This is a genomic window from Microbacterium istanbulense (assembly GCF_037204145.1).
Lineage (GTDB): Bacteria > Actinomycetota > Actinomycetes > Actinomycetales > Microbacteriaceae > Microbacterium > Microbacterium istanbulense.
In genome coordinates this window covers 1-56343 of the sequence record NZ_JBBDGN010000016.1, presented here as the reverse complement: position 1 = coordinate 56343, position 56343 = coordinate 1, and the positions used below count along the sequence as shown (strand labels likewise).

The window sequence follows — 56343 nt, the reverse complement described above, 5'->3', positions numbered from 1 at the left end:
CGCATCGGCTAGCCCCACGAGAGCGAGCAGCGATGTGCTTCGAGGCGTGACACCCTGCGTGCGCGCGCAGTAGTCCAGAACGTCCCGCGCACGGAGGTTCGGCATCAGCCATCGAGCATCCAGCAGGCTCCCGACCTCGCGGAGCGGCAGGCGCAGACTACGGTAGTCCCGGCCATCGAAGAGCGCCTGCCCCTGCTGGGCTGACGTCAGGCCGAGCGCCACTCGCATCGACGTGGACTTCCCCGCACCATTTGGACCGACGAACCCGGTGACACGTCCGTCGGGTACGACAAAGGACACGTCTACAATGATCGGACGGTGACCGATCGTCTTAGAGACGTTTTCAAAAGTGATCATGGCTTGGACTCCAGCGAGGGGCGGATGCAGGGGGCGGAATCGCTCACGGCGTTGCTCCGTTCGCTTTGACCAGAGACCTCTGACGCCGCGCAGCGGGTTCGTCGACACTGGCGACCACGTCACGCAGCCGACGCAAGCTGTCCGCTGAACAGTGCGTTCCTACGAAGCTTCGAGCGCCACCCGCATACAGATGGATCGAGAAGAAGAGCGGTCGATCCGCCCCTCTCAGGTGGATGCTCCCCACGGAGTGGCAAGAGCGTGCCTTGACGTAGGTCTCCGTTTGTGTCACGAGGTGACGTTTGATCTTCACGATGTCGTGCGAATCGATGCTCATCCCCAACACGAGCAATCGCCCAATCGACGTCATGATTCCCAGAGCGGCAAATGCGACCACAGCCACAATCACGATGCTCATTTCACGGTCCAGTAGGAGCACCGCTAGCGCGACCGGAACTGCGTAGACCAGTATTGCGCGGAAGACCTGGCGAAGTATCGGAGCAGGTCTGTCGACGAGGACCGCAGACTCCCGGACGAACTCGTGGAAATGCGATCGTGTGATTTGCCTCACGATTGTGTCGGGGAGCGAAGGAAGCACCACACTCGCGCCCACGTCGTCCGAGCCTTTGAAAGTCAGAACGGCGAGACGCGAGCGTCCGAGCATCTGCTCGACAAGAGAGCGTCGCACTGCGATGCCCTCGATGGACTTCAGGTCGATGTGCCTTTCCCGCTTTTCAACCAAGCCATAGCTGAGCACGAGCGTACGGTCACTGGTCAGCCGAGCCGAGAAGCCCTGATATCGCGAAACCGTCGCCAGCGTCCCGATCAGAACGAACCCAAGGATCGAGACGACAATCAGGACCGGCTGCGGGACGCTCTCAAACAGCTCGAACGCCCACGTGCTCACACCGAGATCCTCCAGAAGACCCCATGACGCGAACAGCACGGGAGGCGCGAGCAGCGCGAATCGCCCGTTGACGACACTCATCAGCGCAAGCTCGCGCCACGAGGCCCGATACACCTCGCCTGTGTACGCAGCAACGTCCGATGCGCCAGCAGCACCATCATGGTTGCGCACGAGCTGCCGCACGTCGGCGGCAGCCGCGGGATCGAGCGCACGAAAGACGACCGCGCCTCCAGCGGAGTCTGACTGGGTGAGCTGGAGACGACGGATTCCGAGGACACGGAAGAAGAGGCCGGCCTGCTCGTCGACGGCGGCGACAGAAGCCCACCCGAGGTGACGCTCCTGCCGGCGGAAGACGCCGGTGCGAACAGCCAGCATGTCAGGATCGAGCTGGTAAGTCTCCACGCTCCATCTCACGACGATCCACGCCACCCGCAGAGGCGCGTAGACGAATGCCGCGAGCGGGAGCAGGACCGACGCGATCGCACTTCCGTGACCCGCCCAGAAGAGAAGGGCGACGATCAGGAAAGCGAAAGACGCGAAGAACTGAACCGCCTCGACGATGAGGAGGCGCCAGGACGCTCGTTTCCAGGTCGTCGTCATTGAGGCGTGACCTCCAGAGCGCGCATCACCTGTGCACGGACAGCATCTGCGGACGCGGGGGTGACAGGCCCGAGCTTGACCGTGCCGCCGATCGTGCGGAAGACCACCATGGCCAGCCCGCAGCTCCTGAGCAGGGGGCCCCGCACGATGTCGACACTCAGAATCTGAACGGTGGAGATCGTCGTCTTGGACCTCATGAAGATCCCGTGTCGAACCTCGATCGTCGAGCGGTCATGGGTATACCGATAGGCGCGGTACTGAAGCCGATTCACGACCGCGATGTCAACAATTGCGCTCAAGACGCACAGCGGGAGAAGAACCCACAGCGCGATGAACACGATCCAATCGATGTTCACGAAAACGGCCGCCGCAGTAAGCAGCGCAGCAACCGGGACGGCTGCCACGAGGGTCCGTAGGTTCTCATACCTCAGGGCCGCGTGCGGGAGCGTTACGCCGTCCGCCGTAGTCGATCGATCATTTTGCGTGTCCATCACAACCATCTTCCGTCGTGCCTCCACTGTTTCATCTGTGACCTCGGACGCTTCACGATGCGTATCGTGACCCCGCGGCACCCGGTTCGCGCCGCAGGGTCACGAGACGCCTGTCAGGCTCTCAGAGCCCGAGGATGTTGAGGATCCGCTCGATGATCTGCTCGATGGTGAGCGTGCGGAGCCACCGCTCCACCGTCGCCCAGTTGCGCTGCACCCACGCGACGACGGCGTTGACCGCCGCGACGCCGTACTTCCACGCCAGGTCGAGGATCCTTCTGATGACAGCCCACATAGTGTGTTCCTTTGCCGTGAAACGGTCTTGCTCCGGACCACCCGGGACCGTCCGATCACAGCCTCACCACCCCTCCAACGGCCTGCCAGATACGAACGTATCCACCTCCGAAACCTTCGTACCGGCAACATCAATACGTCCATCGGCAGTCATCGGAGTTCGTCGAGATTGAGCGCTTCAACGTCGATGACGCTCTTCGTGATCGCGTAGATGAGCACCTGAACTCGGTCTCTGACACCCCACTTGGACATGACGCGCCCAAGGTTCGCCTTGACTGTCGGCTCCGCAAGATGAAGCTCACGTGCAATCTCTGCGTTGGACCGCCCCTGAGCGATTGCTTTCACGATGGACAGTTCGCGCGGCGTCAGAGGTTCACGGGTGGGCGCAGCGCTGCTCGCCTTCTCGGGGTCGGCCCGCAACGAGAGGATCAGATCCCGAGTCACGCGCGGAGAGATGACAGAGCGACCGGCGTGAACTTCCCGAATGGCTTCGAGGATGTCGTCGGGATCGGTGTCTTTGACGAGATATCCGGACGCTCCAGCACGCAGGGCGGGCACCACATGACGCTCCGTTGAGAACGTCGTCACCGCGAGCACCCGGACGTCGGAGCGAGCCGTCGTGATCCGACGAGTAGCCTCGATGCCCGAGACCCGCGGCATCTGCAGGTCCATCAAGACGACGTCCGGCAGTAGGCGCTCCGTAGCGGAGATCGCTTCCTCGCCGTCGACAGCTTCGCCCACCACGGTCATGTCGCCGCCAGTGTTCACGAAGATACGGAGTGCGTGGCGCACCAACGCCTCGTCGTCGGCGATCAGCACGCGTATCGATTCCACTCCGACCAGTCTACGGGGGCAGCCTGTCCTGGAGTCGATACGAAAGTCCCTGATTCTGAGTACTTTTGCACGCAGTGCAGCGCCCCCTCCCCTCGCGAGTCTTCCTTGCGGACACCGTCGCAAGGAGGATCTATGTTCGGGTTTGTTGCACTGTTCGGCTCGCAGGTCGTGCCGGCTGGGCCGATCATGTTGGAGCTGTGCCGCTTGCTGGGTATCTGCAAGTAGCCTGAGCCGCTGCCAGCCATCATGGGTAGGTGAAGAACACTCAGGGAGTCGCACCAGGCAATCGGCTGCCGATGCTCGGCGGGGTGGGGGCTCCCGGTTTCACGGGGCTCCCCCGCCGAGGCCGGGTCGCGCTGCTCATGCTGCTCGGCGTGATCCTGCTCGTCGACGTCGGACTGTATCTCAGCGATCCCTCTACTACGTGGAGGAGCGTACTGTTCGGCCTCGCAGCGACCCTCGCGACCGCGTTGTTCGCATGGTGGCCAGCCGCCGCCGCGACCAGTCTTCTGCTTGTGGCGCTGGTACAGATCACAGCGGGCCAGGACGGAAGCCAGTTTCTCTACCTAACAGCGGCCGCCGGGCTGGTCGTCTACACCAGTCCAGTGTGGTTCCTCGCGGTCTATGTCATCGCCGCGGCGAGCCTCACAATCCTCGCAACCGCCGCCCTCGGCGTCTTCGCAAGCACTGCCGTACCCGCACTTGCGCTGGTGATCACCGTTTCTTCATCTATCGGCTGGGCCCTGCGCACCGCACATGGACGGGAGCGCCGCCTCGCTCTGGACATCGCGCAGTTGGAGTACGCCCGTTCGGCCGCCATCGATGCGGAGAGGGAGCGTATCGCGGATGAACTGCACGACATCATCGCGCACGACGTGACGCTCGTCTCGATGCATGCCCGCGTCCTCGAACGTGTGGACGATCCGGCCCTGTATGCACAGTCCATCCAGGCCATCCGCACCAGTGCGGACCAGGCGTTGGCAGACATCCGACGAGTACTCCGCATCGTACGCGACGATCAGGCTACGCTCCTGGACCCGTCTGATACTGGTGGACCCGCATATCGGAATGGCCCGAATAGGGCTTGGTGGACTTAAGTTGTGGCCGAATCGCCGCAGGTCCTTTGGGAGCGTCACGACTGTCCACGTGCCCCGCATCAGAACGGGCTATCGGCCCGAGAAATGTCCCTGTGCTGCAGCACCATCATTGGGAAGTTGTTCACATCACCTTGAGGCGCAGCGGCCGCAAGCGGATCCTTCGGCATGCGCCGACGAATCCGCCAGGCGGTCAATAACAGCTCACCGAACGCCTCCGCCGCATCCTCCGCGTTTGGAATGCGACGTTGGAAGTAGCCGAGCAAGGCACTCCGGTTCTCGCGGATCACCGCTTCAAAGACGCTCACTGGCGACACTGATCCCTCTGGCCCTGCAACGAGATCGGCCACGCGTCGTCCATGGATTAACCGCGTTCCACGAGCTGCGCCGCCAACTGATCCCACACCAGATCGAACACCGCCATCTGCTTCCAGTCCGCGTCGCCCATCTCCTGACCGACCAGCTTCTCCCGAAGCTCGCTTCCTTCTTGCCGGTGTCTGCAGCCAGGGCCTCGACATCGACCGACTCGAGAATCTCTCGGGCGTCACGAGCCATCGGCGAGTCTTTCGAGTACCCAGCGTCATACTCAATTCGCATTGCAATGAAACAGCCGATTCCACGCAAGGGTGGGCCGGTGTTGATGTCGGCAAGGACACCTCTGGGTGCGCCTGGAGCCGAAGCGAGTGTTCTTGATGGCGCGGGTGGTGTTGACCTCCAGTGTGGTGGCTGCTAGCTTTCTCGTCATCGAACCGGTTCGACGAAGGGGTCGGAGTTTGGCTAATATCGGCGATATTGCGCGTCACCTCGGGGTCTCGCGCTCGACCGTGTCGTACGCACTTAGCGGGAAGCGGCCCGTGTCGCGCGAAACCAAGCAGCGCGTCGAAGCTGCGATCCGCAAACTCGACTATTGGCCTTCGGCTGCCGGACGTGCGCTTGCGACCGCCCGCTCGGAGATCCTCGCCCTGCTGTACCCGATGGGTGCGAGTGCCAGTCCCGCCATCGCGCTTCAGTTCGTCGACGGCGTCGCCCGCGCGTCTCGCGAGTTGGGCTACGACACCCTCCTTATCACGGGAAACGAGGGGATTCACGCGGTTGACCGGCTGACTCGTGCCAGGCAGGTGGACGGTTTCATCCTCCTCGACGTCGAGAAGGATGACCAGCGCCTCCCAGCGCTTCGCCGTTCGAAGCTCCCGAGTGTTCTCGTCGGTAATCCGGCGCACTGCGAGGACCTTGATCGGGTGGATCTGGACTGGACCGCTGTCGGCTCTGTGCTCGTGGAGCAGTTGGCTGCTCTCGGCCACGTTCATATCGGCGTTCTGTGGGCGCCGGCCATTACCCGCGGGCTGCACATGACCTACGCTGAGCACTTCCAGCAGGGTGTGTGGCGGGCAGTCGAGGGACTCGACCTCGCAATCGTCGACGTCCCCGCCGAACTCGACAATGAAGCGACGTATCGAGGTGTCATCGATGCGCTCCGTGAGCACCCTGAGCTGACGGCTTTCGTCGTCCAGCATGAGCCTGCCGTCGCGCCACTGAAGGCGGCCCTCGCTGCGACGGATAGGTCCATCCCCGCGGACGTTTCGATCGTTGGGGTCAACATTGATGCGCTCGACTCGGGACTTGTCACACCGATTTCAGGCGTGGGGAACCCTTCTCGCGAGCTCACGCGTGCGGCCGTCGAGCTTCTCGTCGCACGGCTGAACGGCGACGCTCGTGCTCCCACGGGGGTTGTGATTTCCCCCGCGTACACCGACCGTGGCACGGCCGGACCGGCCCCCGCCCTGAGAAACTTCGCGCCGGTTCGGTCACAGGCGTCGACTGAAGAGGAGGGGCTGCACAAGTGAAGTTCACCGAAGGCTACTGGGTGAAGAAGGAGGGTTACCTCGTCGAGCACCCCAGGCAGGTGCAGGAGATCGCCGCCGCTGCCCGAGGCATTGTCGCCTATGCGCCCACCCGCGTCGTCCACAAGCGCGGCGGCGAGCTTGACTCGCCCATGCTGACGACCACGGTCGAGGCCGTCGCTCCCGACGTCGTCCGCGTCCGGCAGGAGCACTTCCGCGGGACTGTCCGGCGTGGCCCGCACTTCCGTCTCGCTAAGGCTGACGTCACCCCGGAGGTGGCGATCGAGGGCAAGGTCGGTCGGCTCCGTGTCGGTGACCTCGAAGTCCGTATCGGCGGCGAAGACAGCTACGGCATCGACTTCTACGGTGGCGGCGAGCTGCTCACCTCCGTCGGTCCCCGAAGCACCGGAGTCGTTACGGCGCCCGACGGCACGAACTATATACATGAGCAGCTCACCCTCGATGTCGGCGACGCCGTTTACGGCCTCGGCGAGCGGTTCGGCCCAGCCGTGAAGAACGGTCAGACCGTCGACATTTGGAACGACGACGGTGGCACCGCGACCGAGCACGCGTACAAGAACGTCCCGTTCTACCTCACCAATGCCGGCTACGGCGTGCTGGTGAACCACACCGAGCACGTGTCGTTCGAGGTCGGCTCCGAGGTCAACACCCGGGTGCAGTTCTCCGTTGCGGGGCAGGCACTGGAATACCTGTTCATCTACGGTCCAACCCCGAAGGAGATCCTTGGCAAGTACACGGCGTTGACCGGTCGCGCCCCCCAGGTGCCGGCGTGGTCCTACGGGCTGTGGCTGTCAACGTCGTTCACCACCGACTACGCGGAGGACACAGTCAACGCCTTTGTCGACCGGATGGCAGAGTCCAGCGTTCCCCTCAGCGTCCTGCACTTCGACGCCTACTGGATGCGCGCCTCCCACTGGTGCGACTTCGTCTGGGACCCGGAGAAGTTTCCCGACCCCGCCGCGATGCTGCGGCGCTTCCACGACCGCGGACTGAGGATCAGCGTGTGGATCAATCCCTACATCGCGCAGCGCTCCCACCTCTTCGATGAGGGCATGGCGAACGGGTACCTCCTCCGCTCGAGCGACGGCGCCGTCCGGCAGTGGGACCATTGGCAGTCAGGGATGGCGTGGGTTGACTTCACCAACCCGGACGCCACGACATGGTGGAAGGGGGAGCTCAAGAAGCTGCTCTCCCAGGGTGTTGACGCCTTCAAGACGGACTTCGGCGAGCGAGTCCCGACCGACGTCGAGTGGTTCGACGGTTCCGACCCCGGGCAGATGCACAACTACTACAGCTACCTCTACAACCGGGCCGCTTTTGAAGCCATCGCCGAGGTGCACGGTGAGGCAGAGGCGATCGTCTTCGCCAGGTCCGCCACCGCCGGTGGGCAGGCCTTCCCGGTCCACTGGGGCGGAGACTCCGAGCCCACCTTCGTGTCCATGGCCGAAACCCTCCGCGGTGGACTGTCGCTCGGCATGTCGGGCTTCGGCTACTGGAGCCACGACATGGGCGGCTTCGAGGGCACCCCGCGCGACGATGTCTTCATCCGGTGGTTCCCGTTCGGGATGCTGACCTCGCATAGCCGCCTGCACGGCGCGCATTCCTATCGGGTACCGTGGAACTACGGCGAGACAGCGATGGCGGTTGCCCGTCGATTCGTCGCGCTGAAGAACCGGCTGATGCCGTATATCGGCACTCACGCTCGTGCCGTGACCGACGAGGGCCTGCCGCTGCTTCGCCACATGATCCTCGAATACCCCGACGACCGCGGGAGTACCCACGTCGACTCCCAATATCTGCTCGGCCCGGACCTCCTTGTCGCGCCGGTCTTCAGCGAGACCGGCGCTGTCGACGTCTACCTCCCGAGCGACGGGTGGACCGACGTCCTCTCCGGCCAGCATGTCGACCGCGCCGGATGGCACCACCAGGTCCACGAGCTCACCACGCTTCCGCTCCTAGTGCCGGACGGCACCGCACTGCCAGTGGGCGCCGACCCGACACGTCCGGACTACGACTGGCTCGACGACCTCACCCTCTACCTCTTCCGTCCGACGGAGGGGACACGGACGGTCACGGTCACGACGCCCGATGGCCGATCGGCCACGTTCCGCGTCAGGCGCGCCGGCAGCTCTGTCAGCGTCGCCACCGACAGCACCGACAGCTCGTGGCGGGTCGTCGTGATCGGTGCCTCACCGACGGTCGTGCGCGTCGGAATCGAAGACACCTCCGGCAGATACGGCGAGCTGTGCCCCGGCACGGCTCTCACTCCGACCGGCAGCTCGGTCGAGTTCGATATCTGAACCCAGTCCCCACTCGACCATGTAATACCGATACACACGCAACACCCCAAACAAAGGAGTCTGGTATGAGTATTCAGTCCAGGAGCAGGAAGCTGATCGCGGTTACGGCCGCAGCGACCGCGCTCTCGCTCGGTCTCGCCGCTTGTGGCGGCGGCGGCGGGAACACCGACAGCGCCGACGGAGACATCACCCTCGAGGTCTGGGACTACCTCGGCCAAGGGGTGAGCAACACCGCAATGGACTCGGCCGTCGCGGCGTTCGAGGAAGCCAACCCCGGGATCACCGTGAACCGCACATCATTCGCGTTCGCGGACCTGTCGAAATCGATCGTTCAGGGTGGAGTGGGCGGCCAGGTCCCCGATGTCGCCATCGTCGACGTCGTCGACACCCAGAACTTCGCCGCCCTCGGCCTGCTCCAGGACGTCACAGACACGGTGGCTGACCGCCAAGCGGAGTTCTTCGAAGGACCCTGGCAAAGCACCCAGTTCGACGGAAAGACCTACGGCCTCCCGTTGAACTCGAACAACCTCGCGCTCTACTACAACACGGCGATGTTCACTGAGGCAGGCGTCGACGTTCCGACGAACTGGGACGAGCTCCGGGCAGCCGCCGAGGCAACGACGACCGATGCGCATAACGGCATCGTGATGAGCGCCGTCAAGAACGAGCAGGGCACATTCCAATTCCTCCCGTTCCTATGGCAGACCGGGGGGGACCTCGATACCTTCGCGACGGACGGAGCTGAAGCACTCGGCTTCCTTAAGTCCCTGGTTGACGACGGCTCGATGTCCTCGTCCGTGGCGAACTACACGCAGGAGGACGCCCGGACACAGTTCGTCACCGGGAAGTCAGCGATGATGATCAATGGCCCATGGGAACTGCAGAACCTTGCGGACGCCGGCATTGACTTCGGTGTCGCGCCGCTGCCGGCCGGCGTTGAGGCGGCGACCGGTCTCGGCGGCGAGAACGTCGTGACGTTCGCCCAGGCGCCGCAGCCCGAGGCCGCCCAGGCGTTCCTCGAGTTCCTCACCGGTACCGAGGGTGCCACGATCTACTGCGACGAGTCGGGCCAGCTCTCCAGCCGCGTCGATCTGCAGGGCCAGCTCGCCCTCTCGGACGACCCCAACATGCAGGTGTTCGAGGACCAGCTCGACATCGCCCACGCCCGGGCATACGGCGCCAACTACCCGGAGATTTCCGCCGCCGTCCAGGAGGCCCTCCAGTTGGTGATCACCGGAGCCGAGTCACCCGAGGCCGCGGCCGAAGCCGCGGCCGAAAAGATCAACGGGCTCCTGGACTGACCATGACCAATCGTGTCCTCCCGAGTGAGGAGCAAGGCCGCCAGTCCCGGCGGCGGGTGGTATCAGCGCGAGACGTTGCCACCCGTCGCCTGGGGCTGGTCCTAGCCACCCCGGCGCTGATCTACATCGTCGTCTTCCTCGCTTTCCCGCTGATCTACAACCTGTACCTCAGCGTCACCGACGCCAGCGGCGCCAACCTCATCTCAGGCAACCTTTCCTTCAACAACTTCGAGAACTACGGCGTCGTCCTCAGCGACCCGGCCTTCTGGAACGCTGCGCTGCTGAGCCTGATCTTCACCGTCGCGTGCTTGGTGCTGCAATACATCCTCGGCTTCGCGCTGGCGTTGTACTTTCGCCACCCGTTCCTAGGCAACGGCCCCATCCGGGCGCTGCTGCTCGTCGGCTGGATCCTGCCACCTGTCGTCACCGGCACAATCTTCCGGTGGCTGTTCGACACGGACTACGGGCTCGTCAACTTCGTCCTGCAGAGCCTCGGCATCATCGACCAGCCGGTGCAGTGGCTGACCCAGGGTACGACGGCAATGTTCGCCGTCATCGTGGCAAACCTGTGGGTCGGCATCCCCTTCAACATGCTGTTGATCCTGTCCGGGCTGCACCTCATCGACGACGTGCTGTACGAGGCGGCGTCGGTCGATGGCGCCTCGCGGTGGCGGCAGTTCTGGAGCATCACGTTCCCGCTGATGGCGCCGGTGTCCATCTCGGTTCTCCTGCTCGGCGTCATCAACACTTACAAGGTCTTCGACCTCATCTACACGATGACCCGGGGTGGACCGGTCGACGCCACCACCACACTGCCGATCTACACCTATCTCGAGACATTCAGCTTCTTCGAGTTCGGCACGGGTGCCGCCGCCTCCGCATTGACGCTGCTACTGCCGCTCGCCCTCTCGTACTTCTATGTCAAGAGCCTCAACGAGGAGGAGAAGTGAGTACCTCTACCGCACTCCAGCCGCAACCGACTACCGCCGCCGGTGGCACGCATCGACGTCGAGGAGAGGGTCGGCGACGCGCGCTGCACACGATCAAACCGATCGTGGCCTGGCTGATCGCTGCTGCCTACCTTGTTCCGGTCTACTGGATGATCAATACGTCTCTGAAGACGTCGACCGACATGTTCGCCAGTCCGCCACAACTCGTGCCGGCGACGATCTACACGGGCTCCTACGCAGCGGTGTTCAGCGACCAGTATGGGATACCTCAGGCGTTCCTGAACAGTGTGATCATCTCGGTGTCGGTGCTCATCCTCACGATGCTGATCGCGGTGCCCGCGTCGTACGCTGTGGCGAGGCTCCGGGGCGGCGTGACAACGTCGATGATGATCATGCTCACCATTGTTCAACTCCTCCCCGCCATCGCGATCTCCGTGCCGCTGTTCGTGATGTTCCGGCAAGTGGAGCTGATCAACAGCTACCTGTCGATCATCCTGGCGGACGTCTCGGTCACGTTACCTTTCGCGGTCATCCTGCTCAGGCCTTACTTCAAGCTCTTCCCCGTCGAGGTGGAAGAGGCCGCGCGCCTCGACGGTCTCAGCACCGTCGGGACCATCATTCGGATCATCATGCCGACGATCCGTCCCGGTCTCATCATGATCGGTTCTTTCGCCTTTCTCATGGCGTGGGGCGAGTTCACGTTCGCGCTGACGCTGACCACCGAGCAGCGGATCCAGCCGCTCACGGTTGCGCTGAACCGGATCATCGGTCAATTCGGCACGAACTGGAACGACCTGATGGCCGTGGCCGTCGTCATCGCCGCGCCGGTGCTCATCCTCTTCATCGTTCTGCAGCGGTACATTGTCGCAGGCCTGGCGGGCGGCGCGACGAAGGGGTAGCCAGCCCGGAGAGCCGCACGTTTCGGCGAGTGTCAGCCGGTCGGTTGCCATCTCAACACTTCCGTTTCAAGGAGGAAGCGGTAAAACTCTGGATCAGCCCGACCACGTTCCCAAAAGGGTCGGTCAGCACGACGCCGCACTGGCGCACCACGGGCAACAACGCGACGCGCCCTACGGGCTACCTGAATTCGCGCAAGACCCGCCCGGTTCGTATTCGCAGTTCGCTGCGCCTTACGGGACAGCGGACCGTCTCGGGTGGGAGTTCTCCGAGTCGCGCAGTTGAGGGTAAGCCGCCCAGTCGCCGCCGGCGTGGGTGCTCCACCGCGCCGCAGTGTCCGCGGTGACGCCGATCAGGTCGGCGACGACGGCGGGCTGCAGGTCTCGGCTTAGGTTCATCAGCGCAACCAGACGCCCTTGCTGAACCGAGATGCCGGCGAGCCGCAGAGCCGCTAACACGCTGACGTTGGCCAGGTGCGCGCCGGGTCGAAGTCCACGGAAGACCCACTTGTCCTCGGCGACCGGTGACCGCGGCGGGACGTTGAGGACGCGTCGCAGGAGGTCTGCCAAACGCGGGGGCAACTGAACAGGGTCCGCGCCGAAAGCGACCGTGACCCTCTCCCCATCGACGGTGACGGCGGAGCGACGCAGCGTGACGATGCGGGTCACCGGGACACCGAACAGGAGGGTGAGCAGTCCGACCACGCGCGGGCCGAGGCTGATGTCTTCGCGGGTGAGGAGTATCCGCACCCATTCCCACCTCTGGTCGTCTGAGATGGAGGGGCCCCGCTGGAGTTGCGGGCGGTAGTCGCTTCGCAGCCGAGTGAGGTGTTGGGTTCGCGCCCACCGCAGGAATCGAACCAGCTGATAAGCGGGATCGCCGCGTCGGACGACGTATTCGTCGTGCATCCGTTGCGGGATGTTCCCGAGCGTAAATCCCGCATCGCGGATGGCGGCGAGGAACTTGCGGATCTCGATCAGTTCGTGCCGGGCACGTAACACGCGTTGCATCGGGTCGGTGCTCTCCACCGATTCGGCAAACCGCCGCTTCACCACCCATGAGGCGTACTGCTGCACGATGCCGCGGTCATGAGCGTCAGGTATCGACTGGAGCAGACCGCTCAGCCACACCTCGAACCGAACACGAGAAAAATCATCAGCAGGCACCGCGCCGGACTCGACCAGCAACGCCGCGACATAGGCTGTCGCGGCGGTCACACGCAGCTCGGCGACAGCCCGCAACGACACGGGCAGGTCTCCCGCGGCCATGCGGCGAATGATGCGTGCGCCGCCGCCCCCGGTCACCCACTCGAGCCGGGAGTTGGGGTTGGAGGGGCTGTTGAGCAGGTAGTTCTCCACGGCGAGGAGCTGGGGATGCGGCCGCCCGTCTGGGCCGGTGATCAATGAGCGGACTTTGTCTGGCAGAGCGCACGGCGCGCACCGCGCACCGTGCAGTCTGCGGTCATCCGTGCTGCACACCCGGCACCGCACGTACTTCTTGGCACCGGCACAACCCGCGCAAACGGCTGCCCCGTCACGGAGATAGGGAACCAGCTTGGCCGCGCCGCACATGCCGCACCTGCGGGGACGCGTGCGGATCGCGTTATAGCAGGCCAGGCAGAGCGGCTCGTCCTCGATGAGCGCCGCGACGGAGCGGGTCAGGTCGCATCGGCTGCATAAGGTCTCGGGTCGCCGGTAACACCGGCTGCACAGCGGTCCGTCCGTACCGAGCTTGGCCACCCAGGTCACCTGCCCGCAGGCACGGCATGGGGCGTGGTTGTCGGGATCGTTGCGGAAGCAGATGGAGCATTGCACCTGCCCGCCCACGATCCGCCAGCTGGTTTTGATTTGACCGCATCTCGCGCAAAGTCTCGATCCATCTGACCTGCAGCCGGCGCAGAACCTGCCGCCCTGTCCGTCTCGTAGAGGGAGGAGTCGGGCGCGTCCGCATCGGGAGCATGCGGGCAGGCGCAGGTCGGGGACGCCGCGGCGGGTCAGATCGACGATCATCCGTTGCACCGTCATCGACGCGTCCGGTGAGGCACTCACCAGCCGGCCCGGGTCAGCGAGCAGATCGCGCAACAGCATGGCCAGCCCCCGCGTGGTCGGCGCCGCGCTCATCGCGGACCAGATCACGCACGACGCGGGAACCTGCGGCGCGGCTACGGTGACCGCCTTGGCGAGGCTGACAAGAACCGCCGCAGGGTCCTCGCTGCTACGACGATGCATCTAGTCGGCCGCGGTGGTCGGGGGCCGGTGGATGCGGGCACGTGGTGGTCGCAGGTCGCCGATGGGGCGGCTGGTCGGCTCGGCGCCGACCGCTTGCTCCTCCACGATGCGGACCGTGATCAAATCCGCCGGCGTACAGCCCAGCGCCGCACACACCGCCCCGATCACCTGCATGCTGGCCCGCTCCGGTTTCTGGGTCACCAGTCGGAACACCTGCTCCCGCGACAGGAATACGCCGTACTCGGCAAGCAGCGGGATGAGCTCGGTGGTCTTGAACAGTTGGTGACCGGCCATCAACTGTCGCAGGTTCCATGTCGTCTGCACTTGCTTCATAGTTCTGCCTCCATCTGTCGGAACCGGGCCAGCGCCTCGGCGAGAACACGATTCTTGAAGTCACCGCTGACGCTCGTATAGATCGATGTCGTCGACGCGTGAAGATGACCCACCTGCTCTTGGACGAACTTGTCCGCGTACCCGTACTCGATCAGATGCGTGACATACGAGTGTCGCAGGCAATGCAAAGTCAACGCCGGATCCAACCCGGCCCCCTCACGCAGCGCGACGAAGCGGGCATCGACGTACTTCGCCGACACCCGGGTGTTCCGCTCGGTGACCCACATCGCAGCCAGATCTCGTGAACCGAACCGGTCACGGGCCTCCTCCACCCACTGGCTCATCCCTTCGATCCACCACGCCATCTCCGGCACCAGAAGCACCGTGCGCCGGCGAGGGTTACTCCCCCGGCTCGCTTTCGCAAACCGGACATGCAACGCGGCATACCTCCCCCACTTCGGAACCCGAGAGTTGTAATGCATGTCGGCCAGATCGAGGCCACGCAGCTCCGCCCGCCGCAGGCCGAACGCGTACGCGGTCTTGAACATCTGCGCATCCCGCAACGCCCCCAACGCACCCTTCCGGCCGCTCCGGGCGACCGCCTCGACCCGCTCATCCGCGTAGTCAAACAACTGCTGCACCTCGTCGAACGTCAACGCCCGACGACGCGGATTACCCTCATACTCCTGCACGTGCGCGGCCGTGTTCCACGGCAGACACACCTGCGACGGGGTTTCGCCGAACTGCCTTTCGCAGATCTCAACCCAGTCGTAATCCGGGCTGGTCAGGTAGTCGCAGAACCCGCGGATCCCGCCATGGACCGCCCGTATCGTCGAGCGGCCGCGGCCGCCCTGCCGATACGAATCGGTGAACTCGTCAAGGTCCGACGCCTGCCACTGCCAGGGGTACTTCTCCGTGAAGGCTTGGAACCGCTCAATCAGCGCCACCCGCGTCTGAATCGTCTGCGTCGCGAGATGACGGGCACGCTGCTGCTGCGCCCACGAGCCCACCATGGAACGCCACACCGCCTCCTCCACGCGCAGCACACCCATACCCAGGCTGGGCAGCAACGCGGAGCGAAGCTCACTGACCGACAGAAATTGTTGCATTTGATCAATCATCGTAAGAAACAATGCAACACTCTGCAAGACCCAGTCCCGGGATCCGCGCCACTACGCTCGACGAGGGAGACAACCTCGGCAGCACGATTGCCGTTCTTTGGCTGAATATCACCTTCCGCAGTTGCAATTGGCGCAACTCGCGACGCTTCGAACAGCGAGCGAGTATTGCCAGCGCATTGGAGGAAGCCCGCGATTCGCTCGCAAAACTCGGCGCCGATGTCACAGTCCACTCCAGCCCCAACGTCTCCGTGTCAGCTGCCATCGAGCAAGCGCTAGTCCATCTGGTGAGAGAAGGCGCGACGAACATCGCCAAGCACGCGACCGAACACCCTTCTGTGACAATCCAGATCGAGGCCATTGAGAACGACGTCCGCCTGGAACTGGCGAACTCGATCGCAGAGACCCCGCGAAATTCTCTCGTTCCGTCATCCGGCTACGGACTCGATCGGCTCCGCGAGCGCGTCTCGCTGCTGGGCGGAGACCTGAGCACGCAGATGGTGGGCGGAACCTGGACACTGACAGCACGCCTTCCAGCCCGCTGATCACCGGCAGCCGTTCGTATCCCTGAGCGATACATCCGGAGGTAGTGCGGACAGCGCCGGACTACGAATGTGAGGAGATCATCCTGGGCTGACCAGGACACTACCTCCAGGAGCAAGAACGAATGATGACGCCGCTCTTCCGACATCGAAGCCTCCCCGACCTCGAAGCGAGACTCGAAGCAATCGATGCGGGCATAGCAGCGCATCCACTCGCCTCCGAGAAGGTCAAGAAGGCGCACCGGATCGTCGAGACCCACGGGGACAGATCTGATGACGAGGTCGCCCAGGAGCTCGCCGTACATGGGCTCCCGACACTCGAAGAGCTCGGCAAGATCCAGCTCGAGCACACGGGAAGCTGGTGGCGCCTGCACCGCTCACGGAACAGGATCATCACGAAGATCGAGAAGCTCAAGAGCTAACACGGACGCCGACGCGACCGATCGAAGCTCCGCTGTTCGTCGTCAATACACCGTCACACAAGAACTCAGCTTGTTGCGGTCGCCGCTGAAACCCAGAGGTACACGACATGTCCTGAGACACTGACGCGGGTTTCCCGAACACGTTGACGTTATCTTCTGAATGGACGTATGCTACCGTGGTAGATACCACAGTTTCCGTACTAGAAATCATAGGTGGTGAGTCTCATGCATGGCGGTGTGATCCTGTTCCGGGGAACCGGAGCCGATGCGCGCCGCTATGTCGAGGCCGACCGCTCTCGCGCCGATGACTACTACCTCGGCGCTGACACGTCCGTCGCGGAGTTCACCGTGCTCGACGGTGCCGGGAACGTGACCGCCGAGCTCGGACTCGAACCAGACGTGTACGCGGGCTGGGTGGACTGGATCAATCCGCTCACCGAGGAGTCGATGGGCAAGCCGCGCCTGCCGGGCGAGGGGCGGCAAGGGTCGCCCAGGTTCGCGGAGATGGTCGTGAACGCGCCGAAATCGCTTTCGATCGCCGCTGCGCTCCACCCGGAGGTCTCCGACGTTCTCGACCGGGCGCAGCAGGACGCCGTGGGTGAGATTCAGCGGTGGCTCGCTCAGCACTCCGTGACCCGTGTCGGGCCGCGCGGGAAGCAGGAGGTGGTGCCCGTTTCGCAGTTGCAGACGGTAGCCGTGTCGCACCGCACCTCGCGGGCGGGTGATCCGCATCGGCATATCCACTTCCAGATCGGCACCCGCGTCTGGGCGGCCGGGAAGTGGCGTGCGCTGGACACCGCGGCGCTGTTCCGGCAGCAGGGCACGATCCGTGCCTTCGGTACGGCTGTGATCGCCGCGCACCCGGAGCTTGCGGAGGTGCTGGATCGTCACGGTCTCACGCTTGATCCGGTGTCGGGTGAGGTGGTCGAGCTCGAGCGGTTCAACGGCGTGATGAGCAAGCGCGGCGAGCAAGTACGCAGGCATCTCGAACGGCTCGAAGCGGAGTGGGAAGCGGCGCATCCGGGCGAGACTGTGGGGCCGGTCATCTCCGCGCGTCTCGCAGCGAAAGCATGGGCGCACGAGCGGCCCGCGAAGAAGCCCACGGCCCTCAGCGAAGAACGGGCATGGGTGACCGAGCTGCGCGACGCCGGCTACGACCCGGCCACGTTGCGCCGGCCCGCCCGTCGTGCGCCGGCGTCGCTGGATGACCTCTCCATGCAGACCGTCGCGAACCGGGCGCTGGATCGTTGCGCTGCAGGTAGTTCGGCGTGGACGCGGCACACGGTGCAGGAGCAAGCGACACGGATCATGACCGAGTACGGCGTGCAGGCGGCACCGGCCGAGATACGCAAGTTCGTGAACATCGCGACCGCGTTGACGATGGAGGATTGCTTCTCGATCCTCCCGCCCGGCGCGCCCACCCCGGAGCATGTGGCGCACCTCACGAGCCTGCGTGTGGTGCAGGCGGAGACGGAGCTGCGCGACCTCATCGCCGCGCGCATCCCGCGACAAGACCCGGAGCACCCTGATGTGCGCAAGTCGGCGCGCAGGCACGGCCTGGACGCCGGGCAAGAGCGCGCCGCCGCCGCGATCGCATCGACCGACCCGCTCGCGGTCGTGGAAGGTGCAGCAGGGAGCGGAAAGACAACGATGCTCGCCGCTGCAATCGAGGTCGCCGCACGACACGGGCGGGCGTCGCGAGTGGTTGCGCCGACGTTGCGCGCCGCGCAGGTCGCGCACGACGAACTCGGCGTACCCGCAACGAGTGTTGCGGCGCTCGTGCACGCGCACGGCTGGCGCTGGAACGCCGATGGCGTATGGACGCGCCTCGCACCGGGAGACATGGACCCGGACACGGGCCGCACCTATCGCGGCCCGGCAGAGGGTGCGCGGCTGGTACGGGGTGAGCGGGTGATCGTGGACGAGGCCGGGATGCTCGACCAAGACACCGCAATCGCGTTGCTCACCGTCACCGCAGAGGCGGGCGCGACCGTCGCGCTCGTCGGGGATCGTGCGCAGCTCGCCGCTGTCGGACGCGGCGGTGTGCTCGACATGGCCGCACAGCTCAGGGGTCGCATCTTCGATATGGCGGAAGTGCACCGCTTCACCGACCCTGCCTATGCCGCGGTCACGGTGCGGATGCGCGATGGACGCGACCCCGGCGAGGTGTTCGATCGGCTCACCGCGCTCGGCCTCGTGCGCCTGCACGCGAGCGACGAGGACGTCCGCGAGCACATCGCCGCACAGCGCCGGGAGAGCGAAGCTGTCACGGTTACGTCCAACGACGAAGCCCGCGCCGTGAACACGCGTGTCCGTGAGGAACGAGTGGCGCGCGGTGAGGTCGACGACCAGCACACCGCGACCGGCAGCGATGGCCTCCCCATCGGTGCCGGGGACGTGATCCAGACGCGCAAGAACAACACCAGCATCGGTGTCACGAACCGGCAGAACTGGATCGTGCAACAGGTCGAGGAGGACGGCACGCTCAGAGTGCGCCAGGCGGGGAGCGGACGCAAGCGGCAGCGCACCGTGCACCTACCCGCCGAGTATGTGGCCGAGCACGCGCACCTGTCGTATGCGGCCACCGCATACGGGGTGCAGGGCGCAACCGTCACCGGGTCGCACACGATCCTCACCGAGACCACCAGCGCCGCAGGCGTCTATGTCGGCATGACCCGCGGCCGTACGCAGAACCTGTTGCACGTCGTCGCCGAGAGCCAGGAGCAGGCGCGGGAGCAGTTCGTCGCGGCGATGGAACGCGACCGCGCCGACCGCGGCCTCACCGACGCGACCGAACGCGCAGCAGACGCCGTGCGCGGGCTCGTGGACGAGGGGCCGGTACGTCTCGTGCAGACCGAGCGGGCACGCCTCACGCAGCTCGTCGAACGCGCAGAGCAGCAGGCGGCCCTGTTTGAGGAAGCGACCGCGCGTTTCGCCACGCAGAAGCAGGCGCATCACGTCGAAGCCGAGGAGCACGCCGAGATTGTGGCCCACGCGAAGGAGCTTGCAGAGCACACCCGCCACACGGTCACGGCCGAGGTAGAGACGCGGGCGCGCGCGGACGGGCAAGAACTTGTGGAAGCTCGGGCGCATCTCGACACCGCCCGAGAGGAGGCGAGGGCGGCGCGGTTCGGGCGCAAGCGCACTGCCAACCGGAACATCGACACTGCGGCGGAGTCGGTCGAGAAGATCGAGCAGCACGTCACCCAGACATGGGGCACCGCACCATCTCTCTTGCGTCCCGTCACCGAGTGGGCGCAGACGATCGCGACGAAGCATGCTGACGCACACCCCGAGGTGAGGGCGGCCGAACAGGCCCTCAGCGACGCCGATACAACGAAGCAGCAGACGGCACAGCGGCAGGCGGCCGAGCGGGATCGCCTCACCGTCCAGGTGTACGGGGCAGAGCAGGCACGGCAAATGCGAGGCACCTTCCGCACCCCCAACCCCCGAGCCGACGCCGAACACGCCAGACGGCGGGTAGCCGAAGCGCGGCGGGTCATCGCGGAGCTGGACGCCCGCCCTATCGCTGAGGCCGCCGAATGGCTCACCCAGCGCCGAGAGCAGCAACGAGCCGAGCGCGAGGCGCTGCAAGCCCGTCAGGAAGCCCTCGCGCGCCGCACCGTCGGGCCAACGAGGACTGGCCCGGATCAGCGGCGAGAAGGGCCGGGGCGCAGCTTGTGATCCGGCCTGGTGAAGCTATAGAGACAGCCCGCCGTGGGGCGCTGGCGGCTCCGGGCGGCGCGTCTGTGTGCCGAACGACTCCGGGGCCGGGTGAGAACGTCGGCGGCGGGCTGCGTCGAGTTCGCGATCCAGCACGTCCGGTGTCCGGGAAATGCCGCGTGCTTGGAAGCTGCGCACTTGCTCGACCGTCAATGCCTCCCCAGGTGGTGTGCCTGCGTCGAGCCGGTGGAGGTTCGGGCGGATCAGCGCGTCGATGCCTGTGTGGTCTTCCACGATGGCGAGGGTGCGGGCGTGGGCGAACACGTCGCCGGGAATCTGCGACCAGTCGATGCCCCATCCGGCGTCGCGGGCGAGCTGGTTGAACAGGATGTGCTGGCTGCGCGTGTTCACGTCGCGGAACGGATGGATCGCCAACCAAGAACTTTTCGATCTGATGCAACAGCCCGTGGTTCCGCGCGATTCCGAGCCTTTGGGTCGCCAAGATCGCGTCTGCTTGCCAGCGTAGCCGTGCAGTGGAGCGCGCTGACGTCCCCGGATGGCGCTCAGCCGCACGATTCCGGGCGATTTCCCGACGGTGCGATCCACGTTTCGAGCCATGTCATCCATCATAGTGTTGTGTTAGATGCAATAATGATGGGATGAGTGAGGATGTGGAGGTGTTGCTGCTTCGACAGCCGGGCGTCGTGCCGTTGCGCGAGGACGCGGCCGTGTTCAGTGGCATGCTCGATGGGTTCTCCCGCCAGCAGGTGAGTCGGGGCCTCGCCAAGCAGACGATCCAGATGCGCCGCTGGCAGGTGGAGCGTTTCCAGCGGTTCGCGGACTCGTACCCGTGGGAATGGCTGCCGGGTGATGTCGAGGACTTCACGACGAGCCTGTTCAGCGGCTCCCGCCCGTTGGCGCGTTCGACGGTGCGGATCTATCACCTGACGTTGCGCGCGTTCTGCGATTTCATCACCGACCAGCGCTACGGCTGGGTGGCGGAGTGTCGGTCTCGGTTCGGGTCGGTGCCGTCGCAGGTGTGCTTCGAGTGGAACACGGTCGCGCACACCGTCGACTTCGAGGGCACATCGGGTCGGCGGCCGCTGGACTACGACGAGCTGGACGCGCTGTTCGCCGTCGCGGACGCCCGCGTAGAGACGCTGAGGCAGCAGGGCCGAAAGGGTGCGCTGGCCGCGCTGCGGGATGCCCAGTTGCTCAAGACGACTTACGCGTGGGGGCTGCGCCGTCGTGAGGTGCTGGGGCTGGATGTGGTCGATCTGCGGACGAACGCGAAGACGCCGCAGTGGGGCCGGTTCGGACTTCTGCACGTACGCCACGGGAAGTCCTCGAAAGGGTCGATCCCCAAGCGCCGGTCGGTGTTGTCGCTGCCGGAGTTCGCGTGGGCGATCGACGGGTTGCGTGTCTACGTCGAACAGGTCCGGGAGAAGTTCAATCCCGGCAGCCATCCGGGGCTCTGGCCGACCGAGCGAGGCACCCGCGTCGGTGACCGTTACCTCGATCGGCGGTTCGCGCTGCTCCGTGACGAGGCCGGGCTGCCGAGCGAGCTGACCCTGCACAGCCTGCGGCACTCGTACGTGACGCATCTGATCGAGCTGGGCTACGCGGAGCAGTTCGTGCAAACCCAGGTCGGGCACGCTTATGCGTCGACGACGGCGATCTACACCTCGGTGACCGATGACTACCGCAACCGCGTCCTGGCGGCGGCGATCGACAAGTTCTACTTTCCGGAAGGAAGCACCTGATGACGACGAAGACGATCACCTGGCGGCTGCGCACGCTGATGGCCGAGCGGGGCATGTTCAAGACCACCGACCTCCTCGAACCACTGAAAGCCGAGGGCGTCGCGCTCTCCCGCGAGCAGGTGTTCCGAATGGTCACGCAGACACCCCAACGACTGAACGTAGAAGTCCTCGCCGCGCTCTGCACGATCCTGGACTGCACCCCTAGCGATCTGCTCGTCCTCGAAGAGGTCGCCGCGCGAAGGGCCGAGGCGACGGGCACGGGCGGGAGGATCGAGGACATCGGTGATCTGCGTCCCGTGCCAGCGCGCGTCCAGCGTCCGAAGCCGTGACGATCCCGCGCGGCACCCCACAGCCGGACGGGGTGTTCGGGCGTCGCGTCGCGGCCGCACTGACCATCAAGGGAGTGATCGCGCCCGACCAGGTCATCATCGACGCAGCCGAGAGGATCGTGCGAGCAGGCGCGCGGAACGGGACGCTGCGACTGCTGACCAGCGAACAGTTCGATCCCCGTGAGCTGCACGCCGAAGCGCTGAGGGAGGTGCAGATGCTGCTGGCGTTCCTCGCCCGCAACGGCGCGATCGGCATCCGGCTCCCTCTTTGCCCGACATGCCGAACCAGGAAGGTCGTCAAGGTCCGCAGCGAGCACGGGCAGCGCGAGTGCTTCCGATGCGCTCAGCGCCGCTCCTACGACGAGTGCCCACAGTGCTTGCGGATGAAGAAGCTCACCGCGACCCACCCCGACGGGCAGCGCGTCTGCCAACGCTGCGGCCCGGACGGCATCCCGACGTTCACCTGCGACGACTGCGGGAAGATCGTCACCACCGTTGGGCGCGTCGACGGGCGAAGGGTTTGCCTGAACTGCCTGCCGCCGCGCCTGCGTCGCTGCGTCTCCTGCGGGCAGCAGAAGAAGATCGCCGCGAACATGCTCCACGGCCCGCACTGCTTCGCCTGTCACAATCGCATCCTCCGCAACGCCGCGCCCTGCCCCGGATGCGGGCAGAAGCGCATCCTCGCGTTTCTCGGCACCGACGACCACCCCTGCTGCGCGGGCTGCGCCGGCCAGCCCGCCCGTTACGCCTGCCGCCGCTGCGGCAGCGAAGAGCACAACTACGGTCGCCTCTGCGGGAAGTGCGTGCTCAGCGACCGCTGCGACGACATCCTCACCGGCCCGGACGGTGAGTTCCTTCCTGCGATGCAGGCACTGCGTGACTACCTGCTCGCGCAGCCTCGCCCGGCCCAGATCATCAAGTGGCTCCGCATGGGACCGAGCACGGCGTTGCTGCGTGACATCGCATCGAGCCGAGCCTCAATCGGCGCGGTGCTCGACGCGCCTCGACCGAGCAAGCCGTTGATCTACCTGCGGACGCTGCTCCTCGACGCCGGTGCCCTGCCCCACGGCACGGCCGCCACGAGGCAGCTGATGGCCTGGGCGACGCAGACCATCACCGAGGCCCCAGCCGAGCATCACCAGATGCTGCGCACCTACACCCGGTGGGTGCTGCTGCGCCGCGCCAGCCGAGACGACTCCGGCGATATCGCTATTGGAGCGGCACGGCACGTCAAAGCGTCCCTGCGCGGCCTGGTGACCTTCCTCATCTGGATCGAAGAACAGCAGACGCCGCTACGGGCTCTCACCCAGGCGCAGGTCGAGGAGTTCATCACCCTTCGCACGGCACGACGATGGCTCCCTCAGTTCCTCACATGGGCCGCCGAACGAGACATCACACCCGACCTCGGCATCGCGACGCTCCCACGCCGGGAGCCCACGATCAGCACCTCCGAAGAACAGCTCGAAGACGTCATCCGCATCCTCGCGACCGATCGCACCATCGCGCTCGATGCCCGCCTCGCATCGCTGCTGATCGCTGTCTACGGGCTTCCGGCCAGCAAGGTTCTTCTCCTGCGCCGCAATCAGCTCCGTGATCAAGACGTCGCCCTCGACCTCCTCATCGGAGACCGCCCACTCGCGCTCCCCGATCCGATCGCGGCCCTCGCCAAGGAGCAACTCGATCTCCTCTCGGAGGCACCGCCCGATGGCTGGCTGTTCCCGGGCCTCCGACCCGGCCAGCCGCGTGACCCGCAGTATCTCCGCCGGCGGCTCCGCCCGCTCGGCGTCACCATCTCCGAGTTGCAGAACACCGCCCGATTCCGCCTCGCGGGCGCGGTCCCAGCCAAAGTCCTCGCGGACACGCTCGACTTCAGCGTTGCAACCTTCGAGAACTACGCCCACCTCTCAGGCAGCACCCGCGGCGACTACCCGGTGCTGCGAGAAACCAGCAGCCGATAGGCCGCCACCGTTGAACTGACAGTCCCCTCCCCGCACGACAGCGGCAGTGAACCTGCGGCGGTTCAGTTCGTCGCTTCGGAAGCTCGGTACTCGTGGGCGAATCCGGTGCGACTGTATAACTAAGGATGGCGGGCGAGGCGCTTCTCGATACCGGCTTGCCGATGAGGATGACGTCTGTTCTGTGTTCGAGTCCGGCGGTCTCGAGCCGGTCGGCATCAACATCATCGATGATGAACAGTTCGGTGCTCCCACTGCGTTGGGATTCGGCGTGAACCCGGGGTGCTTTAAGCCGTGAGACACGACCCGCCGGCTTGGCACGTTGGTCGGGCAACGGCTCATGAACGGTCATCTGTAACACATGCTTTGGTGGGGCCAGCCGCTGCGCTCTCGATGGGCTGCTCTTCAAGCTCAGGCCGACATCAGGTTGCCCCGCCCGCTCCCTTGACAGGCTCACCTACTTAGGACAACCTAACCAGAGAGTTCATCTGCTGTCGCCCGATGGCAGAAGCGACTTCAACTCGTGGAAGGGATCTCCGTCAATGCATCTGGCAAAGGCCACCAACAGGGCTGTGCTCTCCATGTTCGCGATCGCTACAGCATTCGCCTTAGCAACCGCTACCCCTGCGACCGCATCCGAGTTCGATACGTCGGCTAACCCGACCGCCGACGCTGCTGAGGGCGTCATATTCTCGGTTCTCGGTGACGTCGGAGACGGTGTCGGCTCGATTGTTTCAGACGAAGAGCTCGCTCAGCTCGGGATCGAGGTGACCCCCGGTACAGCCTCAAGCGCGCCGACAGTTCAGGCTGAGCCCGCGCCCACCGCGCGAGCAGCCGCGACCAACAACGTACTCTTCCGGTGGAATGACTTCGGTGGTCGGCAAGTTGTGCTGCGGTCCCAGCCGTACGACAAGATCCTCAACAAGCACAACCTGACATACCGCACACCACGCGTAGTCACCCAGAAAGCCACAACGCGAACCCCCGACGGCGGCACATCATGGCGCTACCGACTGGCGGCCAACGAGGTCAAGTGCGACTTCTGGGGGAACAACTGCAAGGTCGTTCGTACGGTCTGGGTGCGCACCATTGTGGATTTCCGTTCGTATCAGGGTGACAAGTACGGAGTGGTGACCGCCTACTGCGAGGGCATCGACGGCAAATGCCCCGATTTTGTGAAGAACGCGCTGAACCAATGACCACGCCAGACCGAGACCCTGCCGACGTCGCGCTCTGGCGCGACGCCGTCCGGGAAACTTCCGCCTTGGAGAACCTCCGCCCGCACGATGGGCTCATCCGGCAGATCCTGCTCGGCCCGGACACGCTCGAGTTCACCCTCATCGGCGGTGAGGTATTCACCACTCCGGCCTCAGCAGATCGGAACGTGATCGCGTCCGCAGCCTCCAAGACACTCGGTCGCAAGATCACTGCCAACCAGGCCGCGGAGTGGGAGCCCCCGGAGCAGACAGTGAACTACTGGTGGGCAGAGACTCTATACAACTTCGGGCTCCTCGCCCCCGAAGGAATCGTCATGAATCCCACAGTCGTGTTCACCCGGATCTGGCGTGAAGGAACGATCGCGAAGATCGAGGCCTACGACGCCCGTCGGACGGCCGTTGCAGAGTTCGATCTCCGTGCAGATCACCCACCGGCGGACACAGTCACCGACGTGCTCGAGGCTCTTCGCGTATAGGCCTGAGAACACCTCTACCGGAACCGCCTGCGGCCATCGCGCCACCGCCCGCGGGGCCACAGCGCAAGAAGCCCTCCTCATCCGACATTAAGCAACGTGAGAACCACGACATTTGTCGCCGCAAATCACAACCCTGCACGTTGGCGAGCCGCCAGAGCGCGTCAGTCACTCGGAAACCACGGGATAGTTCTCACCCGGATAATGCACTTACACCGGTAGTCGTCTCACCCCACACCCATGCCAGCCCGTCGGAGAACGCATCCGCGTCCAGGCCGCGGAGGTGGTCGCGGGCGGCGAGTTCGCCGAAGACGCGCTCGGCCTCGGACACGATGAACGGCGGGCGGCAATGTGCGATGCCCGTGCCGCCGGGGTGCGTGTCGGTGTCGCGGATGTCGCCGCCCCAGGCATACAGGTCGCGCGTCAGGTGCCGGTGGATGGCCTGCAAGTGCGGGAGGTCGAATCGACCGGGGATCGGGTGCTCGGTGAGTTCAACCATGCGCTGATGGATCGCGGCCGTCTCGACGGCTTTCCATCGGTCGTAGTCGGTGATGCCGAGCTTGTTGATCAGAACCAGGCTGTTCGGGTAGCTGTAGCGGTCGGGCACTGGTGCTCCTGCCCGAACGGGTTACTTCTCGGGGAAGCGGTCAAGCGCCGCCGCGATCGCCGCGCGCACCGCTTCATCCGCGGACAGTTCTCCGCGCACTTGACGGCGGGCGATCTCCCGATCCGCGTCGGAGACGACCGCACCGGCCGTGACCTGCCCGGCCTCGACCTCCGCGAGCACGCGCCGGACATGGGCCTCGGACACGGGAGTCTTGAGAGCCATGCGGGGTGCCTCCTTGTGGTTGGCGTTCTCGGGTCAGTTTACGTCGCTCCGCCGACATTCACCGGGAAGCCGGACACGGGGGTGCCGATTCGGCACCGCCAGTGGAAGTGTCACGACTCGCCGGTATCGGTCACGGCATCGGCGAAGAGGGCGAGGAACTTCTCGCGGGGGATCACGATGCGCCGCCCGAGCTTGACGTGCGGGATGGTGCCCTCGTTGATGCTCGTGGTGATCGTGCGCGGATCGACGCCAAGGGCTTCAGCGGCTTCCTTGCGGGTGATGACGAGGCTGCGCCGCTTACGGAGGTCGTCCATATCGAGGGTGCTCTGCCGCATGTCGCACCATCCGTTCGTGTCAGCGCCGAGAAATGTGGTTCCTCCCACCGTAGAGAATCGCACTTGCGCTGTCAAGCATTGCGTTGTAGTTTTCTACTATGGAAACAGAGAGGGTGCGGGGCAACCCCGCAGGCATCACCAACACGCACGTCGCGCAGAACATCCGCACCGCACGCCAAGCGATCGGCATGGACCTACGCACCATGTCCGACGGGCTGAAAGCCGCCGGGCGCAAGCTCTCCACCTCGGGCATCAGCAAACTAGAGGCCGGGGATCGCCGCGTGGACGTGGACGACCTCACCGTGATCGCCTACCTGCTGCGCACCACCCCTGCCGCACTCCTGACCCCGCCCGACGAGCAGACGACCCTGACCGGGGTGCCGGAGGAGTATGAGCCGGAGGAGATCGACCGGTGGATGCGCGGGGAACTCGTGCTGACCGATGAGGGGCTGTTCAACTACTGGCAGCAGGAGTGGGTGATCTGCACCGACCGCATCCACCATCTCGAAACCACCCTCGCGGGCATGACCGCCCCCAGCAAGGACGACCCGGCGAAGCCGAGTGCGCACCCGAAGACCATCGCCGCCTACCAGGAACGCCTGGAGACGGCGCGGGCGCGGGCGCGCGTGATCCAGGAGCGGGGCGTGCAGCTCGACCCGGAGGGGCGTGTGTTCAACGCCGCCGACTACGCCGAGAACTACGCCGACACCCACCGGCCCGGCAAGACCACCGCGAGAAAGACACTGTCATGACCACGAAGCGCCCCGCAGGGCAGAGCGGCGGGGCTGAGAAGCAGCAGCGACGCTCGCGTTCTCGGCAGCCGGGCTCGATCCAGGCCTACGACACCGACACGGGGAAGCGGTGGCGGTTCCAGATCTACGTCCTGAAAGACCCCGAGTACCCCGAGATGGGATCACGGCGGCTGACCCGCTCCGGGTTCACCAGCACCGACGAGGCCAACGATGCCTTGCAGGAGGCGTTGAAGCAGCGGAAGCAGAACGAGAAGTTCGGCAACAAGGTTCCTACCGTGGGCGGCTATGCGGATGAGTGGGCGGCGGGGCTCAAGCTCGCGGCGTCCACGATCACGGGGTACAAGAAGATCATCCGCAACCACATCCGCCCCCAGCTCGGCACGATCCGGCTCGACATGCTCACCGCCACGAGGATCGCCCGACACTACCGCGACCTCGAAGACCACGGCCGCAACGACGAGTACGGCAAAGGACAGCCGCTCTCTGCGAACTCGGTTCACAAGGTGCATGTCGTGCTCGGGGCGATTCTCGACGCGGCGATTGACAACGGGCATCTGACGGTGAACCCGGCGAAGAAGAAGCGCACCGTGAAACCGCCGAAGTCCAGCGAGGTGCGGGCGCAGAAACCCGAGATCGCGACGTGGACGGCCGAGCAGTTGCAAACCTTCCTCACCTGGAACCGCGACACATTGGAAGACGAGCTGTTCCCGCTGTGGAGGCTCATCGCCTACACCGGGATGCGCCGCTCGGAAGCCCTCTCCCTGAAATGGTCGGATATCAACACGAAGACGATGCGAATCAGCATCCGCCGCGCCGTCGATACCGACGACTGGACGAAGACGAAGACCACCAAGACCGGTCAAGCCCGCGTCATCGACGTCGACGCCGAAACCCTCAAGGTGCTCGCCTCCTACAAGGTGGCGCGCGCAGAGGTGTCGTTCGAGCTGGCGAAAGCCGACGCCTACGTCTTTGGCGACGACGACGGGAAGCTCCGCTCACCCGACGCGATGACCAGCCGCTGGGATCGCCGCCTCAAGTGGGCGACCGCGAAGTTCGACTCCCTGCACCGGGTCACGATCAAAGGCCTACGTCACACCCACGCGACCTTGCTGCTCGAACTCGGCGAACACCCCAAGGTCGTGCAGGAGCGGTTGGGGCACTCAACGATCACGACGACGATGAACATCTACTCCCACGTCACCCCGACCATGCAGCGCTCGGCAGTAAACCGCTTCGCCGCCCACCTCGGCTCCTGAGACACAGCGCCTCACGCGCCAGCGCAGAGCTTGCTACTTGCCGTTTGCGGCAGCCCCACCCAGGAAGGCCCCCAATGCGCGCGAGAACTCCTCGGGGGCCTGCACATGCGACTGATGACCCGCCCCGGGAATGATGTGCAGCCGTGCGTCGCGGATGCCCTGCGCGAGCTGCCGGGCTGCCGGCAGGTTCGGGCGATCCTTGGAACCGTACAGCACGAGCGTCGGCACCGATACCGACGCGAGCCGCGCCGAGAAGTCGACCCGGCCCACTGCTCGCAACACGGGGAGCATCACGTCTTTCGCTGCGCCCTGCCTCTCGAACACGGATGACGGAAGCACGCGCATCACCGCCGACTGCACCGCCATGAGCACCCTCGGCGGCTTCACCTGCCCCGCGGCCAACGTCAACGACCGCACACGCGTCGGATGATCCAGCGCGAGTTGCAGCGCGATCATCGCCCCGAGCGACAATCCGCACACATGCGCCTGCTCGATCCCCCAGCGGTCGAGCTCGTCCACCACGTGGGTCGCGGCTCCCTCGAGACCAAGCCCCGAGGCCAGACCCGAGTCAGCTCCGCCGAACACATCGACCGCCACGCCCTCGAAGCCTGATGGTAAGGCGGCGCGCTGCGCATCCCAGACGCCTGGCCCCTCGCCCAAGCCATGCAAGAACACCACGGACTGGACGGAAGACATACCCCTATGTTCTCAGCTCATGCTGACACCGCCATGCGCGGAGGCGTAGGAACATCCCGACTCCGTCGGGGAGGCTTAGCACTTTTTCTAGCACTTTCGCGCGAAACAGCCCCTGACTCGGAGTATAAGACTCCTGGTCAGGGGCTGTTTTCGTTCTGTGCGCGAGGGGGGACTTGAACCCCCACGTCCTTGCGAACACTGGCACCTGAAGCCAGCGCGTCTACCTATTCCGCCACTCGCGCATGTCATGTTCCGAAGAACTCAACCTGAAGAGAATAACACGCACGAACGCCCACTCTGAACACGGCCGTATGCGGCGGCATCCGGCTCGAGACGCCGCTTCTGCGACGAGGCGCCGACCGCGCGCAGGCGCGTCGGGGCAGAATCGGCGCGTCGAGGCGCGGAGCCGCCCGCCCGCGCCACGAAAGGCCAGAAGGACCCGAAAAGGTGCATGTTCAGGCGCCCTCGCTACGATGGGCACACCAGTCTGCATGCCAGAGGAGCCCAGTGGGACTACTTGACAGCTTTGAGAAAGGTCTTGAGCGCGCCGTGAACAGCGCGTTCGCCAAGACCTTCCGCAGCGGCATCCAGCCTGTCGAGATCGCCTCGGCGCTGCGCCGCGAGGCCGACACGAAGGCTGCGATCGTCAGCCGCGACCGCATCCTCACCCCGAACGACTACGTCGTGCGGCTCAGCCCCGACGACACCCAGCGGATGCAGGCGCTCGGCCGCGCCCTGAACGAAGAGCTGCTCGCCCTGCTCTCCAGCCACGCCTCCACGCAGGGCTACAGCTTCGCCGGCCCGCTCGCGATCGCGATCGAGGCCGACGACAAGGTCGCCACCGGCACCGTGCACGTCGACGCCGGCTCCGCCGAGGGCCGGGTGAGCTGGCAAGGCGTCGTCGAGATCGACGGCCGCCGGCATCCGCTCACCGCCGCCCGCACCGTCATCGGCCGAGGGACGGATGCTGACATCACCATCACGGATGCCGGATCCAGCCGCCGCCATGCCGAGATCCTCTGGGACGGCGAGCGCGCCATGCTGCGCGACCTCGGCTCGACCAACGGCACCAAGCTGCATGGCGAGAAGATCCGTGAGGCGGCGCTGCCCACCGACTCCACCTTCACCATCGGGCGCACCGAACTGCACTTCAAGGTGGTTCCGGTGACCACCCCGAGCACGACACCGCGCGGGGGTCTGTCATGAGCGAACTCGTCCTCCTCATCCTGCGCATCGGCTTCCTCGTGATGCTGTGGCTGTTCGTCTTCGGCGTCGTCTACTCGCTGCGCGCCGACCTGTTCGGTGTGCGGGTGCGCAAGCTGCCGGCCGAGCAGGCCGCCGCCCCGGCTCCCGCTCCCGTAGCCGCCAGGCCCCGCTCGGGCAGCGGCGGAGGCGCCGCAGGCCCGGCAACGGCCACCACCGCCACGCGCCTGGTGATCACCTCCGGCCCGAAGGCGGGACTCGAGATCCCGCTCGGTTCCGAACCCATGACGATCGGCCGCTCCAGCGAGTCGGGCCTGGTCATCCGCGACGACTACACCTCCAGCCACCACGCACGCCTCGCCCTGCGCGGCGGCACCTGGACCATCCAGGATCTCGGCTCCACGAACGGCACCTTCCTCGCCGGAGTCCGGCTCTCCGACCGCGCGCAGTCGATCGGCATCGGCACGCCGATCAAGGTCGGCGCCACGACGTTCGAGCTGCGGGCATAACGGCGGCCATGGTCTTCGAGGGCTCGAGCGCCGCGATCTCCCACACCGGGAAGGTCCGCTCCAACAACCAGGACTCCGGATACTCCGGGGCCAACCTCTTCGTCGTCGCTGACGGCATGGGCGGGCACGCCGGCGGTGATGTGGCATCCAGCATCGCCATCGGCCGCATGGAGGGCCTCGACCACACCTACCCGTCCACCGATGACGCGCAGGCGGCGCTGCAGGCGGCCGCCACCACTGCGGCCGGCGACCTCATCCGCGCCGCGAAGGAGCGACCGGAGCTGGCCGGGCTCGGCACCACGCTGAGCGCCATCATCATGGTCGACGACTACGCCGTCATCGGCCACATCGGCGACTCGCGCATCTACCTGTACCGCGACGACGAGCTCACCCAGATCACCGCCGACCACACGTTCGTGCAGCGCCTGGTCGACTCCGGTCGGATCACCCTCGAAGAGGCGCGCTACCACCCCCGCCGCTCCGTGCTGATGCGGGTGCTCAGCGACATGGATATCGCCCCCGACCTGGACATGTTCGTCATGCCCACCCTGCCGGGCGACCGGTGGCTGCTGTGCTCTGACGGCCTCTCCGGCGTCGTCGACGAGGCCCACATCGCCAAGGCCATGCGGGTGGGTCTGCCCCCAGGACGCACGGCCGACAATCTGCTCAAGCAGGCCCTCGACGGCGGCGCCCCCGACAACGTCACGGTTGTCATCGTCGATGTCGGCGGCGCGCACCCGCTCTCGTCCGGCACGGCCACCATCGTCGGTGCCGCCGCGACCCCGAGCGACATTCCGGTGCCGGCGCCCGCACCCCGCCCGTCGCTCACCGGCTGGCTGCACCCCGTGCGCCAGGCCGCGAACGAGCCCACCCACTTCGAGCCGGCAGCCGCCTACCTCGACGAGCTCATCGAAGAAGACCAGCGCCGCGGGCGCCGTCGCCGCATCGGCTGGATCGCCGCGCTGCTGGCCGGTCTGCTGCTGCTCGCCGGCGCGGGCTGGCTCGGCTACCAGTGGACCCAGACGCGCTACTACGTCGGCGCCGACGAGGACAGCGTCGTGATCTTCCGTGGCGTGCAGCAGAGCCTCGGCCCGATCTCGCTCTCGACCGAGGTCGAAGACACCGGCATCCTGCTCGCCGACCTCGCCCCGTACCAGCGCTCGTCGGTCGAGCGCACGATCAACGCGCGCTCGCTCGCCGACGCCCAGGCGATCACCGAACGTCTCGCGGCCAACGCGCACGCGCCGCTGCCCGACATCACCCCCACCCCGACGCCCACGCCGACCGGAACGGGGGAGCCGACACCATGACCGCCGTCTCCGCAGACACCAGCGTCGTCACGGCGCTGCGCAAGATCCGCACCCCCCAGAAGCAGCGCAACCGCGAGTTCTGGCTGCTGCTGTTCGCCGTCGCGATCTCGGCCGCTGCCCTCACGCTCGTGCAGCTGGGCGCCCTGGGCGCCATCGACCCGATGATCTTCGTGATCGGCGGCATCCTCGCCGCCCTCGCCTTCGCGCTGCATGTTGTGCTGCGCGTGGTGGCATCCGACGCCGACCCCTTCGTTGTGCCGATCGCGACGCTGCTCACCGGTCTCGGCATCGCGATGATCTACCGGATCGACATCGCCAAGGGCCTGACCGGATGGGATGCCTTCTCGAGCAAGCAGCTCGCGTGGACGGGCATCTCAATCGCCGGGGCCATCGCGGTGGTCATCCTGCTGCGCAACTACCGCGTGCTCTACCGCTTCACCTACATCTTCGGCCTGGTCGGCATCGTGCTGCTGCTGCTGCCGTTCGTGCCCGGCCTTCGCATCGCCGACGCGAACGCGCAGGTGTGGGTGTCGCTGGGCGGGTTCATCTCGTTCCAGCCGGGTGAGCTGGCGAAGATCTGCCTGGCGATCTTCTTCGCCGGCTACCTCGTGCGCACCCGCGAGAGCCTGTCGTCGGTGGGCAAGAAGTTCCTGGGCATCACTTGGCCGCGCATGCGCGAGCTCGGGCCGGTCGTGGTGGTGTGGCTGATCTCGCTCGGCATCATCGTCACCCAGCGCGACCTCGGCACCGGAACCCTCATCTTCGGCATGTTCGTCGCCATGCTCTACGTCGCCACGGGCAAGACCAGCTGGGTACTCATCGGTCTGGGCATGGTCGCCGCCGGTGTCGCCGTCGCGACCCAGGTGCTCAGCTACGTGCAGGGCCGCTTCACGAACTGGCTGTTCCTGTTCGACGCCGACAAGGTCGACCCGCAGAACGCCGGCTACCAGCCCATGCAGGGTCTGTTCGGTCTGGCGCACGGTGGTCTCATCGGCACCGGCTGGGGTCAGGGTCGCCCGCAGATCACGCCCCTCGCGCACAGCGACTACATCATCACCAGCCTCGGTGAAGAGCTGGGGATCGTCGGCCTGTTCGCCATCCTCTGCCTGTACATGGTGTTCATCAGCCGCGGCCTTCGCATCGGCCTCGCCGGGCAGGACGACTTCGGCAAGCTGCTCGCGGTCGGCCTGTCGTTCACGCTCGCGTTGCAGGTGTTCATCATGGTCGGCGGCGTCACCCGGGTGATCCCGCTGACGGGTCTGACCACGCCGTTCCTCGCGGCCGGTGGGTCGTCGCTGATCGCCAACTGGCTCATCGTCGCCCTGCTGTTGCGGATCAGCGACGGCGTGCGCCGCCAGCCGAGGACGGTGATCGGATGACCAAGGAGCTGCGCCGGCTGAGCATCGTGATGCTCGCCATGTTCTTGTCGCTGTTCATCGCGACCAGCTGGATTCAGGTGGTCGCCGCCGACACGCTCGCCCAGAACCGGTACAACAAGCGCACCCAGCTGGACAGCTACGAGATCCAGCGCGGGTCGATCATCGTCGACGGCACGGCGATCGCGACGTCGGTACCCGCCGACGACATGTACCAGTACCAGCGCGTGTATCAGGATGCCGCGATGTGGGCCCCCGTGACGGGATACTTCAACCCCGCCCTGCAGTCCTCGACCGGCATCGAGAACGCCATGAACGCCGACCTCTCGGGCACCGGATCGAACGCGTTCTTCGGCGAGATCGAGCGCATCCTCTCCGGGCAGCCGCAGCAGGGCCTGAGCGTCGAGCTCACCCTGGACCCGGCCGCGCAGAAGGCAGCATGGGATGCCCTGCAGGGCCTGCAGGGTGCCGTCGTGGCGATCGAGCCGGCGACCGGACGCGTGCTGGCGATGGCATCCACTCCCGGTTTCGACACCAACGAGCTGGCCTCGCACGACGCGACGGCGGTGAACGCCGCACACGACCGGCTCTCCGACGATCCGACCAACCCGCTGTACAACCGCGCGATCGCCGGCAACCTGAACCCTCCCGGCTCGACGTTCAAGATCGTCGTCGCCGCGGCCGCCCTCGCCAGCGGTGAGTGGACCATGGACAGTGAGCTGCCCAACCCGGCGCGCTATACGCTGCCCGGCACCTCGACCTCGATCTCGAACGCCTCGGGCACGACGTGCGGCGGCGGCGGCAAGACGACGACCATCGCGCAGGCGCTCGAACTGAGCTGCAACATCCCGATGGCCGAGCTCGCGGTCGAACTGGGCGACAAGGCGATCCGCGAGACGGCCGAGAAGTTCGGCTTCAACGCGGATCTCTCCATTCCGCTGGCGGTCACCCCGTCGAGCTACCCGTCGTCGCTCAACGAGCCCGAGACGGCCCTGACCGGTTTCGGTCAGGGGCAGGTCACCGCGACGCCCCTGCAGATGGCGATGGTGGCCGCGGGGATCGCGAACGACGGCGTGGTCATGACGCCCCGCATGGTCGACCGGGTGATCGGCGACGACTTCGCCGTGCACCACGAGTACGAAGACACCGTGTACCAGCAGGTGTTGGATGCCGCGGATGCCGATGCGATCACCCAGGCGCTGGTCTCCGGGGTCCAGTCCGGGGCGGCGACGGGTGCAAGAATAGACGGGGTCGACGTCGCCGGGAAGACCGGAACAGCGCAGAACGGCGACAGTCGTCCATACACGCTGTGGTTCACAGGTTCCGCCCCCGCGGATAACCCGCAGGTGGCGGTGGCAGTCGTCGTCGAAGACGGCGGTGGTAAGGGTCAATCAGGCAGCGGTAACGGCATTGCCGCACCGATTGCGAAGAAGGTCATAGAGGCGGTGCTGGGCAGATGAGGCCGACGCAGGGTGTGTCGTTCGGTGGTCGCTACGAGCTGCAGTCGCGGATCGCGATCGGCGGCATGGGCGAGGTGTGGGAGGCGACGGATCACGTCATCGGACGCACCGTCGCCATCAAGATCCTCAAGGACGAGTACATGGGCGACCCTGGCTTCCTCGAGCGCTTCCGCGCCGAGGCCAGGCACGCCGCGCTCGTCAACCACGAGGGCATCGCGAGCGTGTTCGACTACGGCGAGGAGAACGGCTCCGCCTACCTCGTGATGGAGCTCGTGCCCGGTGAGGCGCTGTCGACCATCATCGAGCGTGACGGCCCCCTCAGCGCCGACAAGACCCTCGACATCGTCGCGCAGACGGCATCCGCCCTGCAGGCCGCGCACGCGGCGGGTCTCGTGCACCGCGACATCAAGCCGGGCAACCTGCTGATCACGCCCGACGGCCGCGTGAAGATCACCGACTTCGGCATCGCCCGCATCGCCGACCAGGTGCCGCTGACGGCTACCGGTCAGGTGATGGGCACCGTGCAGTACCTCTCTCCCGAGCAGGCGTCGGGGCACGCGGCATCGCCCGCGACCGACATCTACTCGCTCGGCATCGTCGCCTACGAGTGCCTCGCGGGCAAGCGTCCGTTCACGGGCGAGTCGCAGGTCGCGATCGCCATGGCGCAGATCAACGAGCAGCCTCCGCCGCTGCCGGCGACCGTGCCCATCCCGGTGCAGAACCTCGTGATGGCGATGATCGCCAAGAAGCCCGCCGACCGTCCCTCGTCGGCAGCGACCGTGGCACGCGCCGCGCAGGCCCTGCGTCGGGGCGACCTGAACTCCGCCGCCATCGCGGTGCCGGCCATCGCGACCGGCAACCCCGCCGACGACGCCACGCGCGTGCTCGGTGTGGGCGATGACTCCACCCGCGTCCTGGCCACGACCGCGCAGCTTCCGGCTGCTGGCGAGGCGGCCGCGGCCGAAGAGGACAAGAAGAAGAAGCGCAGCCCGTGGACGTGGCCGCTGATCGCCCTCATCGTGCTGCTGCTGCTGGTGATCGGCGGCACCGTGCGGGCGCTGTTCGCGAACCAGGGTGAGCCCGACCCGGTCGAGACGACCACGAGCCAGGCGCCCACCCCGGAAGAGACCGAATCCGAGACGCCGACGCCCGAACCCGAGCTCATCGACGTCTCAGCACTCGGCCTTGAGGGCATGACGTGTGACGAGGCGACGGCAACGCTGACGGATGAGGGCCTCAAGGCGAACTGCGTCGCGGGCGATGCGGCGAGCGACAGCAAGCAGGTGGGCCAGATCTATCGGGTGAACCCCTCTGGCAACGTCGAAGAGGGCACCACGATCACGCTGACCACCTACTCCGACCAGACCGCGATCGGCAAGCCCAGCGGCACGCCGAGCTTGGCTGGCGAGCCCGTCGAGGGACAGGCGATCACGCTGTCGTGGCCCAACTTCGAGTGCCCCTCGGGAACGGGCTCGCGCACCTCGTTCGAGGTGACACTGACGAATGCCACGTTTGACGATCCAGAAGAACCCGGTCAGTCGATCCTGAGTTTTGGGCCCGGTGTGCTCTCGACGAAGATCATCCCTGGCACGGCCGGCCAGCAGGTCAGCGCGACCTACCGCGCGTTCTGCGGTGAGCGCCCGTCCGAGCAGTCGGATGCGATGCCCGGCGCCGTCATCCTGCCCGCCGTGCCCAACGGGGAGACCGGCGGCGACGGTTCCGACGGGTAATCTTGACGTCGTACCGGTCATACGTGGGGGGTTGAATCCGTGTCTACTGAGCCGCGCATCCTCGCCGGCCGCTATCGGGTCGATGAGGTCATCGGCACCGGCGGCATGGCGACGGTTCACCGTGGCTACGATCTGACGCTCGGCCGCGAGGTCGCGATCAAGATCCTCGACCCGGATCTCGCCAAGGATCCCGTCTTCCGCAACCGGTTCCGCCTCGAGGCGCAGGCCGCCTCGCGCATGTCGCATCCGTCGATCGTCCGCGTGTTCGACGCCGGCGACCCCGCGGCGAAGGGCGCGGGCGCCGCGGCGCAGACCGACGGCAGCACCGAGACCGAGCCGTACATCGTGATGGAGCTCGTGCAGGGCACGCTGCTGAAGGACATCGTGGCCGAGGGTCCGGTGTCGGTCGCCGACAGCGTGCGCTACGTCGACGGCATCCTCGAGGCGCTCGACTACTCGCACCGCGCCGGTGTCGTCCACCGCGACATCAAGCCGGGCAACGTCATGGTCACCTCCACCGGCCAGGTGAAGGTGATGGACTTCGGCATCGCGCGCGCCGTCTCAGACTCGTCGTCGACGGTCGCCGAGACCACCCAGATCATCGGCACCGCGGCGTACTTCTCGCCGGAGCAGGCCAAGGGCGAGCCGGTCGATGCCCGCACCGACCTCTACTCGACGGGCGTGGTGCTGTTCGAGCTGCTGACCGGTCGCCAGCCGTTCCGCGGTGATTCGCCGGTCGCGGTCGCGTACCAGCACGTGAGCGAGACGCCCATCGCTCCCACCGAGGTCAACGAAGAGGTGCCGCGCGCGCTGGATGCCATCGTGCTGCGCGCCCTCGCCAAAGACCCCTACCAGCGCTTCCCTGACGCCGCATCGTTCCGCGGTGCGCTGAAGGATGCCACGTCGGGCGATGAGCCCAGCCGCAAGCAGATCGGCGCGCTCACCAGCGAGCTGTATGGTCCGAACCCGCGCCACGCGCAGGAGACGGCACGCTCGCTGCGTCAGCTGAGCACCGACACCACGATGACCCGCACACAGTCGGGTCCGCCCGTCGCCTGGATCTGGGCCGGTGTCGCTCTTCTCGCGGTGCTGCTCGTCTCGGTGCTGTTCTGGGTGGTGAGCATCAGCGGTCAGCGTGACGAGGTGCCCAGCAGCTCGGCGACCGTGCCGAACCTGGTGAACGTGGACGTCGACCGCGCGCAGGAAGAACTCGACAAGCTCGAACTCACCGCCGACGTGCAGCGAGAGCCCAGTGCCGAGTTCGAAGAAGACCGCGTCATCCGCACCGAACCCAACGCCGGCGCCACGGTGAACAAGGGCGAGGAGATCGTGCTGATCGTCTCGTCGGGTGCCGAGACGGTGACGATGCCGACGGTGGTGGGGCTAGATCAGGCGGATGCCAAGCAGGCCCTGACCGACGCCGGACTCATCTTCGGCACCGTGCGCCAGCAGAACGACCCGGGCGCTCCGGCCGGGCGCGTGCTCGAGGCCAGCGAAGAGGCCGACACCGAGGTCGCACCGCGCACGGTCGTCAACCTCGTCGTCGCCAGCGGAGAGGTCACCCTCGAGGACGTCTCGGGGTGGACGCTGGATGCCGCGGTCAAGAAGCTCGAGGAGCTCGGCCTGACCGCCAAGCCGGTCGAGCTGACCGACTGCACAGCGACGGATCCGGCGACGGTCGTGTCGATGTCGGTGGCCCCGGGTGACGTGCCGGTCAACTCCACCGTCGACCTGCGTCACTGCGTGGGGGAGTAGCCCTCCAGCCAGTTGCCGAGCAGGCGGTGGCCGTGCTCGGTGAGGATGCTCTCGGGGTGAAACTGCACGCCGACGATCGGCAGGCGCTCGTGCGCGATCGCCATCACGGTGCCGGCATCCGTGCGCGCTGTCACTCGTAGCGACGGCGGCAGGTCAGCCTCGTCGAGCGCGAGCGAGTGGTAGCGGCCGACGGCGAACGGTGACGGGATGCCGGCGAACAGCCCCGCGCCGTCGTGGCTCACCTGCGAGACCATGCCGTGCATGAGCTCGGGGGCCGCGCCCACGGGCATCCCGAACGCCGCACCGATGGCCTGATGCCCGAGGCACACCCCGAGCAGCGGGATGCCGTGCGCGGCCGCCCAGCGCACGACGTCGATCGAGGCGCCCGCGTCTTCGGGCGTGCCGGGGCCGGGGGAGATCATCACCCCGTCGAACCCCAGCGTGGCCGAGCTCGAGGGGAGCTCACCGATGGCATCCGCCTCGACCATGGTGACCTCGGCGCCGAGCTCGCGCAGGTAGCCGATGAGGGTGTGCACGAAGCTGTCGTGGTTGTCGACGACGAGGATGCGCTTCAGCATGGGAGCCGTGTCACGCCGACAGTCATGATGAGCATTCTATTCGCCGGGCTAGACTGGTCGGCATGGCACGAGAGCGCAAATCCGAAGAACCCGCCATCGAGCGCACCGAGGGCGAAGAGGCCCCCAACGCGGTGTGGTTCAAGCCCGTCATGGTCGGCTTCATGCTGCTCGGTCTCGTGTGGATCCTCGTGTACTACATCTCGGGCTCGACGCTGCCGATCCCTGGCCTTGCCGGCTGGAACCTCGCGATCGGTCTGGGCATCGCCCTGATCGGATTCCTCATGACCACCCGCTGGCGCTGACGCGCAGCATCCGCTCTTCCCGAAAGCCTCCCGCCGCACGCGGGGGGCTTTCGTCGTTCCCGGGGTGCACGAAGTTATCCACAGTTCTGTCCACAGACTGGGGAGAATTACACCGTTGTTATTCACAGGGGTGGAGAACCCTGTTAACAACCGACGATCAGGACAAAATGAGCAGCGGCGGCACGACGGCGACGATCACTGTCAACAGGATCACCACGGCGGCGAGCAGCACGATCTGCCACACACGCTGGCGGGGCTTGCGGGTGCGGGTGTAGATGAAGGCTACGAGGGCGCCCACGAGGACACCACCCAGGTGCGCCTGCCAGGCGATACCGCCCACGACAAGGCCGAACACGAAGTTGATGCCGAGCACGACGAGGATGCCGGTGACGTTGGCGCCGATGTGACGACCGATGATCAGCAGCGCCGCCATCAGACCGAAGACACCACCGGAGGCGCCCACGGTCGAGATCGACGGATCGATCACAGCCGCCGCGACGGAGCCGCCGAACCCACTGATGAGGTACAGCGCGAGGAAGCGCCAGCGGCCGAGGAGGGGTTCGAGGTTCTGTCCCAGCATCCATAGCGCGAGCATGTTCAGCGCGAGGTGGATGAACCCGCCATGCACGAACATCGTCGTGATCATGCGCCAGGGCTCGAACGGGGCACCGGAGAGATCGGGGTAGAGGAAGCCGGCCGCGAAGAACAGCTGGTTGGTGATGGCGGGGCCGATGCCCGGCACCATCTGCAGCAGGCTGGTCACCGAGGTGATGAGGATCAGCGCCATCGTCACGACGGGACGTCCGCGGTGGACGGCGGCGAGGGCACCGCCGCGCTGCTGGCGACGGGCGCGGCGCTGGTTGGGAGTCTCGGCCTTGCGTTCGGCCTTCATGCACTCCGGGCAGATGACCCCCACCGGGGCCTGGGTCATGCACTCGGGGCAGATGGTGCGCATGCAGCGCTGACAGAGCACGAAGCTCTGACGATCAGGATGCCGGTAGCAGAAGTTGTCGCGATTGCTCGTGAATTCTGGGGTCGTCATCCGGTTCGGCTCGTGCTCTGTCAGCGGCTGGTCAGGCGGGGGTCAGACGAGGGTTCAGTTCGCGACGATGTCGACCGACTGCAGCACGACCGGCTCGATCGGGCGGTCGCCGGCAGCGGTGGGCACGGCGGCGATCGCATCGACGACGGCCTTGGAGGCGTCATCGGCGACCTCACCGAAGATGGTGTGCTTGCCCTGCAGCCACGGGGTCGGGTCGGTGGTGATGAAGAACTGCGAGCCGTTGGTGCCCTCGGCCTTGCCGGTGATGGCGTTGCGGCGCAGGCCAGCGTTGGCCATGGCCAGGATGTAGGGCTCGTTGAAGTTGAGCTCGGGGTGGATCTCGTCGTTGAAGGTGTAGCCGGGGCCACCGACGCCCTGACCGAGCGGGTCGCCGCCCTGGATCATGAAGTTCGGGATGATGCGGTGGAAGATGACGTCGGAGTAGAGCGCACCCTCGCCCGGCTGGCCGGTGGCGGGGTCGGTCCACGATCCGGTGCCGTCGGAGAGGCCGACGAAGTTCTTCACGGTCTGCGGGGCGTGGTCGCCGAACAGGTTGATGACGATGTCACCGTGGTTGGTGTGCAGGGTTGCGACGTGGGAAGCGTGAGGCATGCACTCATTCTCGCAGAGCATGTTCGGCGTGGGCTGGGTTTCTCGCCGGGCGAAACCGGGTTTGGGCACGTCACTGCCCGCATCCAGTCTGTTCTGGCAAGATGAACACACGACCGGACTCCGACCGAACGGGAGAGCAACGTGAACGTCAGCCGAAAGCGCAAGAGGGAACTCCGTCGACTGCAGAATGACGCGGGCCGTCTCTGGGAGTCGCAGCAGGAGCTCGTCGGGCAGGCAGCGGACATCGCCCGTGAGGCGGGCCGCCAGCTGGGCAACTTCAACCGCGAGCAGGTCGTTCCTGCGGTGCAGGACACGTACAACCGCAAGCTGGCTCCCACCGTCGACCGCGGAGTGCGCTTCGGTCGCCACGTCGTCGACGACAAGGTCGTACCCGTGGTCGGTGGCGTCGTCGGCACGGCCCTCTCAGCCTGGGACGTCGCCAACTCCAAGCGTCAGGAACTGCTCGGCCACACCCCGCCGCCCAAGAAGAAGAGCCTGGGCATCGGTTCGGTCATCGCGATCGTGCTGGGTGCCGCAGCCGCCGTCGGTGTCGTGTACGCCGCGTGGCAGGCGCTGCGCGCCGACGACGAGCTGTGGGTCGCCGACGACCCGCTGTCGCCGCCGAACGCGTGAGCGATCCGGCTTCGGCCGACAATGACGGCCGGCTTGCCCGGGTGAAGGATGCCGCGGCATCCCGCGGTCTCGACATCGAACTCGTGCGCCGACCCGAGGCGGGCAGCCTGCCCGAGGCAGCCGAGCTGCTCGGACTGCAACCGGGCGACATCGTGAAGACCTTGGTGGTCAAGCGCCCTTCGACAGGCTCAGGGACCCAATCGACACGCTCAGGGACCCAATCGACAGACTCAGGGGCGCATCCCGAGTTTCTCTTCGTGCTCGTGCCAGGGGGTCGCTCGATCTCATGGCCGAAGCTGCGCGCCGTCGTCGGCGTGAACAAGCTGCGTCTGCCCGAGGCAGAGCTGGCGTTCGAGGCGACCGGTTATGTGCGTGGAACGATCACGCCGATCGGCAGCACGCACGACTGGCCGGTGTTCGCCGATGAGTCGATCGTCGGGCGTCGCATCGCCATGGGCGCGGGCAGCGGCGGCTACAGCCTCTTCACGCAGGCCGACGATCTGATCCGCGCCTACGGCGCCACGGTCGCCGACATCACGGTGCCCGAGGCCTGACCCCTCAGCCGGTGGGTGCGGTGATCTCGACCGGCTCGCCGAGGTCGTAGTAGGTCTGTCGCACGGTCTCGTCCGTCCCCCAGAACGCCAGGTTTCCTTCGCTGGCCACCGGGTACCAGTCCTCGCCGTACCAGAGCACGAACTCGTTGACCGGGAACTGCCGCCAGGTGAACGATCCCGTGCTGGTGATGCGATAGGCCTGCACGGTCTCGCCGTTGCCGAGTTCGACGGATTCCGGCTCGGCGACCTTCCAGCCCGGCGCCGATGCGACGAGGTCGGATGTCACCGCGGGGTCCGCGAAGATGCGGAACATGTCGGCGACGAACCCCGCCATCTGCTCGTCAGGATTGTCAGAGTCCACATCGCCCTTGATCGGCCCGCTGCCGGTGTCGACCCACAACGTGCCGTCGAGGTAGGTGATGGACGAGGTGCCGTCGTCGGTGTGGAACTCGAAGTCGGGGTCGTACTGGAACTCCACCTCGGTATCGGTCTCGGAATCGTGGATCGACTCGCGTCCGCTGCCGAAGGCGACGAGCGCGGTGGAGACGCATTGGCCGAGGGCCGCAGGGTCGAGGGTGGCTCCGGCGGTGAGTTCGAGGTCGGCGCACTCCGCCGGGGGTTCGTGCCCTGTCGTGTCGTCCTGTGGCTGGTCCGGCGATGCCGTGGGGTCTGACGCGGCATCCGACGACTGCCCCGAAGAGATCGACGCGGCGAGGCACCCGCTCAACGGGAGCGTGAGCAGCAGCATCCCCGCGGCTGCCGCTGCGAGGCGATGTGCGTGTGTCATCCGTATACTCCTGCCATTTTGAGGGCGATATCGACAAGCTTCACGCGTTGCAGGTTGGCGAGCTGGGCGCGGGTGAACCATGCCGCCATGTCGGTCGATCCGTTCCGCTCGTACCGCAGCGCGCCGCCGGTGATCTCGGCCCGGTAGACGATGCGCAGCGTGTGCAGCGGGGTGGTGGAGCGGTGGATGCGCTGGGAGGCGGGAACGACGCGCGAATGGATGCCGAGCAGCTCGGTCGTCTCGATGGCGTAACCGGTCTCTTCGCGGAGCTCGCGGCGCACCGCGGCCTCGGGGTCTTCACCCGCCTCGAGCCCTCCTCCTGGCATCGTCCAGGCGACCCGACGGCCCTCGACCCAACGCGCGAGAAGGATCCTCTCGGCCTCGTCGACGACGACGGCGTAGGCGGCGACGCGCAGATCCATGGGTCAACCCTAGTGGGCACTCCGACACCGATCAGGAATCGAGAAGCGCGCCGTCGCGCGTGCTTCTACGGTGGGATCAGACGAGCGAGAGGATGCGGTCATGGCCCGCACAGACGACAACGAGAACTTCACCGACGAGGAACGTCAGGCGATGAAGGATCGCGCGAAAGAGACGCGCACGGCGCGGTCGCGCAAGAAGAAGACGCCCGAAGAGGCGCGTGCCGAGGGCGAGGCAGAGCTGCGCGCGAAGCTCGACGAACTCACCGGATCGGATCGGGAGATCGGGGAGGCGCTGCACGCGCTGGTGACCGAGAACGCCCCGACCCTTGTGCCACGCACGTACTACGGCATGCCCGCGTGGGCGAAGGACGGCAAGGTGCTGTGCTTCTTCCAGCCGGCGTCGAAGTTCAAGGTGCGCTACGCGACGTTCGGTTTTGAGACGGGTGCGGCTCTGGACGACGGAAACGTCTGGCCGACGTCGTTCGCGATCACGGCGCTGGCTGCCGCCGACCTGGACTTCTTGGCGGGGCTCGTTCGTCGCGCCGTTTCGTAGATAAAGACGAATGTCGGTGGTTCGTGTGACCATGAATCATGGTCTTTCTCACCGAAGTCGCGGAGCTGCTGCCCACGCTGCGTGGGCGGTTGGGCGCGGATGCTGATCTGCGATGTGCGGTCGGCGGCCTGACGGATGCCGAGGTCGTCGCGGTGCTGCGCGAGGCGTCCGAGCTGACCCAGCAGGTCGAGCAGGTGCGCGCTGTCGCAGCGGGTGTGGTGGCGGCGAGGTCGGTGCGGTCAGAAGGTCACGCCGGTCTGTCGCAGGCGCGCGGGCACCGATCGCCGGCGTCGCTCGTGCAGGAGATCACGGGAGCGAGCAGGGCGGATGCCGCGCGGCAGGTGCGCGTGGGTGAGGCACTCGTCGGAGCAGGCGCGGATGCCGACAGTTCCGGCGGTGCAGTGGAGGTCCCCGGCGCCGAAGTGCGCGCCCCATGGTTCGAGCCGCTGCGCGTCGAGCTGCGTCAGGGGATGCTGACGACGACGCAGTTCGATGTGATCCGGCGCGGGCTCGGCGAGCCGCCGATCACGGTCGCAGGCACGGAGGTGCCAGACGACGTCACGGATGTCGACACCGGGCCCCACGCTGTCGGTGCGCCCCGGGTGTTGACGGAAGAAGAGGCGGCGGAGCTCACGGCCGCGACCACGGCGGCATGGGCGCACGCGGCCGGGCAACTGTGTGAGGAGGCGGCCCAGCGCACGGTCGAAGAGCTGGGTGCCGCGGCGCGCGCCGTGCGTGACCTGCTGGATCCGGCCGGCGCGGAGGCGCGGTTCCTGGCCAGGTTCGAAAAGCGTTCCCTGCGGATCTGGCGTGACGCGGAAGGCGTCATGCACGCGCGGATCGACTTCGACGACGAGGGGGCGTTGTTCTTCGCCTCCGTCATCGATGCCGCCATGCGGCCCCGACGCGGGGGGCCGCGCTTTGTCGACGACGCCGAGCGAGAGCGCGCGGCCGCGCTGACCGATGATCCGCGCACCAATGACCAGCTGACCTATGACCTTGTGTTCGACGTCCTTCGTGCCGGCGTGCTCGCCGAGCCGGCCGCCGTGTTCGGCACGAAGCAGCCGGGGGTTCGTCTCGTGCAGGTGGTGCAGTCCACTGGGTTGCCTGCGCCAGTCGCCCACGCAGAGGACGGGTTGCACACCGTTCCCGGTCGGGTCGCCGAGCAGCACCAGTGCTCGACAGGGCACGTGCACGTGACGGTCGACGGTGCAGGCAATCCGCTCAACGTCGGCCGTGAGCATCGCTTGTTCACTCCCACCCAGCGCCTCGGGCTCGCCCTGCGCGATGGTGGATGCGCGTGGAACGGCTGCGACCGTCCAGCCTCATACTGCGAGGCGCATCACATCGACGAGTGGACGGCCGACGGTGGTCGAACCGACATCGATCGCGGAATCCTGCTCTGCCGGTTCCACCACATGAACCTTCACCATCACGGATGGCGCATCACCCGCGACGCCAGGGGGCCGTTCGTGCTGCATGGCCCCGCTGGTGAGACCTTCATCCTGAAACGACGCACCGCCCTCGGCTACGCCTGGGCGGGAATCGACCCACCACCGCCGCGGTTCCGCCCGATGATCGCATGAGAATGAGCCGGGTGAAAAAGAAAAGACCCCGCCGAAGCGAGGCCTTCTCATACTGTCTCAACACAGTGTGGAGCCTAGGAGATTCGAACTCCTGACATCCTGCTTGCAAAGCAGGCGCTCTACCAACTGAGCTAAGGCCCCGTGAGGGTGAATCTTGAATTACAGGGTGGGGCTACCAGGACTTGAACCTGGGACCTCTTCATTATCAGTGAAGCGCTCTAACCGCCTGAGCTATAGCCCCGTCAACCTCCAAGAGATTACCGGAAGTTGACGCAGAATCCCAATCGAGGGCGCCGCTTGTGCACCCCGGGCGCGTTCCGCACCCGATCAGCGTCCTGCACGCAGATCGATGCTCCCCGCAGAGAGGGCCACGGTCACCGACCGCGGCGCCGTCGGCGACACCTGAAGACCGTTCTCCAGCGACCCGGCCGACACATCCGACATCACCTGATACGGGCGATCCGGCAGCGTCAGCGTCAGCGACCCCGCCGACACATCCACCGCCACCACGTCAGGCGAACCGGTCAGCGTCGAATCGATCCACCCCGCCGACAGCGTGTAGGACGCCTCGCTCACACCCTCGACATCCACCCTGGCGTTGCCAGAGCTCACATCGACCTTGAGCGCGGTCGCCGAACCCGTCAGCGTGGCAGACCCCGCACTCACATCCACCGACGTCTCACCGAAGTCACCATCTGCGCTCAACGAGCCTGCGCTCAGCGTGAGGTCCAGATCAGCGCCTCGCAACGACTCGGGCAAAGTGAGCACCGCCTCGGTGCCGCCGTCCCACCAGCCGGCGTTGAACCAGTTCCACAGGCGGTCGGGGCTCGCTACCGTCAGCTCACCCCCGTCGACCTCGAACGTCCACCCGCGCGCTTCGACCCCGCGCGTCTCCAGCTCGGCCTGTGTCACATCGCCGAACACGACAGACAGATTCGCCTCCGAGGCATCCACCGAGATCTCCGAGACCCCTGCCACCGCGAGCGACGCGTACTCATCACCCGAGTTCAGCGCCGCCACCCCTGACGCCGCCGCCTGCGTGGCCGTGCCCAACAGCACCACACCGCCGACGCTCGCGGTCACGATCGTGAGCGCCGAGATGCCGACCGCCGCCTTCTTCGCTGACATGCTCATGACAAACCTCCATTGGTGGTGTTCTCGATATGGGCGAGCGCTGCGAGCACCCGGCGGTTGCCGGACTCGTCCTGCTCGAAGCCGAGCTTCTGGAAGATCGAGGTGATGTGCTTCTCGATGCTCCCCTCGCTGAGGAACAGCAGCTCGGCGATCGCGCTGTTCGACTTGCCTTCGGCGATCAGCGCGAGCACCGTGCGCTCCCGCTCGGTGAGACGCAGCATCCGCTCATCGCGATTGCGTCGCGTCAGCAACTGCGCCACCACCTCGGGGTCGAGAATCGTCGCGCCCCCCGCGATCCGCTGCACGGACTCGACGAACTCGGCCACATCCGCCACCCGGTCCTTCAGCAGGTAGCCCAGCGGCCCTCCCTGTGCGGCGATGAGGTCTGAGGCGTACCGCTCTTCCACATACTGCGACAGCACGAGAAGCGGCAGCTCCGGATGCGTGGCCCGCAACCCGAGCGCCGCGCGAATGCCCTCATCGGTGAACGTCGGCGGCAGCCGCACATCGAGGATGCACAGATCCGGAGCGTTTGCGGCGACCGCATCCTGCAGGCCGACCGTGTCGGGCAGTGCGGCGACCACCTCGTGCCCGGCGTCGTCGAGCAGACGAACCAGCCCTTCGCGCAGCAGCACGGAGTCTTCACAGATCAGGATGCGCACGGCACCATCACCTCCAGCGAGGTCGGGCCACCGGCGGGACTGTCGAGGCGCACCGAGCCACCGGCCGCCAGCACGCGGTTGGTGATGCCGTCCAGGCCGCCACCCGGCTGCACCTGCGCGCCACCGACGCCGTTGTCTTCGACGCGAGCCCACAGGCCGCCATCCCGGCTGCGCACCACGACCCGGCATTCACTGGCCCGAGAATGCTTGGCCGCGTTGGTGAGCGATTCGGCGATCGCGAAGTACACGGCCGCCTCGGCATCCCGACACGTCGCGCCGGCGCCGGTCATGCCGGCATCCAATCGCACATCCAACTGCACCGGAATGTGCGAGCGGCTCGCCAGCGCCGACAGCGCCGCGTCGAGGCCGCGGTCGTCGAGCACCGAGGTATGGATGCCCCGCGCCAACTGGCGCAGCTCAGTGATCGCCGCCTTGGTCGAGGTGTGCGCCTCATCGATCAGAGCCTTCGCGGCCGCGGGATCGGTCTCGATCTTCTGCTGCGCCAGCCCCAAGGTCATCCCGACCGACACGAGCCGCGGCTGCACACCGTCATGCAGATCACGCTCGATGCGGGTGCGTTCGAGGTCTGCCGCGCGCACCGCGCCTGCCCGCTGCGCACTGGTCGTGCGGACAGCCTCGGTCAGCTCGGCTTCACGATTGGGCACCACCAGCGCCCGGCTCAGCACACGGTGCAGCAGCACGAGCATCCAGATGACGAAGGCCGCGAGCACCGCACCGAGCACACCGATGATCGACGTGACCCACACCGGCATCGCACCGATGATCGTGTCGACCTCGCCCTGGCGGGTGAGTGGGCTGAACGCGTAGAAGAGCGAGCGGATCATCGTCGAAACCAACTGAATGACGATTACACCCATGATCGAGGCCAGCGTGAGATTCACCAGTGCGCGCCACATGCGTCCGTCGATCGCCTGCCGCCACAGGGAGCGCAGCCAGCCACCGAAGCCCGGACGTTCGCGGCGGCGCGGAGCAAGCGGGGGCAGCTCGAGGGCGTACAGGTTCTTCACCCGTTCGACCTCGAACCAGGCGACCCCGTACAGGGCGTACACGACACCGACGAGCATCACCAGGCCGATACCGGCGGCGAAGATCAGCCCCACACCGCTGGCAAGCAGCGCCGCGAGGAGCGTCACCGCCGTGGTGCCGGCGACACCCAGCGCGGCGAGTTCGAGCACGGTGAGCGCTAGCCGCAGCGGAAGGCGGGGCGGCGCACCGGATGCCGCTGCAGGCGCAGCAGGCGCAGCAGGCGCAGCAGGCGCAGCGTCCACCGGCGGGACGGGCGGGGTCAGGTTCGTGGTCATGGCTCCACGCTACGACCGGCATGCCTGCCGCCGACACGGGGTGATCCGGACACCCTGATTCGGGATATCCCCCATACCTGTCGAAGGTCGGTGGTGGCGGCCAAGATAGAGGCATGGCCACTCCACATCCCGCCGAACCGCACGGTGCAGGTCTCGGTCAGCGACTCAACTGGCTGCGCGCGGGCGTGCTCGGCGCGAACGACGGCATCGTCTCCGTCGCCTCGCTCGTCGTCGGCGTCGCGGGCGCCACCACCGACAACGCGGCCCTCCTCATCGCCGGTCTCGCCGGTCTCGTCGGTGGCGCGATCTCGATGGCGCTCGGCGAGTACGTGTCGGTGAGCAGCCAGCGCGACAGCGAGAGGGCGCTCATCGCGAAGGAGCGCGAAGAGCTGCGCACCATGCCCGAGGCCGAACTCGCCGAGCTCACCGAGCTGTACCGCCAGCGAGGGCTCTCCGACGAAACCGCCCAGAAAGTGGCCGTCGAGCTCACCGCCCACGACGCCCTCGCCGCACACCTCGAAGTCGAGCTCGGCATCGATCAGGAAGACCTCGTCAACCCGTGGCACGCGGCCATCTCGTCGGCGATCTCCTTCACCGTCGGTGCCCTCCTGCCACTGCTGGCGATCCTGCTGCCGCCGCCTGCGTGGCGGGTGCCGGTGACCTTCGTCGCGGTGCTCATCGCACTCGCGGCGACCGGGTGGATTTCGGCGAAGGTCGGTGGCGCCGCACCCTTGCGGGCATCCCTGCGCCTCGTGCTCGGTGGCGCGCTCGCGCTGGCAGCGACCTGGCTGATCGGCACCCTGCTGGGCACCACGGGCATCGTCTGACTCAGCTGGCCCCGGCCACGGTGAACAGGTCGGCCTCGAGCACGCGGCAGCCATCAGGAACAGTCATGGTCTCATCGAAGGAGCCGCCGAAGTAGCCACCGCCGAACTCCACCTCATCACCGGCCTTCACCGGATCGGCGTCGCCGACGAGCAGGCCGTCCTCACCCCAGGCCGCATCCCCCTCCTGGAACACCGGGATCACCAGGCCGCCGTCCTCGAGCTCGACGTAGGTGCATCCGCCCTCCCGGTGCAGGATGCCGGCCAGCTGCGCCTGGTCACCGCCCTCCTCGTCCGAAGCCGGCTGCAGTGCCAGCTCGGATGTGTCGCCGGTGGGCCCACTGTTCGCCGGGGTGCAGGCGGTGAGGGCGACGGCGAGGAGCAGGAGCACGGCTCCCGTGGGGGTCTTACGCATGGAATCACTGTATCCGGACACGAGAAAGGCCCGGACTCCGCAGAGCCCGGGCCTTTCGCAGAAGCACTCAGTTCGACATGAAGCCGACCAGCAGACCGCCGGTCACCTTCACCGCGAGGTTGTAGATGCCGGCCACGACCGCGCCGAGCACCGTGAAGACGATGAGGTTGAGGATCGACACGACCGCCGCGAACGCCATCACCTGCGGCAGACCGACGATGCTCAGCAGCGAGATGTCGCCACTGCTGAAGCTGCTCAGCAACGAGTCGGCCTGCTCGAGGATGCCGGTCGCGGTCAGCACGAGGTAGATGAGGAAGAACGAGACCATGGTCACGATCGCGAGCGCCACGGCGCCGAGGAACGACAGCTTCACGGCCGACCAGAAGTCGACGTAGACCAGACGCAGGCGCACCTGCTTGCCGGTCGTCTTGCGCGTGGACTTCTTGGCCAGCTTGTCAGCTACCGTGCTCATGCGTCTGTGCTCTCTTCGGGGGTCGGGTTCTCGGCATCCGCCTCGGGCTCTTCGGCGAGGCCACGCTCGGTGTTCCGGGCGATGGCCAGGATGCGATCGTCGTCCGTGGTGCGGGCGAACACGACACCCATCGTGTCGCGACCCTTGGCAGGCACCTCGGCCACGGCAGAGCGTACCACCTTGCCGCTGGAGAGAACCACCAAGACCTCGTCGTCCTCAGAGACGATGAGACCACCGGCGAGAACGCCGCGATCGTCGTTCAACTTGGCGACCTTGATGCCCTGGCCACCGCGGCCCTGCACCCGGTATTCGTCGACGGCGGTGCGCTTGGCGTAGCCGCCGTCGGTGACGACGAACACGAAGCTATCGTCATCGACGAGGGAAGCCGAGAGCAGGCTGTCCTCGGGGCGGAACTTCATGCCCTTCACGCCCTCGGTCGCGCGGCCCATGGGACGCAGCGCCTCATCGGTCGCGTTGAAGCGCAGCGACATGCCGCGACGGCTGATCAGCAGGATGTCGTCGGTGCTGTCGGCGGTGAACGCGCTGACGAGCTCATCACCCTCACGCAGGCGGATCGCGATCACACCGCCCTGACGGTTGGTGTCGTAATCACCCAGGCGGGTCTTCTTCACCAGGCCGCCGCGGGTGGCGAGCACGAGATAGTCGGCCACCTCGTAGTCACGCAGGTCGAGGATCTGCGCGATCTTCTCCTCCGGCTGCAGCGCCAGCAGGTTCGCGACGTGCTGACCCTTCGCGTCACGACCGGCCTCGGGCACCTCGTACGTCTTCGCCCGGTATACGCGACCCTTGTCGGTGAAGAACAGCAGCCAGTGGTGCGTGGTCGTGACGAAGAAGTGCTCGACGATGTCATCCGCCCGCAGCTGGGCACCCTTGATGCCCTTGCCACCGCGGTGCTGCGAGCGGTAGTTGTCGCTGCGCGTGCGCTTGACGTAACCCTCACGCGTGACGGTGACGACCATCTCCTCTTCGGGGATGAGGTCTTCCATCGACATGTCGCCGTCGAAACCGTGCAGGATGTGCGTGCGACGCTCGTCGCCGAACCGCTCGACGATCGCCGTGAGCTCCTCGCGGATGATGGCACGCTGGCGCGACTCGTCGGCGAGGATCTCCTTGTAGTCGGCGATCTGGCGCTCGAGTTCATCGGCCTCGTCGATGATCTTCTGTCGCTCCATCGCGGCCAGGCGGCGCAGCTGCATCTGCAGGATCGCGTCGGCCTGGTCGTCGTCGATGTCGAGCAGCGCCTTCAGGCCCTCGCGCGCATCGTCGACCGTGGGGGAGCGACGGATGAGGGCGATGACCTCGTCGAGCGCGTCGAGCGCCTTCAGGTAACCCTGCAGGATGTGCATCCGGGCTTCTGCCTTGCGCAGACGGAAGCCGGTGCGACGCACGATGACGTTGATCTGGTGCGCGATCCAGTTGCCGATGAAGCCGTCGATCGCGAGCGTGCGCGGCACGCCGTCGACGATCGCGAGCATGTTCGCCCCGAAGTTCTCCTGCAGCTGGGTGTGCTTGTACAGGTTGTTCAGCACGACCTTCGCGACGGCGTCGCGCTTGAGCACGACGACCAGGCGCTGACCGGTGCGGTCGGAGGACTCGTCGCGGATGTCGGCGATGCCGGTGATCTTGCCGTCACGGGCCAGCTCACCGATCTTCACCGCGACGTTGTCGGGGTTGACCTGGTACGGCAGCTCGGTGATCACCAGGCAGGTGCGACCCTGGATCTCTTCGACGTTGACGACCGCGCGCATGGTGATCGAGCCGCGCCCGGTGCGGTACGCCTCGTGGATGCCCTTGGTGCCGAGAATCTGCGCACCGGTGGGGAAGTCGGGGCCGGGGATGCGGGCGATGAGCCCGTCGAGGAGCTCCTCGCGCGATGCATCCGGGTTCTCCAACGCCCACAGGGCGGCATCCGACACCTCGCGCAGGTTGTGCGGCGGGATGTTCGTGGCCATGCCGACCGCGATACCGACCGAACCGTTCACGAGCAGGTTCGGGAACCGCGCCGGCAGCACCGTCGGCTCCTGCGTCTGGCCGTCGTAGTTGTCGGCGAAATCGACGGTGTCCTCTTCGATGTCGCGCGTCATCTCCAGCGCGAGCGGGGCCATCTTCGTCTCGGTGTATCGCGGAGCGGCGGCACCCATGTTGCCGGGCGAGCCGAAGTTGCCCTGACCGAGCGCCAGCGGGTAGCGCAACGACCACGGCTGCACGAGACGCACGAGGGCGTCGTAGATCGCCGAGTCTCCGTGCGGGTGGTACTGACCCATCACCTCGCCGACGACGCGGGCGCACTTCGAGAACGACTTGTCGGGGCGGAAGCCGCCGTCGTACATGCCGTAGATGACCCGTCGGTGCACGGGCTTGAGGCCGTCGCGCACATCGGGCAGTGCGCGGCCGACGATGACCGCCATGGCGTAGTCGAGGTAGCTGCGCTGCATCTCGGACTGCAGGTCGACCTGGTCGATGCGTCCGTGATCGTGCTCGATGTCCTGGATGCCGCGGTTGGTGATGATCTCTTCGTCACTCATAAGTGTTGTTCTCTGTCTCGTCGTCAGATGTCGAGGAAGCGGACGTCCTTGGCGTTGCGCTGGATGAAGTTGCGTCGCGACTCGACGTCCTCACCCATCAGCACGCTGAAGATCTCGTCGGCTGCCGCGGCGTCCTCGATGGTGATCTGGCGGAGGGTACGCGTGGTGTGATCCATCGTCGTCTCCCACAGCTCCTTGGGGTTCATCTCTCCGAGACCCTTGTAGCGCTGGATGCCGGCATCCTTCGGCAGGCGCTTGCCGCTGGCCAGACCCTCGTCCATCCGCACGTCACGCTCGCCGTCGCTGAACACGTACTCGTGGTGCGCGTTCGACCACTTCAGGCGGTACAGCGGCGGCATGGCGAGGTAGACGAAACCGGCTTCGATGAGCCCGCGCATGTAGCGGAACAGCATGGTCAGCAGCAGCGTGGTGATGTGCTGGCCGTCGACATCGGCATCCGCCATCAGCACGATCTTGTGATAGCGCGCCTTCTCGATGTCGAAGTCCTCGCCGATGCCGGTGCCGAAGGCCTGGATCATCGCCTGGACTTCCTTGTTGCCCAGCGCCTTGTCGAGGCGTGCCCGCTCGACGTTGAGGATCTTTCCGCGCAGCGCGAGGATCGCCTGCGTGTGCGGGTCGCGACCCTGCACGGCCGAACCGCCGGCCGAGTCACCCTCGACGAGGAAGATCTCGCTGATCGACGGGTCCTTGCTCGTGCAGTCCTTGAGCTTGTCAGGCATCGCGGCCGACTCGAAGACGCTCTTGCGGCGGGCGGTCTCGCGGGCCTTGCGGGCGGCCAGGCGTGCGGTCGCAGCGTCGATCGCCTTACGGATGATGTTCTTCGCCTGGTTCGGGTTGCGGTCGAACCAGTCGCCGAGCTGATCGTTCACGATCTTCTGCACGAAGGCCTTCGCCTCGGTGTTGCCGAGCTTGGTCTTGGTCTGACCTTCGAACTGCGGCTCGCCGAGCTTGATCGAGATCACGGCGGTGAGACCCTCGCGCACGTCGTCGCCGGAGAGGTTGTCGTCCTTCTCCTTGAGCAGGTTGTTCGCCCGCGCGTAGCGGTTGACCAGGCTCGTGAGCGCCGCGCGGAAGCCCTCTTCGTGCGTTCCACCCTCGTGCGTGTTGATGGTGTTCGCGTAGGTGAACACGTTCTCGGTGTACGAGGTGGTCCACTGCATCGCGACCTCGAGCGAGATCTTGCGCTCGGTGTCCTCGGCGTCGAAGGCGATGATCTCGTCGTTGACGACCTCGGCCTTGCGCACCTTGTTGAGGTACTCGACGTAGTCGACGAGACCCCGCTTGTAGAGGAACTCGTCGGCCGGCTGCCTGAGCACGGGTGCGCCGTCGACCTCGACTTCGTAAGCGGATGCCGGACGCTCGTCGCGCAGCGCGATGCGCAGCCCCTTGTTCAGGAACGCCATCTGCTGGAACCGCGTACGCAGCACGTCGTACTCGAAGTCGATGGTCTCCGTGAAGATCGCGGGGTCGGGCCAGAACATGATCGTCGTTCCGGTCTCGTCGGTCGCCGCGCCCTTCTCGAGGGTCTGCTGTGGCACACCACCGTTCGCGAAGCTGTGCTGCCAGGTGTAGCCCTGACGCTTGATCTCCACCTCGAAGCGGGTGGAGAGGGCGTTGACCACCGAGGAGCCCACACCATGCAGACCACCAGAGACGGCGTAGCCGCCGCCACCGAACTTACCGCCGGCGTGCAGGATCGTGAGCACCACCTCGACCGTCGACTTGGTCGGGTCGGAGGAGTGCGGGTCGACCGGGATGCCACGGCCGTTGTCGATGACGCGGATGCCTCCGTCTTCGAGGATCGTCACGTCGATGTTGTCGGCGTAGCCGGCCAGAGCCTCATCGACCGAGTTGTCGACGATCTCGTACACGAGGTGGTGCAGACCACGCGGACCGGTCGATCCGATGTACATGCCGGGTCGCTTGCGGACAGCCTCGAGCCCCTCGAGGATCTGGATCGCGTCGGCACCGTAGTCGCCGGGGACCTTGCGGTCTGCGGATGCGGTGGACGACGCGTCGTCGGGAGTTGCCCCGGTCGTCGATTCGATATCGTCAGCGGGGTTTTCAGGCGTCATCAGAAATGGGTCTCCACATCGAAAGTTCCCTCCCATTCTAGTCGTTTTTGGGAGGGCGCTACCTTGTGACAGGCCGTGTACGCCGTTCTGAGCGCGTGAGGGGCGTTGCTAAGTGTCCTACCCGTAGGTGTCCCGTGGACCGCGTCCGGGCACGACGCGCGGTCCCCACTTCCACGACGGGACGTCCGGACCGATGAAGCGGATGTTCTCGACGCCGGCCTCGGGATAGCGGTTGGTGATCTCGGTCATGATGACCCCGCGCATGAACTGCAGGTTCTTCGCCCACGCGGTCGAATCGCACTTCACGGTGAGCACACCGCGCTCGAGCGAGACCGGTTCGGAGTGCTTGGCGGTGTCGGATCCGGCGAGCTCGGCCCACTGCCGCACGAGATCTTCGGCAGCGAGCGTCTTCTCCCAGCCGGCCTCGCGGGTGAGCTTGCCGAGCGCATCGCCGAGCGTTCCGGGATCGCGGCCGGGGGTGAACGGAGCGTTGTCATCGTCGACGACAAGGCGGCGCTTGCGCTTCCAGTTCTTCGAGCTGGGCTTCAGGCCGCGCAGCCGCAGGTAGGTGGCGACGGTTTCGGGGACCTCGACGTCAGTCATCCTGTGTCTCCGTCTCGTCTACCTCTTGGGTCGCTGGGCTGACCCCTTGGGTCGCTGAGCCTGTC

At 66.3% G+C, this 56343-nt stretch carries 56 protein-coding genes and 3 tRNA genes (1 of these 59 only partly in view); 29 read left to right on the top strand and 30 right to left on the bottom strand.

The genetic code is table 11. The features are described 5' to 3' along the window. From WDU93_RS13835 to WDU93_RS13815, 5 genes are all read right to left on the bottom strand, one after another. A protein-coding gene (locus WDU93_RS13835; RefSeq protein ID WP_337321652.1) for an ATP-binding cassette domain-containing protein crosses the window boundary here: on the bottom strand, nt 1-357 show its 5' portion. It extends 540 nt beyond the left edge of the window; the window shows 357 of its 897 coding nt (coding positions 1-357); it begins with the start codon at nt 355-357; its stop codon lies off the left edge, out of view. A gap of 43 nt (nt 358-400) precedes the next feature. Continuing rightward, nucleotides 401-1861: a PH domain-containing protein gene (locus WDU93_RS13830; RefSeq protein WP_337321650.1), complete on the bottom strand. Its 1461-nt coding sequence runs from the start codon at nt 1859-1861 to the stop codon at nt 401-403. After that, complete coding sequence (locus tag WDU93_RS13825) at nt 1858-2265, bottom strand: PH domain-containing protein (protein WP_337321648.1); 408 nt, start codon at nt 2263-2265, stop codon at nt 1858-1860. The genes WDU93_RS13830 and WDU93_RS13825 overlap by 4 nt, the downstream gene beginning before the upstream one ends. Nucleotides 2266-2473: 208 nt before the next feature. After that, nucleotides 2474-2644, bottom strand: a complete 171-nt coding sequence (locus WDU93_RS13820) for a hypothetical protein (protein WP_337321646.1) — start codon at nt 2642-2644, stop codon at nt 2474-2476. A 149-nt stretch (nt 2645-2793) separates the two neighbouring features. Next, nucleotides 2794-3462, bottom strand: coding sequence for a response regulator transcription factor (locus tag WDU93_RS13815; RefSeq protein WP_337321644.1), 669 nt, complete (start codon nt 3460-3462; stop codon nt 2794-2796). A gap of 389 nt (nt 3463-3851) precedes the next feature. Here WDU93_RS13815 and WDU93_RS13810 point away from each other — a divergent pair, with 389 nt between their 5' ends. Next, nucleotides 3852-4574 (top strand): sensor histidine kinase, encoded by a 723-nt coding sequence (locus WDU93_RS13810; protein ID WP_337321642.1) that lies wholly within the window; start codon nt 3852-3854, stop codon nt 4572-4574. A gap of 59 nt (nt 4575-4633) precedes the next feature. On the opposite strand, the gene WDU93_RS13805 is transcribed toward WDU93_RS13810, so the two are convergent. Continuing rightward, complete coding sequence (locus WDU93_RS13805; RefSeq protein ID WP_337321640.1) at nt 4634-4921, bottom strand: RNA polymerase sigma factor; 288 nt, start codon at nt 4919-4921, stop codon at nt 4634-4636. Nucleotides 4922-5233: 312 nt separating this feature from the next. Between WDU93_RS13805 and WDU93_RS13800 the strand changes: the two genes are divergently transcribed. The 5 genes from WDU93_RS13800 (at nt 5234) to WDU93_RS13780 (ending at nt 11883) form a co-directional block, all read left to right on the top strand. Then, complete coding sequence (locus tag WDU93_RS13800; RefSeq protein WP_337321638.1) at nt 5234-6415, top strand: LacI family DNA-binding transcriptional regulator; 1182 nt, start codon at nt 5234-5236, stop codon at nt 6413-6415. Continuing rightward, nucleotides 6412-8733 (top strand): alpha-xylosidase, encoded by a 2322-nt coding sequence (gene yicI / locus WDU93_RS13795; protein WP_337321636.1) that lies wholly within the window; start codon nt 6412-6414, stop codon nt 8731-8733. The genes WDU93_RS13800 and yicI overlap by 4 nt, the downstream gene beginning before the upstream one ends. 65 nt (nt 8734-8798) lie before the next feature. Further along, a complete protein-coding gene (locus WDU93_RS13790; RefSeq protein WP_337321634.1) occupies nt 8799-10034 on the top strand; it encodes a sugar ABC transporter substrate-binding protein in 1236 nt (411 codons plus the stop codon). A 2-nt stretch (nt 10035-10036) separates the two neighbouring features. Next, nucleotides 10037-10984: a carbohydrate ABC transporter permease gene (locus tag WDU93_RS13785; RefSeq protein ID WP_337321632.1), complete on the top strand. Its 948-nt coding sequence runs from the start codon at nt 10037-10039 to the stop codon at nt 10982-10984. Next, a complete protein-coding gene (locus WDU93_RS13780; RefSeq protein ID WP_337321630.1) occupies nt 10981-11883 on the top strand; it encodes a carbohydrate ABC transporter permease in 903 nt (300 codons plus the stop codon). The genes WDU93_RS13785 and WDU93_RS13780 overlap by 4 nt, the downstream gene beginning before the upstream one ends. Nucleotides 11884-12114: 231 nt before the next feature. On the opposite strand, the gene WDU93_RS13775 is transcribed toward WDU93_RS13780, so the two are convergent. From WDU93_RS13775 to WDU93_RS13765, 3 genes are read right to left on the bottom strand one after another with little or no spacing between them, the layout of a single operon-like run. Beyond that, entirely contained in the window at nt 12115-14109 is a 1995-nt protein-coding gene (locus WDU93_RS13775; RefSeq protein ID WP_337321628.1) for a hypothetical protein, read from the bottom strand. Next, the gene (locus tag WDU93_RS13770; protein WP_337321626.1) at nt 14110-14442 is read right to left on the bottom strand and encodes a helix-turn-helix domain-containing protein; all 333 of its coding nucleotides are present in this window, start codon (nt 14440-14442) and stop codon (nt 14110-14112) included. Beyond that, nucleotides 14439-15551 (bottom strand): tyrosine-type recombinase/integrase, encoded by a 1113-nt coding sequence (locus tag WDU93_RS13765; protein ID WP_337321624.1) that lies wholly within the window; start codon nt 15549-15551, stop codon nt 14439-14441. The genes WDU93_RS13770 and WDU93_RS13765 overlap by 4 nt, the downstream gene beginning before the upstream one ends. Before the next feature lie 23 nt (nt 15552-15574). Here WDU93_RS13765 and WDU93_RS13760 point away from each other — a divergent pair, with 23 nt between their 5' ends. From WDU93_RS13760 to mobF, 3 genes are all read left to right on the top strand, one after another. Continuing rightward, nucleotides 15575-16105 carry a sensor histidine kinase gene (locus tag WDU93_RS13760; RefSeq protein ID WP_337321622.1) on the top strand — a complete coding sequence of 177 codons (531 nt, stop codon included), beginning with the start codon at nt 15575-15577 and terminating at the stop codon, nt 16103-16105. 125 nt (nt 16106-16230) lie between these two features. Continuing rightward, nucleotides 16231-16524 (top strand): hypothetical protein, encoded by a 294-nt coding sequence (locus WDU93_RS13755; RefSeq protein WP_337321620.1) that lies wholly within the window; start codon nt 16231-16233, stop codon nt 16522-16524. Between the two features lie 213 nt (nt 16525-16737). Beyond that, entirely contained in the window at nt 16738-20208 is a 3471-nt protein-coding gene (mobF, locus tag WDU93_RS13750; protein ID WP_337321619.1) for a MobF family relaxase, read from the top strand. A gap of 15 nt (nt 20209-20223) precedes the next feature. Here the strand turns inward: mobF and WDU93_RS13745 are convergent, their stop codons facing one another. Then, a complete protein-coding gene (locus tag WDU93_RS13745; protein ID WP_337321617.1) occupies nt 20224-20805 on the bottom strand; it encodes a hypothetical protein in 582 nt (193 codons plus the stop codon). Between the two features lie 41 nt (nt 20806-20846). Here WDU93_RS13745 and WDU93_RS13740 point away from each other — a divergent pair, with 41 nt between their 5' ends. The 5 genes from WDU93_RS13740 to WDU93_RS13720 all read left to right on the top strand — a co-directional run bounded on the left by WDU93_RS13740 (nt 20847) and on the right by WDU93_RS13720 (nt 25927). Continuing rightward, nucleotides 20847-21950 (top strand): tyrosine-type recombinase/integrase, encoded by a 1104-nt coding sequence (locus WDU93_RS13740; RefSeq protein WP_337321615.1) that lies wholly within the window; start codon nt 20847-20849, stop codon nt 21948-21950. Next, on the top strand, nt 21950-22279 hold the full coding sequence (locus WDU93_RS13735; RefSeq protein ID WP_337321613.1) for a helix-turn-helix domain-containing protein: 330 nt from the start codon (nt 21950-21952) through the stop codon (nt 22277-22279). Before WDU93_RS13740 ends, WDU93_RS13735 begins: the two co-directional genes overlap by 1 nt. After that, the gene (locus tag WDU93_RS13730; protein ID WP_337321611.1) at nt 22276-24237 is read left to right on the top strand and encodes a variable surface family protein; all 1962 of its coding nucleotides are present in this window, start codon (nt 22276-22278) and stop codon (nt 24235-24237) included. The genes WDU93_RS13735 and WDU93_RS13730 overlap by 4 nt, the downstream gene beginning before the upstream one ends. Before the next feature lie 539 nt (nt 24238-24776). Continuing rightward, nucleotides 24777-25433, top strand: coding sequence for a hypothetical protein (locus tag WDU93_RS13725; protein WP_337321609.1), 657 nt, complete (start codon nt 24777-24779; stop codon nt 25431-25433). 65 nt (nt 25434-25498) lie between these two features. Next, complete coding sequence (locus tag WDU93_RS13720; protein ID WP_337321606.1) at nt 25499-25927, top strand: hypothetical protein; 429 nt, start codon at nt 25499-25501, stop codon at nt 25925-25927. Between the two features lie 190 nt (nt 25928-26117). Here the strand turns inward: WDU93_RS13720 and WDU93_RS13715 are convergent, their stop codons facing one another. From WDU93_RS13715 to WDU93_RS13705, 3 genes are all read right to left on the bottom strand, one after another. After that, nucleotides 26118-26531, bottom strand: a complete 414-nt coding sequence (locus WDU93_RS13715) for a Fic/DOC family protein (protein WP_337321604.1) — start codon at nt 26529-26531, stop codon at nt 26118-26120. A 21-nt stretch (nt 26532-26552) separates the two neighbouring features. Further along, complete coding sequence (locus WDU93_RS13710; RefSeq protein WP_337321601.1) at nt 26553-26753, bottom strand: hypothetical protein; 201 nt, start codon at nt 26751-26753, stop codon at nt 26553-26555. 110 nt (nt 26754-26863) lie between these two features. Continuing rightward, on the bottom strand, nt 26864-27088 hold the full coding sequence (locus tag WDU93_RS13705; protein ID WP_248539278.1) for a helix-turn-helix domain-containing protein: 225 nt from the start codon (nt 27086-27088) through the stop codon (nt 26864-26866). 98 nt (nt 27089-27186) lie between these two features. On the opposite strand from WDU93_RS13705, the gene WDU93_RS13700 reads away from it, so the two are divergent. Together WDU93_RS13700 and WDU93_RS13695 are read left to right on the top strand one after the other, a co-directional pair. Continuing rightward, nucleotides 27187-27840 carry a helix-turn-helix domain-containing protein gene (locus WDU93_RS13700; protein WP_337321595.1) on the top strand — a complete coding sequence of 218 codons (654 nt, stop codon included), beginning with the start codon at nt 27187-27189 and terminating at the stop codon, nt 27838-27840. Beyond that, nucleotides 27837-29096, top strand: a complete 1260-nt coding sequence (locus tag WDU93_RS13695) for a tyrosine-type recombinase/integrase (RefSeq protein WP_337321592.1) — start codon at nt 27837-27839, stop codon at nt 29094-29096. The genes WDU93_RS13700 and WDU93_RS13695 overlap by 4 nt, the downstream gene beginning before the upstream one ends. A gap of 33 nt (nt 29097-29129) precedes the next feature. On the opposite strand, the gene WDU93_RS13690 is transcribed toward WDU93_RS13695, so the two are convergent. Beyond that, nucleotides 29130-29792, bottom strand: a complete 663-nt coding sequence (locus WDU93_RS13690; RefSeq protein WP_337321590.1) for an alpha/beta fold hydrolase — start codon at nt 29790-29792, stop codon at nt 29130-29132. 158 nt (nt 29793-29950) lie between these two features. Continuing rightward, a tRNA-Leu gene (locus WDU93_RS13685) sits at nt 29951-30034 on the bottom strand. Nucleotides 30035-30299: 265 nt separating this feature from the next. Between WDU93_RS13685 and WDU93_RS13680 the strand changes: the two genes are divergently transcribed. Genes WDU93_RS13680 through pknB form a run of 7 tightly spaced genes read left to right on the top strand, consistent with a single transcriptional unit; the run spans nt 30300 to nt 39135 of the window. After that, entirely contained in the window at nt 30300-30998 is a 699-nt protein-coding gene (locus WDU93_RS13680) for a DUF3662 and FHA domain-containing protein (RefSeq protein ID WP_337321588.1), read from the top strand. Continuing rightward, on the top strand, nt 30995-31504 hold the full coding sequence (locus WDU93_RS13675; RefSeq protein ID WP_337321586.1) for an FHA domain-containing protein FhaB/FipA: 510 nt from the start codon (nt 30995-30997) through the stop codon (nt 31502-31504). Before WDU93_RS13680 ends, WDU93_RS13675 begins: the two co-directional genes overlap by 4 nt. A gap of 8 nt (nt 31505-31512) precedes the next feature. Next, nucleotides 31513-32814 (top strand): PP2C family protein-serine/threonine phosphatase, encoded by a 1302-nt coding sequence (locus WDU93_RS13670; protein WP_337321584.1) that lies wholly within the window; start codon nt 31513-31515, stop codon nt 32812-32814. Then, nucleotides 32811-34193: an FtsW/RodA/SpoVE family cell cycle protein gene (locus WDU93_RS13665; RefSeq protein WP_337321582.1), complete on the top strand. Its 1383-nt coding sequence runs from the start codon at nt 32811-32813 to the stop codon at nt 34191-34193. Before WDU93_RS13670 ends, WDU93_RS13665 begins: the two co-directional genes overlap by 4 nt. Continuing rightward, on the top strand, nt 34190-35650 hold the full coding sequence (locus WDU93_RS13660; protein WP_337321580.1) for a peptidoglycan D,D-transpeptidase FtsI family protein: 1461 nt from the start codon (nt 34190-34192) through the stop codon (nt 35648-35650). Before WDU93_RS13665 ends, WDU93_RS13660 begins: the two co-directional genes overlap by 4 nt. Next, nucleotides 35647-37380, top strand: coding sequence for a protein kinase domain-containing protein (locus tag WDU93_RS13655; protein WP_337321578.1), 1734 nt, complete (start codon nt 35647-35649; stop codon nt 37378-37380). The genes WDU93_RS13660 and WDU93_RS13655 overlap by 4 nt, the downstream gene beginning before the upstream one ends. 39 nt (nt 37381-37419) lie before the next feature. Beyond that, entirely contained in the window at nt 37420-39135 is a 1716-nt protein-coding gene (pknB, locus tag WDU93_RS13650) for a Stk1 family PASTA domain-containing Ser/Thr kinase (RefSeq protein ID WP_337321576.1), read from the top strand. Here the strand turns inward: pknB and WDU93_RS13645 are convergent. Then, entirely contained in the window at nt 39117-39713 is a 597-nt protein-coding gene (locus tag WDU93_RS13645) for an anthranilate synthase component II (RefSeq protein WP_337321574.1), read from the bottom strand. The genes pknB and WDU93_RS13645 overlap by 19 nt on opposite strands. A gap of 62 nt (nt 39714-39775) precedes the next feature. On the opposite strand from WDU93_RS13645, the gene WDU93_RS13640 reads away from it, so the two are divergent. Next, nucleotides 39776-40015 carry a cell division protein CrgA gene (locus WDU93_RS13640; RefSeq protein ID WP_337321573.1) on the top strand — a complete coding sequence of 80 codons (240 nt, stop codon included), beginning with the start codon at nt 39776-39778 and terminating at the stop codon, nt 40013-40015. 157 nt (nt 40016-40172) lie between these two features. Here the strand turns inward: WDU93_RS13640 and WDU93_RS13635 are convergent, their stop codons facing one another. Both WDU93_RS13635 and WDU93_RS13630 read right to left on the bottom strand, forming a co-directional pair. Then, entirely contained in the window at nt 40173-41057 is an 885-nt protein-coding gene (locus WDU93_RS13635; protein ID WP_337321571.1) for a rhomboid family intramembrane serine protease, read from the bottom strand. A 54-nt stretch (nt 41058-41111) separates the two neighbouring features. After that, nucleotides 41112-41669 carry a peptidylprolyl isomerase gene (locus tag WDU93_RS13630; RefSeq protein ID WP_337321568.1) on the bottom strand — a complete coding sequence of 186 codons (558 nt, stop codon included), beginning with the start codon at nt 41667-41669 and terminating at the stop codon, nt 41112-41114. A 141-nt stretch (nt 41670-41810) separates the two neighbouring features. On the opposite strand from WDU93_RS13630, the gene WDU93_RS13625 reads away from it, so the two are divergent. Both WDU93_RS13625 and WDU93_RS13620 read left to right on the top strand, forming a co-directional pair. After that, nucleotides 41811-42302, top strand: a complete 492-nt coding sequence (locus WDU93_RS13625) for a DNA helicase (protein ID WP_337321566.1) — start codon at nt 41811-41813, stop codon at nt 42300-42302. Then, nucleotides 42299-42856 (top strand): aminoacyl-tRNA deacylase, encoded by a 558-nt coding sequence (locus WDU93_RS13620; RefSeq protein WP_420064138.1) that lies wholly within the window; start codon nt 42299-42301, stop codon nt 42854-42856. Before WDU93_RS13625 ends, WDU93_RS13620 begins: the two co-directional genes overlap by 4 nt. Before the next feature lie 4 nt (nt 42857-42860). Here the strand turns inward: WDU93_RS13620 and WDU93_RS13615 are convergent, their stop codons facing one another. Together WDU93_RS13615 and WDU93_RS13610 are read right to left on the bottom strand one after the other, a co-directional pair. Further along, entirely contained in the window at nt 42861-43643 is a 783-nt protein-coding gene (locus WDU93_RS13615; protein WP_337321564.1) for a hypothetical protein, read from the bottom strand. Beyond that, nucleotides 43640-44065: an NUDIX hydrolase gene (locus WDU93_RS13610; RefSeq protein WP_337321562.1), complete on the bottom strand. Its 426-nt coding sequence runs from the start codon at nt 44063-44065 to the stop codon at nt 43640-43642. Before WDU93_RS13610 ends, WDU93_RS13615 begins: the two co-directional genes overlap by 4 nt. 100 nt (nt 44066-44165) lie before the next feature. On the opposite strand from WDU93_RS13610, the gene WDU93_RS13605 reads away from it, so the two are divergent. Beyond that, a complete protein-coding gene (locus tag WDU93_RS13605; protein WP_337321560.1) occupies nt 44166-44618 on the top strand; it encodes an iron chaperone in 453 nt (150 codons plus the stop codon). A gap of 38 nt (nt 44619-44656) precedes the next feature. After that, entirely contained in the window at nt 44657-46204 is a 1548-nt protein-coding gene (locus WDU93_RS13600) for an HNH endonuclease signature motif containing protein (protein WP_337321558.1), read from the top strand. 68 nt (nt 46205-46272) lie between these two features. Here WDU93_RS13600 and WDU93_RS13595 read toward each other — a convergent pair. From WDU93_RS13595 to WDU93_RS13575, 5 genes are all read right to left on the bottom strand, one after another. Next, nucleotides 46273-46345 (bottom strand) — tRNA-Ala (locus WDU93_RS13595). A 26-nt stretch (nt 46346-46371) separates the two neighbouring features. Further along, nucleotides 46372-46445: transfer RNA gene (locus WDU93_RS13590), tRNA-Ile, on the bottom strand. Nucleotides 46446-46531: 86 nt separating this feature from the next. After that, nucleotides 46532-47338, bottom strand: coding sequence for a DUF4097 family beta strand repeat-containing protein (locus WDU93_RS13585; RefSeq protein ID WP_337321556.1), 807 nt, complete (start codon nt 47336-47338; stop codon nt 46532-46534). Beyond that, nucleotides 47335-48000 carry a response regulator transcription factor gene (locus WDU93_RS13580; RefSeq protein WP_337321554.1) on the bottom strand — a complete coding sequence of 222 codons (666 nt, stop codon included), beginning with the start codon at nt 47998-48000 and terminating at the stop codon, nt 47335-47337. The genes WDU93_RS13585 and WDU93_RS13580 overlap by 4 nt, the downstream gene beginning before the upstream one ends. Beyond that, nucleotides 47988-49322 carry a sensor histidine kinase gene (locus WDU93_RS13575; RefSeq protein ID WP_337321552.1) on the bottom strand — a complete coding sequence of 445 codons (1335 nt, stop codon included), beginning with the start codon at nt 49320-49322 and terminating at the stop codon, nt 47988-47990. The genes WDU93_RS13580 and WDU93_RS13575 overlap by 13 nt, the downstream gene beginning before the upstream one ends. A gap of 113 nt (nt 49323-49435) precedes the next feature. Here WDU93_RS13575 and WDU93_RS13570 point away from each other — a divergent pair, with 113 nt between their 5' ends. After that, nucleotides 49436-50149 (top strand): VIT1/CCC1 transporter family protein, encoded by a 714-nt coding sequence (locus WDU93_RS13570; RefSeq protein WP_337321550.1) that lies wholly within the window; start codon nt 49436-49438, stop codon nt 50147-50149. Nucleotide 50150: 1 nt separating this feature from the next. Here the strand turns inward: WDU93_RS13570 and WDU93_RS13565 are convergent, their stop codons facing one another. From WDU93_RS13565 to WDU93_RS13545, 5 genes are all read right to left on the bottom strand, one after another. Continuing rightward, nucleotides 50151-50561, bottom strand: coding sequence for a hypothetical protein (locus tag WDU93_RS13565; protein WP_337321548.1), 411 nt, complete (start codon nt 50559-50561; stop codon nt 50151-50153). Nucleotides 50562-50628: 67 nt separating this feature from the next. Further along, complete coding sequence (locus tag WDU93_RS13560; RefSeq protein WP_337321546.1) at nt 50629-51033, bottom strand: DUF3566 domain-containing protein; 405 nt, start codon at nt 51031-51033, stop codon at nt 50629-50631. Then, nucleotides 51030-53579: a DNA gyrase subunit A gene (gyrA, locus tag WDU93_RS13555; protein ID WP_337321543.1), complete on the bottom strand. Its 2550-nt coding sequence runs from the start codon at nt 53577-53579 to the stop codon at nt 51030-51032. Before gyrA ends, WDU93_RS13560 begins: the two co-directional genes overlap by 4 nt. 23 nt (nt 53580-53602) lie before the next feature. Beyond that, entirely contained in the window at nt 53603-55675 is a 2073-nt protein-coding gene (gyrB, locus tag WDU93_RS13550) for a DNA topoisomerase (ATP-hydrolyzing) subunit B (RefSeq protein WP_337321541.1), read from the bottom strand. A gap of 117 nt (nt 55676-55792) precedes the next feature. Beyond that, complete coding sequence (locus WDU93_RS13545) at nt 55793-56278, bottom strand: DciA family protein (RefSeq protein ID WP_337321539.1); 486 nt, start codon at nt 56276-56278, stop codon at nt 55793-55795. Nucleotides 56279-56343: the final 65 nt, after the last annotated feature.

Excerpts from the sequence above, each read along its gene's own strand:
- WDU93_RS13710 (WP_337321601.1), bottom strand. The coding sequence starts at position 26,753 with ATGGCTCTCAAGACTCCCGTGTCCGAGGCCCATGTCCGGCGCGTGCTC.
- WDU93_RS13725 (WP_337321609.1), top strand. The coding sequence starts at position 24,777 with ATGCATCTGGCAAAGGCCACCAACAGGGCTGTGCTCTCCATGTTCGCG.
- WDU93_RS13610 (WP_337321562.1), bottom strand. The coding sequence starts at position 44,065 with ATGGATCTGCGCGTCGCCGCCTACGCCGTCGTCGTCGACGAGGCCGAG.
- WDU93_RS13740 (WP_337321615.1), top strand. The coding sequence starts at position 20,847 with ATGAGTGAGGATGTGGAGGTGTTGCTGCTTCGACAGCCGGGCGTCGTG.
- WDU93_RS13635 (WP_337321571.1), bottom strand. The coding sequence starts at position 41,057 with ATGACGACCCCAGAATTCACGAGCAATCGCGACAACTTCTGCTACCGG.
- WDU93_RS13820 (WP_337321646.1), bottom strand. The coding sequence starts at position 2,644 with ATGTGGGCTGTCATCAGAAGGATCCTCGACCTGGCGTGGAAGTACGGC.
- WDU93_RS13675 (WP_337321586.1), top strand. The coding sequence starts at position 30,995 with ATGAGCGAACTCGTCCTCCTCATCCTGCGCATCGGCTTCCTCGTGATG.
- WDU93_RS13745 (WP_337321617.1), bottom strand. The coding sequence starts at position 20,805 with ATGGCTCGAAACGTGGATCGCACCGTCGGGAAATCGCCCGGAATCGTG.
- WDU93_RS13705 (WP_248539278.1), bottom strand. The coding sequence starts at position 27,088 with ATGCGGCAGAGCACCCTCGATATGGACGACCTCCGTAAGCGGCGCAGC.
- WDU93_RS13615 (WP_337321564.1), bottom strand. The coding sequence starts at position 43,643 with ATGACACACGCACATCGCCTCGCAGCGGCAGCCGCGGGGATGCTGCTG.
- WDU93_RS13645 (WP_337321574.1), bottom strand. The coding sequence starts at position 39,713 with ATGCTGAAGCGCATCCTCGTCGTCGACAACCACGACAGCTTCGTGCAC.
- WDU93_RS13640 (WP_337321573.1), top strand. The coding sequence starts at position 39,776 with ATGGCACGAGAGCGCAAATCCGAAGAACCCGCCATCGAGCGCACCGAG.
- WDU93_RS13630 (WP_337321568.1), bottom strand. The coding sequence starts at position 41,669 with ATGCCTCACGCTTCCCACGTCGCAACCCTGCACACCAACCACGGTGAC.
- WDU93_RS13655 (WP_337321578.1), top strand. The coding sequence starts at position 35,647 with ATGAGGCCGACGCAGGGTGTGTCGTTCGGTGGTCGCTACGAGCTGCAG.
- WDU93_RS13700 (WP_337321595.1), top strand. The coding sequence starts at position 27,187 with ATGGAAACAGAGAGGGTGCGGGGCAACCCCGCAGGCATCACCAACACG.
- WDU93_RS13575 (WP_337321552.1), bottom strand. The coding sequence starts at position 49,322 with ATGACCACGAACCTGACCCCGCCCGTCCCGCCGGTGGACGCTGCGCCT.
- WDU93_RS13690 (WP_337321590.1), bottom strand. The coding sequence starts at position 29,792 with ATGTCTTCCGTCCAGTCCGTGGTGTTCTTGCATGGCTTGGGCGAGGGG.
- WDU93_RS13790 (WP_337321634.1), top strand. The coding sequence starts at position 8,799 with ATGAGTATTCAGTCCAGGAGCAGGAAGCTGATCGCGGTTACGGCCGCA.
- WDU93_RS13560 (WP_337321546.1), bottom strand. The coding sequence starts at position 51,033 with ATGAGCACGGTAGCTGACAAGCTGGCCAAGAAGTCCACGCGCAAGACG.
- WDU93_RS13775 (WP_337321628.1), bottom strand. The coding sequence starts at position 14,109 with ATGCATCGTCGTAGCAGCGAGGACCCTGCGGCGGTTCTTGTCAGCCTC.
- WDU93_RS13570 (WP_337321550.1), top strand. The coding sequence starts at position 49,436 with ATGGCCACTCCACATCCCGCCGAACCGCACGGTGCAGGTCTCGGTCAG.
- WDU93_RS13785 (WP_337321632.1), top strand. The coding sequence starts at position 10,037 with ATGACCAATCGTGTCCTCCCGAGTGAGGAGCAAGGCCGCCAGTCCCGG.
- WDU93_RS13695 (WP_337321592.1), top strand. The coding sequence starts at position 27,837 with ATGACCACGAAGCGCCCCGCAGGGCAGAGCGGCGGGGCTGAGAAGCAG.
- gyrA (WP_337321543.1), bottom strand. The coding sequence starts at position 53,579 with ATGAGTGACGAAGAGATCATCACCAACCGCGGCATCCAGGACATCGAG.
- gyrB (WP_337321541.1), bottom strand. The coding sequence starts at position 55,675 with ATGACGCCTGAAAACCCCGCTGACGATATCGAATCGACGACCGGGGCA.
- WDU93_RS13565 (WP_337321548.1), bottom strand. The coding sequence starts at position 50,561 with ATGCGTAAGACCCCCACGGGAGCCGTGCTCCTGCTCCTCGCCGTCGCC.
- WDU93_RS13770 (WP_337321626.1), bottom strand. The coding sequence starts at position 14,442 with ATGAAGCAAGTGCAGACGACATGGAACCTGCGACAGTTGATGGCCGGT.
- WDU93_RS13755 (WP_337321620.1), top strand. The coding sequence starts at position 16,231 with ATGACGCCGCTCTTCCGACATCGAAGCCTCCCCGACCTCGAAGCGAGA.
- WDU93_RS13605 (WP_337321560.1), top strand. The coding sequence starts at position 44,166 with ATGGCCCGCACAGACGACAACGAGAACTTCACCGACGAGGAACGTCAG.
- WDU93_RS13545 (WP_337321539.1), bottom strand. The coding sequence starts at position 56,278 with ATGACTGACGTCGAGGTCCCCGAAACCGTCGCCACCTACCTGCGGCTG.
- WDU93_RS13585 (WP_337321556.1), bottom strand. The coding sequence starts at position 47,338 with ATGAGCATGTCAGCGAAGAAGGCGGCGGTCGGCATCTCGGCGCTCACG.
- WDU93_RS13760 (WP_337321622.1), top strand. The coding sequence starts at position 15,575 with ATGCAACACTCTGCAAGACCCAGTCCCGGGATCCGCGCCACTACGCTC.
- WDU93_RS13665 (WP_337321582.1), top strand. The coding sequence starts at position 32,811 with ATGACCGCCGTCTCCGCAGACACCAGCGTCGTCACGGCGCTGCGCAAG.
- WDU93_RS13830 (WP_337321650.1), bottom strand. The coding sequence starts at position 1,861 with ATGACGACGACCTGGAAACGAGCGTCCTGGCGCCTCCTCATCGTCGAG.
- WDU93_RS13600 (WP_337321558.1), top strand. The coding sequence starts at position 44,657 with ATGGTCTTTCTCACCGAAGTCGCGGAGCTGCTGCCCACGCTGCGTGGG.
- WDU93_RS13735 (WP_337321613.1), top strand. The coding sequence starts at position 21,950 with ATGACGACGAAGACGATCACCTGGCGGCTGCGCACGCTGATGGCCGAG.
- WDU93_RS13765 (WP_337321624.1), bottom strand. The coding sequence starts at position 15,551 with ATGCAACAATTTCTGTCGGTCAGTGAGCTTCGCTCCGCGTTGCTGCCC.
- WDU93_RS13660 (WP_337321580.1), top strand. The coding sequence starts at position 34,190 with ATGACCAAGGAGCTGCGCCGGCTGAGCATCGTGATGCTCGCCATGTTC.
- WDU93_RS13670 (WP_337321584.1), top strand. The coding sequence starts at position 31,513 with ATGGTCTTCGAGGGCTCGAGCGCCGCGATCTCCCACACCGGGAAGGTC.